The sequence below is a fragment of the Micromonospora sp. CPM1 genome, from assembly GCF_023896895.1.
GTDB classification, from domain to species: Bacteria; Actinomycetota; Actinomycetes; order Mycobacteriales; family Micromonosporaceae; genus Micromonospora; species Micromonospora tulbaghiae.
The window spans coordinates 112,387-169,497 of record NZ_JAMHIU010000007.1; the positions used below are offsets into that span (position 1 = coordinate 112,387).

At 73.5% G+C, this 57,111-nt stretch carries 49 protein-coding genes and 3 tRNA genes (2 of these 52 cut by a window edge); 19 read left to right on the top strand and 33 right to left on the bottom strand.

Annotation, left to right across the window (positions count from 1 at the left end):
• On the top strand, positions 1–135 hold the end of the coding sequence (locus tag M8C11_RS10820; protein WP_013284529.1) for an IclR family transcriptional regulator. Its footprint begins 552 nt before the window's first position; only the last 135 of its 687 coding nucleotides appear in the window; its start codon lies beyond the left edge, outside the window; the stop codon is at positions 133–135.
• Positions 136–329: 194 nt separating this feature from the next.
• Here the strand turns inward: M8C11_RS10820 and M8C11_RS10825 are convergent.
• The 4 genes from M8C11_RS10825 to M8C11_RS10840 form a co-directional block, all read right to left on the bottom strand.
• Positions 330–402 (bottom strand) — tRNA-Glu (locus tag M8C11_RS10825).
• 152 nt (positions 403–554) lie between these two features.
• A tRNA-Glu gene (locus tag M8C11_RS10830) sits at positions 555–627 on the bottom strand.
• 76 nt (positions 628–703) lie between these two features.
• Positions 704–775: transfer RNA gene (locus tag M8C11_RS10835), tRNA-Gln, on the bottom strand.
• A 106-nt stretch (positions 776–881) separates the two neighbouring features.
• On the bottom strand, positions 882–1,685 hold the full coding sequence (locus M8C11_RS10840; protein ID WP_120571218.1) for a fumarylacetoacetate hydrolase family protein: 804 nt from the start codon (positions 1,683–1,685) through the stop codon (positions 882–884).
• A 216-nt stretch (positions 1,686–1,901) separates the two neighbouring features.
• Here M8C11_RS10840 and M8C11_RS10845 point away from each other — a divergent pair, with 216 nt between their 5' ends.
• Positions 1,902–3,386 (top strand): hypothetical protein, encoded by a 1,485-nt coding sequence (locus M8C11_RS10845; protein ID WP_252449441.1) that lies wholly within the window; start codon positions 1,902–1,904, stop codon positions 3,384–3,386.
• A gap of 34 nt (positions 3,387–3,420) precedes the next feature.
• Complete coding sequence (locus M8C11_RS10850) at positions 3,421–4,305, top strand: 3-methyladenine DNA glycosylase (protein ID WP_252449442.1); 885 nt, start codon at positions 3,421–3,423, stop codon at positions 4,303–4,305.
• A gap of 24 nt (positions 4,306–4,329) precedes the next feature.
• On the opposite strand, the gene M8C11_RS10855 is transcribed toward M8C11_RS10850, so the two are convergent.
• The 9 genes from M8C11_RS10855 to M8C11_RS10895 form a co-directional block, all read right to left on the bottom strand.
• The gene (locus M8C11_RS10855) at positions 4,330–5,487 is read right to left on the bottom strand and encodes a cellulose binding domain-containing protein (RefSeq protein ID WP_252449443.1); all 1,158 of its coding nucleotides are present in this window, start codon (positions 5,485–5,487) and stop codon (positions 4,330–4,332) included.
• Positions 5,488–5,575: 88 nt separating this feature from the next.
• Positions 5,576–6,148 (bottom strand): GNAT family N-acetyltransferase, encoded by a 573-nt coding sequence (locus M8C11_RS10860; RefSeq protein ID WP_252449444.1) that lies wholly within the window; start codon positions 6,146–6,148, stop codon positions 5,576–5,578.
• A 49-nt stretch (positions 6,149–6,197) separates the two neighbouring features.
• Positions 6,198–6,623: an alternative ribosome rescue aminoacyl-tRNA hydrolase ArfB gene (arfB, locus tag M8C11_RS10865; RefSeq protein ID WP_120571223.1), complete on the bottom strand. Its 426-nt coding sequence runs from the start codon at positions 6,621–6,623 to the stop codon at positions 6,198–6,200.
• A 9-nt stretch (positions 6,624–6,632) separates the two neighbouring features.
• Entirely contained in the window at positions 6,633–6,929 is a 297-nt protein-coding gene (locus M8C11_RS10870) for a hypothetical protein (RefSeq protein WP_013284522.1), read from the bottom strand.
• 152 nt (positions 6,930–7,081) lie between these two features.
• Entirely contained in the window at positions 7,082–7,942 is an 861-nt protein-coding gene (locus M8C11_RS10875) for a S1C family serine protease (protein WP_120571224.1), read from the bottom strand.
• A gap of 39 nt (positions 7,943–7,981) precedes the next feature.
• A complete protein-coding gene (locus tag M8C11_RS10880) occupies positions 7,982–8,941 on the bottom strand; it encodes a VWA domain-containing protein (protein ID WP_013284520.1) in 960 nt (319 codons plus the stop codon).
• Complete coding sequence (locus M8C11_RS10885) at positions 8,938–9,954, bottom strand: DUF58 domain-containing protein (RefSeq protein WP_252449445.1); 1,017 nt, start codon at positions 9,952–9,954, stop codon at positions 8,938–8,940. The genes M8C11_RS10880 and M8C11_RS10885 overlap by 4 nt, the downstream gene beginning before the upstream one ends.
• On the bottom strand, positions 9,951–11,000 hold the full coding sequence (locus M8C11_RS10890; protein ID WP_252449446.1) for a MoxR family ATPase: 1,050 nt from the start codon (positions 10,998–11,000) through the stop codon (positions 9,951–9,953). Before M8C11_RS10890 ends, M8C11_RS10885 begins: the two co-directional genes overlap by 4 nt.
• A gap of 192 nt (positions 11,001–11,192) precedes the next feature.
• Positions 11,193–11,714, bottom strand: coding sequence for a hypothetical protein (locus tag M8C11_RS10895; protein ID WP_120571227.1), 522 nt, complete (start codon positions 11,712–11,714; stop codon positions 11,193–11,195).
• 279 nt (positions 11,715–11,993) lie between these two features.
• Between M8C11_RS10895 and M8C11_RS10900 the strand changes: the two genes are divergently transcribed.
• Entirely contained in the window at positions 11,994–12,986 is a 993-nt protein-coding gene (locus M8C11_RS10900) for an endonuclease/exonuclease/phosphatase family protein (RefSeq protein WP_252449447.1), read from the top strand.
• Between the two features lies 1 nt (position 12,987).
• Here M8C11_RS10900 and cimA read toward each other — a convergent pair whose 3' ends face one another.
• Positions 12,988–14,586 carry a citramalate synthase gene (gene cimA / locus M8C11_RS10905; protein ID WP_252449448.1) on the bottom strand — a complete coding sequence of 533 codons (1,599 nt, stop codon included), beginning with the start codon at positions 14,584–14,586 and terminating at the stop codon, positions 12,988–12,990.
• A gap of 315 nt (positions 14,587–14,901) precedes the next feature.
• Here cimA and M8C11_RS10910 point away from each other — a divergent pair, with 315 nt between their 5' ends.
• The 4 genes from M8C11_RS10910 to M8C11_RS10925 all read left to right on the top strand — a co-directional run bounded on the left by M8C11_RS10910 (position 14,902) and on the right by M8C11_RS10925 (position 17,445).
• The gene (locus tag M8C11_RS10910) at positions 14,902–15,462 is read left to right on the top strand and encodes a peroxiredoxin (RefSeq protein ID WP_121686053.1); all 561 of its coding nucleotides are present in this window, start codon (positions 14,902–14,904) and stop codon (positions 15,460–15,462) included.
• Between the two features lie 2 nt (positions 15,463–15,464).
• On the top strand, positions 15,465–15,995 hold the full coding sequence (locus M8C11_RS10915) for a carboxymuconolactone decarboxylase family protein (RefSeq protein WP_252449449.1): 531 nt from the start codon (positions 15,465–15,467) through the stop codon (positions 15,993–15,995).
• Between the two features lie 193 nt (positions 15,996–16,188).
• Positions 16,189–16,653, top strand: a complete 465-nt coding sequence (locus M8C11_RS10920; RefSeq protein ID WP_120571231.1) for a PRC-barrel domain containing protein — start codon at positions 16,189–16,191, stop codon at positions 16,651–16,653.
• A gap of 51 nt (positions 16,654–16,704) precedes the next feature.
• Positions 16,705–17,445: a tyrosine-protein phosphatase gene (locus M8C11_RS10925; RefSeq protein ID WP_120571232.1), complete on the top strand. Its 741-nt coding sequence runs from the start codon at positions 16,705–16,707 to the stop codon at positions 17,443–17,445.
• 101 nt (positions 17,446–17,546) lie between these two features.
• Here M8C11_RS10925 and M8C11_RS10930 read toward each other — a convergent pair whose 3' ends face one another.
• Together M8C11_RS10930 and M8C11_RS10935 are read right to left on the bottom strand one after the other, a co-directional pair.
• Positions 17,547–18,641, bottom strand: a complete 1,095-nt coding sequence (locus M8C11_RS10930; RefSeq protein WP_252449450.1) for a branched-chain amino acid aminotransferase — start codon at positions 18,639–18,641, stop codon at positions 17,547–17,549.
• 189 nt (positions 18,642–18,830) lie between these two features.
• Complete coding sequence (locus M8C11_RS10935; protein ID WP_252449451.1) at positions 18,831–19,862, bottom strand: 3-isopropylmalate dehydrogenase; 1,032 nt, start codon at positions 19,860–19,862, stop codon at positions 18,831–18,833.
• 218 nt (positions 19,863–20,080) lie between these two features.
• Here M8C11_RS10935 and M8C11_RS10940 point away from each other — a divergent pair, with 218 nt between their 5' ends.
• Positions 20,081–20,953: an FAD:protein FMN transferase gene (locus tag M8C11_RS10940; RefSeq protein WP_120571295.1), complete on the top strand. Its 873-nt coding sequence runs from the start codon at positions 20,081–20,083 to the stop codon at positions 20,951–20,953.
• A 310-nt stretch (positions 20,954–21,263) separates the two neighbouring features.
• A complete protein-coding gene (locus M8C11_RS10945; protein WP_252449452.1) occupies positions 21,264–21,620 on the top strand; it encodes a hypothetical protein in 357 nt (118 codons plus the stop codon).
• A gap of 60 nt (positions 21,621–21,680) precedes the next feature.
• On the opposite strand, the gene serA is transcribed toward M8C11_RS10945, so the two are convergent.
• On the bottom strand, positions 21,681–23,279 hold the full coding sequence (gene serA / locus M8C11_RS10950; protein ID WP_120571297.1) for a phosphoglycerate dehydrogenase: 1,599 nt from the start codon (positions 23,277–23,279) through the stop codon (positions 21,681–21,683).
• Between the two features lie 265 nt (positions 23,280–23,544).
• Between serA and M8C11_RS10955 the strand changes: the two genes are divergently transcribed.
• A complete protein-coding gene (locus M8C11_RS10955) occupies positions 23,545–25,227 on the top strand; it encodes a tetratricopeptide repeat protein (RefSeq protein ID WP_252449453.1) in 1,683 nt (560 codons plus the stop codon).
• An 81-nt stretch (positions 25,228–25,308) separates the two neighbouring features.
• On the opposite strand, the gene ilvC is transcribed toward M8C11_RS10955, so the two are convergent.
• From ilvC to M8C11_RS10975, 4 genes are all read right to left on the bottom strand, one after another.
• Positions 25,309–26,322 (bottom strand): ketol-acid reductoisomerase, encoded by a 1,014-nt coding sequence (gene ilvC, locus M8C11_RS10960; protein WP_120571299.1) that lies wholly within the window; start codon positions 26,320–26,322, stop codon positions 25,309–25,311.
• A gap of 58 nt (positions 26,323–26,380) precedes the next feature.
• Positions 26,381–26,896 carry an acetolactate synthase small subunit gene (gene ilvN, locus M8C11_RS10965; RefSeq protein ID WP_073830439.1) on the bottom strand — a complete coding sequence of 172 codons (516 nt, stop codon included), beginning with the start codon at positions 26,894–26,896 and terminating at the stop codon, positions 26,381–26,383.
• Positions 26,897–28,792, bottom strand: a complete 1,896-nt coding sequence (locus tag M8C11_RS10970; protein ID WP_252449454.1) for an acetolactate synthase large subunit — start codon at positions 28,790–28,792, stop codon at positions 26,897–26,899.
• A 180-nt stretch (positions 28,793–28,972) separates the two neighbouring features.
• Positions 28,973–31,420 (bottom strand): EAL domain-containing protein, encoded by a 2,448-nt coding sequence (locus M8C11_RS10975; protein ID WP_252449455.1) that lies wholly within the window; start codon positions 31,418–31,420, stop codon positions 28,973–28,975.
• A gap of 110 nt (positions 31,421–31,530) precedes the next feature.
• On the opposite strand from M8C11_RS10975, the gene ilvD reads away from it, so the two are divergent.
• Together ilvD and M8C11_RS10985 are read left to right on the top strand one after the other, a co-directional pair.
• Positions 31,531–33,378, top strand: coding sequence for a dihydroxy-acid dehydratase (gene ilvD, locus M8C11_RS10980; RefSeq protein WP_252449456.1), 1,848 nt, complete (start codon positions 31,531–31,533; stop codon positions 33,376–33,378).
• Between the two features lie 61 nt (positions 33,379–33,439).
• Complete coding sequence (locus M8C11_RS10985) at positions 33,440–34,162, top strand: hypothetical protein (RefSeq protein ID WP_252449457.1); 723 nt, start codon at positions 33,440–33,442, stop codon at positions 34,160–34,162.
• Between the two features lie 107 nt (positions 34,163–34,269).
• Here the strand turns inward: M8C11_RS10985 and M8C11_RS10990 are convergent, their stop codons facing one another.
• The 3 genes from M8C11_RS10990 to M8C11_RS11000 form a co-directional block, all read right to left on the bottom strand.
• On the bottom strand, positions 34,270–34,443 hold the full coding sequence (locus tag M8C11_RS10990; protein WP_252449458.1) for a hypothetical protein: 174 nt from the start codon (positions 34,441–34,443) through the stop codon (positions 34,270–34,272).
• A 157-nt stretch (positions 34,444–34,600) separates the two neighbouring features.
• On the bottom strand, positions 34,601–35,995 hold the full coding sequence (locus M8C11_RS10995) for a stress response protein (RefSeq protein WP_252449459.1): 1,395 nt from the start codon (positions 35,993–35,995) through the stop codon (positions 34,601–34,603).
• A gap of 225 nt (positions 35,996–36,220) precedes the next feature.
• A complete protein-coding gene (locus tag M8C11_RS11000) occupies positions 36,221–36,925 on the bottom strand; it encodes a TetR/AcrR family transcriptional regulator C-terminal domain-containing protein (protein WP_252449460.1) in 705 nt (234 codons plus the stop codon).
• 87 nt (positions 36,926–37,012) lie between these two features.
• Between M8C11_RS11000 and M8C11_RS11005 the strand changes: the two genes are divergently transcribed.
• Positions 37,013–37,687 (top strand): DUF4386 domain-containing protein, encoded by a 675-nt coding sequence (locus tag M8C11_RS11005; protein WP_252449461.1) that lies wholly within the window; start codon positions 37,013–37,015, stop codon positions 37,685–37,687.
• Here M8C11_RS11005 and M8C11_RS11010 read toward each other — a convergent pair.
• From M8C11_RS11010 to M8C11_RS11035, 6 genes are all read right to left on the bottom strand, one after another.
• The gene (locus M8C11_RS11010) at positions 37,684–39,375 is read right to left on the bottom strand and encodes a SulP family inorganic anion transporter (RefSeq protein WP_252449462.1); all 1,692 of its coding nucleotides are present in this window, start codon (positions 39,373–39,375) and stop codon (positions 37,684–37,686) included. The genes M8C11_RS11005 and M8C11_RS11010 overlap by 4 nt on opposite strands.
• Positions 39,372–39,710 (bottom strand): helix-turn-helix transcriptional regulator, encoded by a 339-nt coding sequence (locus tag M8C11_RS11015; RefSeq protein ID WP_091419334.1) that lies wholly within the window; start codon positions 39,708–39,710, stop codon positions 39,372–39,374. Before M8C11_RS11015 ends, M8C11_RS11010 begins: the two co-directional genes overlap by 4 nt.
• A gap of 77 nt (positions 39,711–39,787) precedes the next feature.
• Positions 39,788–42,235 (bottom strand): glycoside hydrolase family 2 protein, encoded by a 2,448-nt coding sequence (locus tag M8C11_RS11020; RefSeq protein ID WP_252449463.1) that lies wholly within the window; start codon positions 42,233–42,235, stop codon positions 39,788–39,790.
• Complete coding sequence (locus M8C11_RS11025; protein WP_120571307.1) at positions 42,232–43,092, bottom strand: carbohydrate ABC transporter permease; 861 nt, start codon at positions 43,090–43,092, stop codon at positions 42,232–42,234. The genes M8C11_RS11020 and M8C11_RS11025 overlap by 4 nt, the downstream gene beginning before the upstream one ends.
• Positions 43,089–44,102 carry a carbohydrate ABC transporter permease gene (locus tag M8C11_RS11030; RefSeq protein WP_252449464.1) on the bottom strand — a complete coding sequence of 338 codons (1,014 nt, stop codon included), beginning with the start codon at positions 44,100–44,102 and terminating at the stop codon, positions 43,089–43,091. Before M8C11_RS11030 ends, M8C11_RS11025 begins: the two co-directional genes overlap by 4 nt.
• Before the next feature lie 70 nt (positions 44,103–44,172).
• Positions 44,173–45,456 (bottom strand): ABC transporter substrate-binding protein, encoded by a 1,284-nt coding sequence (locus tag M8C11_RS11035; protein WP_252449465.1) that lies wholly within the window; start codon positions 45,454–45,456, stop codon positions 44,173–44,175.
• Positions 45,457–45,805: 349 nt separating this feature from the next.
• On the opposite strand from M8C11_RS11035, the gene M8C11_RS11040 reads away from it, so the two are divergent.
• Positions 45,806–46,831, top strand: a complete 1,026-nt coding sequence (locus M8C11_RS11040; protein ID WP_120571310.1) for a LacI family DNA-binding transcriptional regulator — start codon at positions 45,806–45,808, stop codon at positions 46,829–46,831.
• Between the two features lie 10 nt (positions 46,832–46,841).
• Here M8C11_RS11040 and M8C11_RS11045 read toward each other — a convergent pair whose 3' ends face one another.
• Positions 46,842–49,190 carry an EAL domain-containing protein gene (locus tag M8C11_RS11045; protein ID WP_252449466.1) on the bottom strand — a complete coding sequence of 783 codons (2,349 nt, stop codon included), beginning with the start codon at positions 49,188–49,190 and terminating at the stop codon, positions 46,842–46,844.
• A 347-nt stretch (positions 49,191–49,537) separates the two neighbouring features.
• On the opposite strand from M8C11_RS11045, the gene M8C11_RS11050 reads away from it, so the two are divergent.
• The gene (locus tag M8C11_RS11050; RefSeq protein ID WP_252449467.1) at positions 49,538–49,921 is read left to right on the top strand and encodes a PH domain-containing protein; all 384 of its coding nucleotides are present in this window, start codon (positions 49,538–49,540) and stop codon (positions 49,919–49,921) included.
• Here the strand turns inward: M8C11_RS11050 and M8C11_RS11055 are convergent.
• Positions 49,915–50,841, bottom strand: a complete 927-nt coding sequence (locus tag M8C11_RS11055; RefSeq protein WP_120573935.1) for a 2-hydroxyacid dehydrogenase — start codon at positions 50,839–50,841, stop codon at positions 49,915–49,917. The genes M8C11_RS11050 and M8C11_RS11055 overlap by 7 nt on opposite strands.
• 143 nt (positions 50,842–50,984) lie before the next feature.
• Between M8C11_RS11055 and M8C11_RS11060 the strand changes: the two genes are divergently transcribed.
• The 3 genes from M8C11_RS11060 (at position 50,985) to M8C11_RS11070 (ending at position 55,719) form a co-directional block, all read left to right on the top strand.
• Complete coding sequence (locus M8C11_RS11060; RefSeq protein ID WP_252449468.1) at positions 50,985–52,790, top strand: SpoIIE family protein phosphatase; 1,806 nt, start codon at positions 50,985–50,987, stop codon at positions 52,788–52,790.
• Positions 52,791–52,876: 86 nt separating this feature from the next.
• Positions 52,877–54,052, top strand: a complete 1,176-nt coding sequence (locus M8C11_RS11065; RefSeq protein ID WP_120571313.1) for a sorbosone dehydrogenase family protein — start codon at positions 52,877–52,879, stop codon at positions 54,050–54,052.
• A gap of 53 nt (positions 54,053–54,105) precedes the next feature.
• The gene (locus tag M8C11_RS11070) at positions 54,106–55,719 is read left to right on the top strand and encodes a metallophosphoesterase (protein WP_252449469.1); all 1,614 of its coding nucleotides are present in this window, start codon (positions 54,106–54,108) and stop codon (positions 55,717–55,719) included.
• A gap of 628 nt (positions 55,720–56,347) precedes the next feature.
• Here the strand turns inward: M8C11_RS11070 and M8C11_RS11075 are convergent.
• Positions 56,348–57,111: the 3' portion of a pyruvate dehydrogenase gene (locus M8C11_RS11075; RefSeq protein ID WP_252449470.1), read on the bottom strand. The gene runs 1,594 nt beyond the window's last position; the window shows 764 of its 2,358 coding nt (coding positions 1,595–2,358); its start codon lies off the right edge, out of view; its stop codon occupies positions 56,348–56,350.

Genomic DNA, 57,111 nt, shown 5'->3' on the forward strand with positions numbered 1-57,111 from the left:
CCGATCCGCGACCGCACCGGGCGGGTGATCGCCGCGATCAGCATCTCCGGCCCGATCGAGCGCCTCGGCCGCCGCCCTGGCGAACGCCACGCCATGGCCGTGGTCCGAGCCGGCCAGCGCCTCTCCGGCCTCTAACCCACCGACGCCCACTCACCCCACCCACCGGCCCCACCCGCCCCCGTTGATCATGAAGTTGGCGGCATTTTTGATCTCTCCGACTGCCGCTAACTTCATGATCAACGGGGCGAGGGCGGGGGCGCGGGGCCGGGCAGGGGGGCGGGGATGCGGAACGGCCCGCCTCGCGGAGCGAGACGGGCCGTTCGTGGATGTAGCCCCGACCGGATTCGAACCGGCGCTACCGCCTTGAGAGGGCGGCGTCCTGGGCCGCTAGACGACGGGGCCAGGCACTTTTTCGTGCTTCACCACCCTGCCGGGCGGTGTGGCAGTAGTCTAGCGGCATCCCGTGCGGCACCACCGAGGGGGGTCAGCCCCTGCGCGCGTGGGCCGGACAGCAGAAAGCCCGCCCCGGAGAACGGGACGGGCTGTCGGTGCTGTAGCCCCGACCGGATTCGAACCGGCGCTACCGCCTTGAGAGGGCGGCGTCCTGGGCCGCTAGACGACGGGGCCAGAACCTTCATTGCACTCCGCCAGCGTGAGCTGCCGGATTCCAGCGTCCGAGGGTTCTCGCGAACCCTCGGCTGCGCTGGGGTACCAGGACTCGAACCTAGACTAACTGAACCAGAATCAGTCGGGCTGCCAATTACCCCATACCCCATTGGCCCCTTGCGGCGCCGGGAATGAACTTTACCCTCCCGGTGCCGACAGGCCAAATCCAACCCCTCGAAACCCACCTGACCAGCGGAAACGAGGCATCGGAGCGATCAGGCGACAGGGACCACCGGGTTGCTCAGCTCCCCGATCCCCTGGATCCGCACGGTGACCGTATCCCCCTCGGTGAGCGGGCTAACCCCCGCCGGCGTGCCGGTCAGCACCACGTCGCCGGGCAGCAGCGTCATCACGTGCGAGATGTACGACACCAGGCCGGCAACGTCGAACACCATGTCCTTCGTCCGGCCGAGCTGGCGTACCTCCATCTCCTCCGGGTTGCGACCCACCTCACACCGGATCTCCAGGTCGCTGACGTCGAGCCCGGTGGTGATCCACGGCCCGATCGGGCAGAACGAGTCGAAGCCCTTGGCGCGGGTCCACTGCCCGTCGGAGCGCTGGAGGTCCCGCGCGGTGACGTCGTTGGCGCAGGTGTAGCCGAAGATGGCCCGCTCGGCGGCGGCCCGGTCGGCCCGGCGGGCGCCCGGGGCGCCGATCACCACGGCGAGTTCCGCCTCGTGCTCGACCTGCTTGGAGAAGATCGGCAGCCGGATGGCGTCGCGCGGGCCGATCACCGAGGTGGACGGCTTGAGGAAGAGCAGCGGCTCCTTCGGCACCTCGCTGCCGTGCTCGGCGGCGTGCTCGGCGTAGTTACGGCCGACACACACCACCTTGCTGGGCAGGATCGGCGACAGCAGCCGGACGTCGGAGAGCGCCCAGCGGGCGCCGGAGAACTGGATCTGCCCGAACGGGTGGCCTTCGATCTCGGCGATGGTCAGGCCCTGCGGCCCGGCCTCCGGCTCGCCCTCGACGACCCCGAACGACATTCCCTTGGCATGAGCGAAACGAGCGATACGCACCCGGCCAATCTATCCCCGCCCGGGGGCCGCCCGGCGGACACCGGCAGGCGGCACGCCCCGGCGGTCGCGCACCACACCCTCGCGGGCCGCCGGCGGCACCGGACCGGCGGGAGCCGCACAGGGTACGCGTGATCGCGCCGGACGGGGCGGGAATGGCGGCTTCGTACCCGCCCGGCGGGCCCCGGACCATAGCTTCGGGTCCGGAGGTTCGTTGGTATGCCTGCATCGAGACGACACCACAGGGCCCTGGCAGTGTTCGTGAACTGCCTCGGCGTCATCGCCGCCGTACCGGCGCTGTCCCCGGCGACGCCGGGCGCGGCCGCCGCCCCCGCCCATCCGGCTCCGGCACCGGCGGTCTTCCCCGGTGCCGCGGCCACCCCGATCCCGACCGGCGTGCCGGCGGTGCCCCCGGCGGTGCCGACCACCGGCCCGGCCCCGGTCCGGCCGTCTATGCCCCCGGTGAGCGTGGCGGTGGGTGCGTCGGGCACTCCGGCGCCGGGCTACCGGATCGAGGTCCGCAACGCCGGCTCGGCACCCGTCGACACGATGGTCCGGCAGGAGTTGCCGAACGGGTCGCGGGCCACCACGGTGACCGGCGGTGGCCGGGCCAGCCGGCCCGCGGGGATGAGCGCCGGTGAGGTGACCTGGCGGCTGCGGCTGCCGGCGAAGAGCACCACCACGCTGCACACCGCGCTGTCGGTCCCCGGTCCGGGCCGCTCGGTGACCGCTCCCACCTGCGTGTACGGCACGGACGGCACCCGCCCGTTCGACTGCGCCACGGCTACCTGGGTGGGTGCCGCGACGGCCCCGGCGGCGCAGGTCACCGCCGCCCCGGCCTGGCGGCGACCGCCGGTGCTGCTCGCCGCGTTCACCGCGCTGCTGGTGGTCACCGCCGGTGTGGTGTGGTGGGCGGTGTGGCGCCGCCGCCGGCGCACGGCCGCGCGGAGCGCCACGACGCCCACCGGTACGCCCGGAGGCGGCGCCATGCACACCGGCGCCCCCGAAGGCGGCGTGCCCGGCCTGGGCATGCCGGGCGGAGCCGGACCCGGCCAGGGCGGCCCCGGCCAGGGCGGACCGGGCAACGGCATGCCGGGCCACAGCGGGCCGGCCGAGCGGGGCACCGTCTATCCGCGTACGGCAGCGCCGTCGCCCGCGAGCCGTCGTCGCCGGCCGCCGGTCTGGCTCGTGGTCGGCGTGGCGGCGGCGGTGCTCGCCGGTGTGGTCGGCGCGGCGGCCTGGTCGGCCACGCAGCGGGTGGCCGCGATGGACACCACCAAGCAGCCGACGAGCGGCGCGTGGGTGGGCAGCAGCGTCACCGGCGCGCTGGGCCAGCCGCTGCGCGAGACCGCGTTCGAGTTCACCGTCTACCGGGTGAGCTGCGGCGCCGACGTCCTGCCACCGGCGTCCGGCGGGGGCCGGCCGTGCCTGGCCACGGTCGGGGTGCGCAACCTCACCAACGAGGACCAGACCTGGCACGGGCAGTTGCAGCGGGCGTACCTGCCGAGCGGCAACTGGGTGGCGGCCGACGAGGACGCGACCCGGGTGGCGAACCTGGGCCGGGACGTCTTCTCCCAGCCGGTGGCCGCCGGGCGGCGGGTGCTGCTGCCGCTGGTGTTCACCATGCGCGGCGACGAGCCGCCGAAGCGGCTGGAGTTGCGCAGCGGCGTCTTCTCCGCGGGCGTGCGGGTGGACGTGGCGTGATCCGGGCACGGGCGGCGGTCGTACCCTGGGGTGCGTGACCGCCGCCCTCGCCCCCGCGCTCGACCTGGCCGACTGGCAGGCGCGCCGGCACGCCCACGAGGCGCGGGTGGACGCCTGGCTGACGCCGCACCTGACCCGCCGCCGCACCGGGGTGAAGCACCCGGTCGAGGACTTCCTGTTCACGTACTACTCGCACCGCCCGGCGCAGTTGCGCCGCTGGCACCCGGGTGCCGGCGTGGTGCTGCGCGACGCCGACCCGGCCGGTTTCGGTCCGGACTACACAGCGGCCGCCGCCGGGCTCACTCTCGACACCGATCGGGTACGCGCGCGGCGCGCCGAGTCGATCGCCTGGATCCGTACGCTGCTCGCGGCGACCGCCGGGCGCCCGGCGCAGTTCGGCTGTTTCGGCATGCACGAGTGGGCGATGGTCTACCGGCAGACGCAGGAGCAGGTACGGCACAACGCCTGGCCGTTGCGGTTGAGCCCGGCGGCGACGGCGGCGGTGGTCGAGGAGCGCGGCGTGCGGTGCAGCCACTTCGACGCGTTCCGCTTCTTCACCGCGCCGGCCCGGCCGCTCAACGTGCTCCAGCCGACCCGGGAGGGTCAGCACGCGCTGGAGCAGCCGGGCTGCTTGCACGCCAACATGGATCTGTACAAGTGGGCGTACAAGCTGTCGCCACTGGTGCCGTCGGAGCTGGTGGCGGACTGTTTCGCGCTGGCCCGGGAGATCCGGGCGCTGGACATGCGAGCCAGTCCGTACGACCTGGCCGACCTGGGCTACCCGCCGGTGCGGGTGGAGACGCCGGAGGGCCGGGCCGAGTACGCCGCCGCCCAGCGCGGGTTCGCCGAGCGGGCCGCCGGGTTGCGGGCCCGGCTGCTGGCCGCGCTCGACCGGGCCGTGCCGGCCGACCGCCGCTGAGCGCGGGGCCGGCCGGCGCGGGGATCAGTTCGGGGCGCAGGTCACTGCCGGCGACGGGTTCGGGACCGCACCGTCGGCCAGGAACCCGAACGTGGTCTGGGCGGCCGGGGCCAGGGCGCCGTTCCAGCTCGCGTTCCGGGCGGTCACAGTGGTTCCGCTCTGTGTCACGTCCGCGCTCCACGCCTGGCTGATCCGCTGTCCGGCGGCGAGCGGGAAGCGCACGGTCCAGCCGCCGATCGGGGCGGTGCCGTCGTTGCGGACGGTCACCTCGCCCTGGAAGCCGCCCGGCCACTGACCGGCGAGGCGCCAGGTGGCGGTGCAGCCGCCGGGCGCCGCCGTCGGGCCGCCGGTGGGCGACGGACTGGTCGTCGGTGACGGGCTGGTCGTCGGTGAGGGGCTGACGGTGGGCGACGAGGTGGGGCTGGCGGTCGGGGACGTGGTCGGGCCGGGCGTGGTCCGGTCCAGCGCGGCGACCAGCGCCGGGTACCACCGGTCGGACATCTTCTGGTCCCCGGCGGCGTTCGGGTGCACACCGTCGTACGTGTCGGTGGCGGTGCTGAACCCGGTCCACTGGTCGACCACCACGATCGGGGAGGCGGCTGTGGTCTTCCCGGCCGCCCAGCCGTCGACGAGCGCGTTGAGCGCCACCGTCCGCGAGCCGCACTCGGGGCAGCTCGCCGGGTTCATCGGGATGATCTTCGCGACCAGCACGGTCGTGGCCGGGTTGGCGGCCCGCATCTGGTCCACCAGCTTCGAGTACGCGGCCAGGATGGTGGCGGGCGCGATGTTGCTCCACACGTCGTTGGTGCCGAAGTGCATGAGCACGACGTCCGGCCGGGTGGCGGCGAGCCAGCCGGGCAGCAGGTTCTGGTTCGCCACGTTCGTCGCGAGGTAGCCGCCGTGCCCCTCGTTGTCGCCGTCGTACGGCACACCGCAGCCCTGCGGCCCGAGCGTGCCGACGAAGTCGACGTCGGTGTGGCCGGTGGACTGGAGGCGGTTCCAGAGCAGTGCTCGCCAGCAGCCGGGCGAGCCGGTGATGGAGTCGCCGAGCGGCATGACGCGGACCGGGGTGGCCGCCGCGGCGGCCGGGGGCGTGGTGGTGGTGAGGGTGAGGCCGAGGGCGAGGACCGGTAGCAGCGCGGCGAGCGCGGTCAGCGCGGCGCGCAGCGGGTTTCGGGACATGCGGAAGGGACTCCTGTCACTGTGACGTGGTGGTCGGTGACGGCCCTGAAGCTCCTCGTACGCATTGAAGCGCTTCGACGCCTCCGGCTCAAGCCTCCGGGTGCCCCCGATGCCGGTTCCACTCCGGGGCGAGGATCGACATGACTGTGGCGTCCACCCAGTCGTCGCCGTCGCGCAGCACCTGCCGCAGCGTCCCCTCGGCGACGAAGCCCACCTTCTCGTAGGCGCGCCGGGCACGCGGGTTGAACGCGAACACCTCCAGGCCGATGCGGTGCAGGCCGAGCTGCTCGAAGCCGTACCCGACGATGAGCCGGACCGCCTCGGTGCCGAGGCCGCGGTCGCGGCCGCCGGGGCCGATGAGCGTGCGGAAGTTGCAGCTCGCGTTGGTCCGGTCCCATTCGTTGAGGACCACCTCACCGACGCAGGCGCCGCCGGCCCGGTCCACCACCGCGAGGTCGAGCCGGTCGTCCTGGCTGTTGCGGGTGCCGTACCAGGCGCGCAGGCGGGACGGCTCGAACGTCTCACCGGCCGGGCTGCCGGTCAGCCGGGCCACCTCCGGGTCGGCCAGGATCTCGGCGAGCGCCGGCAGGTCGTCGTCGTGGAACGGGCGCAGCACGACGAGCTCGCCGGTGAGCGTGGGCTTGACGGAGAAGTCGATCACGTGGCGGAATTCTCCGCGCGGCGCGTGTGGCGGCTCAACGGATTTTCGGTCAGTCGCCGTCCACCCGGCGGTCGCGTTTGCGCTGGGACTGGCGCTTCTTCTCGGCCAGACGGCGCTCCTTCGCGCCACGGGAGGGGCGGGTCGGGCGGCGCGCCTTCGGCGGCGGGGCGACGGCCTCGCGCAGCAGCGCGGCCATCCGCTCGCGGGCCGCCTCCCGGTTGGCCAGCTGGGCGCGGTGCTCGCTGGCGGTGACGGTGAGCACGCCGCCGACCAGGCGGCCGGCGAGCCGGGCCAGCGCGCGTTCCCGCAGCGCCTCCGGCACGCTCGGCGAACCGCCCAGGTCGAAGCTCAGCTCCACCCGGGAGTCGGTGGTGTTCACTCCTTGCCCACCCGGGCCGGAGGAGCGGGAGAACCGCTCGCGCAGCTCGGCGGCGGGCACCACGAGCCGATCGGTGACCCGCAGTCCGTCGTCCACTCCCCGAGGCTAGCGCCCGGCGCGGTGGCTCGGGGTGGGGGTGGCGCTCGGCGTGGGACCGGCCCGTTCCTCGCCGCCGCCGGACGCCGCGTACGCGGCCGCGCCGACGAGCAGCAGGGCGATCACCGCGAGCTTGACGACCACGCCCCGGATCGCGAGCCAGGCGTTGCGCCGGGCGCCGGGGACGCTGGTCCGGATCGTCTGGTAGTCCGTCCAGCCGCGTTTCGCACGCGCGTAGGAGGCGCCGACACCGGCGCCGATGATCAGGCCCACCACGAGGAGGGCCGCAATGACAGCTTGCTCCACCTCCGCCAGTATCCATACTCAGCGTAATATTTCTATGCCCCAATGATCCCACGCCGGATATCCGACACTTCGCACCGATCTTGCGACGCTTGTGCAGGTCAGCGCCGCGCGGGGCGCCGGAGCAACCCCGCGCGGGTGGCCGCGCCGGCGACTCAGCCGCCCCGGCCGATGATGGTGTCGGCGGTCTGCTGGACCTGGTCGATCGGGATGGCGAAGCCGATGCCGATCGACCCGTTGCCGTCGATGGTGGCGATCGCGGTGTTCACGCCCACCACCTCACCGCGCGCGTTCACCAGTGGCCCACCGGAGTTGCCCGGGTTGATGGAGGCGTCGGTCTGCACCGCCGTGTGCCGGCCGTTGCCGATGCGTACCTGCCGGTTGAGCGCGCTGACGATGCCCGCGGTGACCGTCCCGGCGAGCCCGAGCGGCGACCCGACGGCGAGCACCGGCTCCCCCACCCTGGTCGAGTTCGCCTTGGCCAGCGGCAAGGGCGGCAACCCGGCCGACGCGGGCACCTTCAGCACGGCCAGGTCGCTGGCCGGTTCCCGGCCCACCACCTCGGCCGGGAAACGCCGCCCGTCCGAGGTCTCCACCGTCACCGCGCCGGCACCGCCCCGGGCCAGGATGTGGTCGTTGGTGACGATGTGCTGCTCGTTGTCGATGGCGAACCCGGAGCCGGACGCGGACGCGCCGGAACGGCCCCCGACCATCACCGACACCACCCCGGGCACCGTCTTGCCGGCGGCGGTCACCAGCTCCGCCGGCACCGGCGCGGCGGAGGCCGCCGTCGGTCCCGGCGCGCCCCGGTCGGCCGCCCAGGTGCCGGCCGCCGCGCCGGAGACGGTGGACAGCGCCACCACCGCCGCCACACTCAGCAGCCGGTGCCGCATGCTGCGCCGCCCGGCCTCCGGCCCACCCCCGGGTACGTCCCGGTGGCCGCGCCCGTCCGGGTCCAGCTCCGGCGAGACGAACCACGGTCCGCGTGGCTCGCCGAGTCCGGTCTGCACTGCCATGCCTGGCTCCTCACATGTCGTGCCGTCGTGGTGTGCGGGTCAGGGCAGCCGGGAGAACCACCGCAGCGAGCCGGCCGCGGCGCCCATCGCCAGGACCAGCCCGAGGCCGATGAAGCGGGCCGAGATGTCCTGCCGCTCGGTGCGATAGCCGACCGAGGTGCCGATGTCCTCGTAGACGTCCTTCAGCTCGGCGGTGGTGGACGCCTCGTGGAAGCCGCCGCCGGTCTGCTCGGCGACCGCCCGCAGCGTCTGGCCGTCCACCGGCACCTGGATCGCCCGGCCGCCGCGGTCGACCGAGCCGCCGGGCGTGCCGAAGGAGATGGTGTGCACCGGCACCTTCGCGGCGACCGCCTGGTCGGCGGCCTCCATCGGGTCCATGCCGGAGGTGTTCGCGCCGTCGGAGAGGATGATGATCCGGGCCGGCGGCGGGTCCTTGGCGGCGGTCGCGTCCAGGCTCTTGACCGCGCCGAGCGAGGTGCTGATCGCCTCGCCGATGGCGGTGCCCTGCACGCCGGTGATGCCCTCGGCCAGCCGCCCGATGCCGTCGTGCAGCGCCTCCCGGTCGGTGCTCGGCGGCACCAGCACCGCCGCGCTGCCGGCGAACGCGACGAGGCCGACGTTGAACTCGTCCGGCAGCCCGTCGACGAACCGCCGGCCCGCCTCCTTGGCCGCTGTCAACCGGTCCGGGTCCACGTCACCGGCGAGCATCGAGGTGGAGACGTCCACCGCGACCATCACAGTGGCCCGTTCCCGGGGCACCCGCACCTCCGCCTCGGGCCGGGCGAACCCGACCACCAGCAGCGCGAGCATGGCGAGGAACAGGCCCGCCGGGACGTGCCGCCGCCAGGCCGGACGCCGCGGGGCGACCCGGTCGAGCAGGCGCAGGTTGGTGAAGCGCACCGCGTACCTGCTCTGCCGCCGTTGCAGCACCAGATAGCCGGCGACCAGCGCGACGACGGCGAGCAGCAGCCAGAGGCGGGCGGGTGACTGCCAGGTCATGCGACACCTCCGCGGGCGGCGGCCGGCACCATGGCCAGCCGGCGCTGCTCGTGCACGTACCGGACGACGTCCGCGCACCAGTCCCGGTCGGTGCGCAGCGCCAGGTGGGTCGCGCCGGCCCGGCGCAGCGTGCGGCGTACCTGGTCGCGCTGCTCGGCGGCGGCGCGCGCGTACCGCTCGCGCAGGCCCGGGTCGCCGGTCCACACCTCGCGGTGCCGGCCGCTCTCCGGGTCGACGAGCGTGATCAGCCCGACGTCGGGCAGTTCCAGCTCGCGCGGGTCGGTCACCTCGACCGCGAGCACCTGGTGCCGTACCGCCAGGCGGCGCAGCGCCGCGGCCCACGGCGGCGGCGCGGTGTCCGGGTCGTCGGGCAGTTCGTCGAGGAAGTCGGAGACGATCACCACGAGCCCGCGCCGGGTGGCGACGCGCTGGAGGCCGTCCAGCCCGTCGACCAGGCCCGGCACCGCGTCCCGAGGGCGCGCGCCGGCCGCGCCCGCGCCGCCGGAGTCCGGCAGGCCGCCGGTACGCGGGGCGCCGAGCAGCGCGCGGAGCAGCCCGAGCAGATGGGTACGCCCGCTGCGGGCCGGGAACCGGCGCAGCCCGTCCGGCGTGAGCACCTGGGCGCCGAGCCGGTTGCCGACTCCGGCGGTGAGGAAGCCGACCGCCGCCACGGCCGCCACCGCCAGCTCCCGTTTGTCCAGCGTGGACGTGCCGTACTCCATGCTGGGGCTGGCGTCGACGAGCAGCCAGGTGGTCAGTTCCCGGTCCGCGTCGACCTCGCGGACGTGCGGCACCGTGGTCCGGGCGGTGACCGCCCAGTCCATCCGGCGTACCTCGTCCTCGCCGGGGCGGTACTCCCGGCTGCCGGCCGCCTCGCTGCCGGGTCCGGGCAGCAGGCCGCGGTACCGGCCGTGCAGCAGGCCGTCGAGCCGCCGGGTCACCGTCAGCTCCAGCCGGCGCAGCCGCTGGTCCGGGGCGAGATCGGCGAGCCCGGGTTCGGCTGCGCCGGTCATGCCGCCGCCAGGTCGTTCACCGTCTCCGTGGGCCCGTTGACCAGCCGGGGCGGCGGCACCGCCTCGATCACGCGGCGCACCACGTCCTCGCCGGAGATCCCGTCGGCGATCGCGTCGAAGGAGAGCACGAGCCGGTGCGCCAGCACGTCCACCGCCAGTTCCCGGATGTCCTCGGGGAGCACGTAGTCCCGGCCGTGGATGAGCGCCTGCGCGCGGGCGGCGGCCACCAGGCCGAGCGTGGCCCGGGGGCTGGCCCCGTACGCCAGCAGGGGCGCGACGTCGGGCAGGCCGAAGCGCCCCGGGTCGCGGGTGGCGAGGATGAGGCGGACCACGTACTCGGCGAGCGCGTGGTGGACGAAGACGTCGGTGGCGCGGCGCTGGAGATCGCGCAGCCGGTTCGGGTCGAGCACGGTACGCGCGGTAGGCCGCTCGGTGCTCATCCGGTAGAGGATGGCCAGCTCGTCGGCGTCGCTCGGGTAGTCGACCACGACCTTCATCAGGAAGCGGTCGCGTTGCGCCTCGGGGAGCTGGTAGACGCCCTCGGACTCGATCGGGTTCTGGGTGGCCAGGACCAGGAACGGGTCCGGCACCGGCCAGCTCCGGCCGGCGATGGAGACCTGCCGCTCGGCCATCGCCTCGAGCAGCGCCGACTGCACCTTGGCCGGGGCCCGGTTGATCTCGTCGGCGAGCACCAGGTTCGCCATGATCGGCCCCAGCTCCACGTCGAACTGTTCGGTGGAGGCGCGGTAGATGCGGGTGCCGACGATGTCGGAGGGAACCAGGTCGGGGGTGAACTGGATCCGGGAGAACGTGCCACCGACCACTGTGGCGAGCGTCTGCGCCGCCAGCGTCTTGGCCACCCCCGGTACGCCCTCCAGCAGGCAGTGCCCGTCCGCGATCAGGGCGGTGAGCAGGCGGTCGACGAGCCGATCCTGCCCGACGATCACGCGTTTGACCTCGACGAGGGTCTGTTCCAGCTCGACGCCGCTCGCGTCGGCGTCGACCGGGCTGAGCACGCTGGCCGGGGTGTCCGAGATGTCCGTCACGGTGCTTGCTTCCCGTGCCGGACCGGCGACAAACGTCGGATTATCGGCCCCTGGGCGGTGGTCTGTGGGCCGGACCGGCAGCATCTCCCCAGCCGGGCGGGAACGGCGCGAAGCGGCGCGGCACCGGCCGGACCGGCACGGAACACGACACCGGCCCCCGCCGGAGCGGGGGCCGGTGCGGGGCCGGACGGGTCAGTTGGCGATGACCAGGTGGAACGGCCGGTCGGCGGCGCCGCCGGTGGAGTTGCGGGTCTGCACGAAGACCGCGTTCGGGGTCAGCGTGCGGGGCGCGACCGACACCTCACCGGCGGGCGGCACGTTCGCCGGGTCGTTCGTGCCGATGGTCGCCACGTACGCCTTGGCCGAGACGTTGTAGTCCAGCAGCACCTGGTACTGCCCGGCGGTGACGCCGGTGCCCGGGGTGAACCGGAACGAGGACACCACGTTGCCGGAGTGCTGCAACAGCGTCCCGTTGGCCGCCACGACGGCCCAGGCGACCTGGCCCGCGGCCGGTGGGGCCAGGGTGGCCCGCATCGCGGTCCGGGCGGCCTGCCGCTCGACGGCGGTCACCGGCGGCTGCGCCGTGGAGTGCCGGGCGCCGGGCTGCGGCTTCGCCTCCGGCTGGGCGGCCGCGGCGATCCCGCCACCGGCCAGGCTGAGCGACAGCGCGGCGAGCGCCACCACCGTCGCCTTTCGCTTGAAGAATGTGGCCATGAGTTCTCCCTTGGTAGACCGTGGTGATACGGCGACTGCGCGCGTCAAATTGCGGATCATCGGGTATCCGCCCGGGAGCGCACCGCTCGTGAGCTGGCCTTACTACAGAGAGTCGCGACGTCTCAACCAGGTGGAACCTAGCACCGGAAAATGCAGGCGGTCAATAGCGTTATTGCGTGTCCGACCGATCCGCAAAGATGCCCCAAAATTGCGAGGAACAATTCACGAAATTGTTTCGGAGGGCGTCGCGCCGGCCCGGATCCGGGTAGCCTCACCGTCATGATCACCCTGCCGCGCCTGCCCCGGGCCGATACCCGGGGCGGCCGCCCGGCCACCGTCGCGTGCTGGCTCGCGGTCGCGCCGGTCGCCGCGTGGGCGCTGGTGCGCCTGACCGGACTGGAACGCGGTCCGCTGGTGCTGGCGATCGCGTTCACGCCGTACGCCGCCGCCGTGGCCCCGGTCGTGGCGGTGGCGGCGCTCGCCCTGCGGCGCCGCGCCCCGGCGGTGGTCGCGGCCCTCGCGGCGCTGGCGCTGGTCGGCGCGGTGGCGCCCCGCGCGGTCCCCGGCGACCGGCCCGCCGCCGACGGGCCGGCGCTGCGGCTGCTCACCGCCAACCTGCGTCTCGGCTCGGCCGATCCGGCGGCGCTGGTGGACCTGGTCCGGACGCGCCGGGTGGACGTGCTCACGGTGCAGGAACTCACCCCGCCGCTGGCCGCCGAGCTGGACCGGCTCGGCCTGGCCGCGCTGCTGCCGTACCGGTCGCTGACCCCCGAGGTCGGCTCGACCGGCTCCGGCGTGTACGCCCGGCACCCGCTGCGGGACACCGGCCACCGGCGCAACCAGGGCTTCTTCTTCACCCAGGCGTACGCGACGGTGACGGTGCCCGGGGCGCCGCCGCTGCGGGTGGAGTCGGCGCACCCGGCCGCGCCGTACGCCCCCGACGTGGTGCCGGACTGGTGGACCGACCAGCGCGCCCAGCCGCCGGCCACCCCGGACGGCGGGCTGAGCGTGCTGGCCGGCGACTTCAACGCCACGCTCGACCACGCGGCGCTGCGGGACCTGATCGCCACCGGCTACACCGACGCGGCGGACGCGGCCGGAGCCGGGTTCGGCGGCACCTGGGGCCCGTACGACGGCGACCCGATCCCGCCGGTCGCCATCGACCACGTGCTGGTGGACCGGCGCATCGCGGTCCGCGCCGCCGGCACCCGTCCGGTGCCTGGGAGCGACCACCGCGCGCTGCTGGTCGAGCTGCGCCTGCCGGCCGGGTGAGTCAGGCCGCCGTCCCGCCCGGCACCCGGGCCCGGTCCAGGCCGTAGGTGAGCGCGTCGACCAGGGCGTGCCAGCTCGCCTCGACCACGTTCGGGTGTACGCCCACAGTGGTCCAGTCGCGGCCGGCGCCGGCGGTCTCCACGAGCACGCGCGTCACCGCGCCGGTGCCGTGGCTGCCCTCCAGGATGCGGACCTTGTAGTCGGCCAGCTCGAACTCGCGCAGCTCCGGGTAGTGCCGGGCCAGACCCACCCGCAGCGCCTCGTCCAGCGCGTTGACCGGGCCGTTGCCCTCGGCGGTGGCGATCACCCGCTCACCGCGTACCCGGATCTTCACCGTCGCCTCGGAGACCACGGCGCCGTCCTCGCGGTGCTCGACGATCACCCGGTACGACTCCAGCGCGAACGGCCGGGCCGGCGCGGCGTCCGGCAGCTCGGAGCGGACCAGCAGCTCGAACGAGGCGTCGGCGGCCTCGAACGACCAGCCGTCGGCCTCCAGCTCCTTGACCCGCCCGGTGACCCGGGACAGGGTGTCCGGATGGCCGGCCAGGTCCAGACCGAGCTCGCGGCTCTTGAGCTCGATGCTGGCCCGGCCGGCCATCTCGGTCACCAGGATCCGCATGTCGTTGCCCACCACAGTGGGTTCCACGTGGTTGTAGAGCAACGGGTCGACCTTGATCGCGCTCGCGTGCAGCCCCGCCTTGTGAGCGAAGGCGGCGGCCCCGACGTAGGCCTGGTGGGTGTCGGGGGCGATGTTGGCGATCTCGGCGATGGCGTGCGAGACCCGCACCATCTGTTCCAGGCAGCCCTCCGGTAGGACGGGCATGCCCAGCTTGAGCTGGAGGTTGGCGACGATCGCGAAGATGTCGGCGTTGCCGGGGCGCTCGCCGTACCCGTTGGCGGTGCCCTGCACGTGCCGGACGCCCGCCTCGACCGCGGCGATCGTGTTCGCCACGGCGCAGGCGGTGTCGTTCTGGGCGTGCATGCCGAGCCGTTCCGGCGCGATCCCGGTCCGCGCCACCAGCCCCTCGATCACGGCGGTGACCTGGGAGGGCAGCATGCCGCCGTTGGTGTCGCAGAGCACGAAGCGCTCGGCGCCCGCGGCCAGCGCGGTCTCCGCGACGGCGGCGGTGTAGCCCGGGTCGAACCGGAACCCGTCGTAGCAGTGCTCCCCGTCGACGAAGACGCGCCGCCCCTGCGCCACCAGGTACGAGACGGTGTCCCGGACCATGGCGAGGTTCTCCTCGGCGGTGGTGCGCAGCGCCCGCTCCACGTGCCGCAGGTCCGCCTTGGCGACCAGGGCCACGGCCGGGGTCTGCGCGTCGAGCAGGCCGCGCACCTGCGGGTCGTCCTCGACGGCGAGGCCGGCCTTGCGGGTGGCGCCGAAGGCGACCAGGATCGCGTGCCGCAGCTCCAGCTCGGTGCGGGCGCGGCGGAAGAACTCGGTGTCCTTGGGCACCGCGCCCGGCCAGCCGCCCTCGATGAAGCCGACTCCGAGGTCGTCCAGCAGGCGGGCCACCGCCAGCTTGTCGACCACCGAGTACGTGAGCCCTTCGCGCTGCGCGCCGTCGCGCAGCGTCGTGTCGTACACCTGGAACGTCATCGGAGTCCTCTTCTCGTGCCCTGGGGGAGCAAACAAAAAGACCCCCCGCGGATGCGGGAGGTCTGCGCGCTCGGCGAGGGAAGGGCCGGCGCGCTAGCTGCTAATGATCAGGACGAAGCTGGTCACGACCCGTACTCTGCCACCCCGCCCCCGGTTTTGGGAGGCGAAACCCATATTCCGGGACGGTGAACGTCCCGGTGATCGTCTTCACACGCGGGCACGCCCGCCACGAGCGCAAACGGGGCTACGGAAGAATCTTGAACAGATCCAGTTACTGACCCGGCGGTGCTGCCGGGTCACGCTCAAGGAGGACCCGTGCTCACTGTCGGTGACCACTTCCCCGAGTACGAACTCACCGCCTGCGTGTCGCTCGACGCCGACAAGGCGTTCGAGACGATCAACCACAAGTCCCACGAGGGCCAGTGGCGCGTCGTGTTCTTCTGGCCGAAGGACTTCACCTTCATCTGCCCGACCGAGATCGCCGAGTTCGGCCGCCTCAACGGCGAGTTCGCCGACCGGGACGCCCAGGTGCTCGGCGTCTCCGTCGACAACGAGTTCGTCCACTACGCCTGGCGCAAGGACCACCCGGACCTGCGCGAGCTGCCCTTCCCGATGCTCAGCGACATCAAGCGTGAGCTGACCTCCGCCTGCGGCGTGCTCGGCGAGGACGGTGTCGCGCAGCGGGCCACCTTCATCGTGGACCCGAACAACGAGATCCAGTTCGCCATGGTGACCGCCGGTTCGGTCGGCCGCAACGTCTCCGAGGTGCTGCGGGTGCTCGACGCGCTCCAGACCGACGAGCTGTGCCCGTGCAACTGGAACAAGGGCGGGGCGACGCTCGACGCCAACGCGCTCCTCGCCGGCGCCGGGGCCTGACCATGGGCCTGGACGTTATCAAGGCGGGTCTGCCGGAGTACGCCAAGGACATCCGGCTCAACCTCGGCTCCACCATCACCACCTCGACGCTGAAGCCGGAGCAGGCGTGGGGCACCGCCCTGGCCTGCGCGGTGGCGGCCCGCAACCCGGTGGTGCTGCGGGAGATCGCCGCCGATGCGGCCGGTCACCTCACCCCCGAGGCGGTCGAGGCGGCCAAGGGCGCGGCGGCGGTCATGGCGATGAACAACGTCTACTACCGGGCCAAGCACCTGATCGGCGACGAGCAGTACGCGTCGCTGCCGGCCCGGCTGCGGATGCAGATCATCGCCCGCCCCGGCGTGGAGAAGACCGACTTCGAGCTGTGGTGCCTCGCCGTCTCGGCGATCACCGGCTGCGGCGTCTGCCTGGAGTCGCACGAGAAGACGCTGCGCGCCGCCGGGTTCAGCCGTGAGCAGGTGCACGAGGGACTGCGGATCGCCGCCGTCGTACACGCCGCCGCGGTCACCCTGGACGCGGAGGCCGCACTGGCCTGACCCACCGGCCCGTGCGCGCCCGACCGGCACCGCGCGGGCCGACGACCCGAGGGGCCGGCGTCACCACCGTGGCGCCGGCCCCTCGGCGTCGGCGGGCCGGCCGCCGGCGGGTTGGTGCTCGGACAGGGTGGGTAACCCTTCCGACTGACGACGGCGCCGCGACGGCCGCGGCCCTGGGGACGGGAGGCGGCACATGGACGGACTGGACCCGCGCGCCACGCACGGCGGCACCGAGCCGATCCTCGACGACGGCCGGGGCACGGTCGCCGGGGGCGCTCCGGCGGGCGCCTTCGACCCGTGGCGCTACCGCGACGAGGCGGGCGTGGCGAGCGCCGACCTGACCGGCTACAAGGTCGAGGCCACCGACGGCGCCATCGGCAAGATCGACCGGGCGAGCCACGAGGTGGACGACAGCTACCTGGTCGTGGACACCGGGCCGTGGATCTTCGGCAAGAAGGTGATGCTCCCGGCCGGCACCGTGAACCACGTCGACCACGACGCCCGCACCGTGCACGTCGACCGGGAGAAGGACCAGATCAAGGCCGCCCCGGAGTACGACGAGTCCAGCCACGCCGACCCGGGCTACCGGGACCGGCTGGGCGGCTACTACGGCGAGAACCACTCGGCGCTGCCGCCGGACGTGCCGCCGCGCATCTGACACCTCGGCGACGGCCGGCGGGGACGCGCGAGCGCCCCGCCGGCCGTTACCGTGTCGGATGTGGACGCCCCGGAGAGCCCCTTCCCCGCCCTGTTCAACTTCCGCGACGTCGGCGGATACGCCGCCCGCGACGGGCGCACCGTCCGCCGCGGCCGGCTCTACCGCTCCGACTCGCTGCACCGCATCGACGACACCGACCGGAGCGCGTTCACCGCGCTCGGCATCCGTACCGTGATCGACCTGCGCCGCCCCACCGAGGTGGAACGCGACGGGCGGGTGCCCGACTACGACGGCCTGACCTACCGGCACATCCACCCCGAGCACGCCGACTGGGGCGCGAACCGGTTCGACTCCTCCGGCGTCAGCCTGGCCCGCTACCTGGCCGACCGCTACGCCGACCTGGCGCGCACCGGCACGGCCGGGCTCGCCGAGGCGGTCGGGCTGATCGCGGACAGCGCCAACGCCCCGGTGGTGGTGCACTGCGTCGCCGGCAAGGACCGCACCGGCATCGTCTGCGCGCTCACGCTCGCGGTGCTCGGGGTGCCCGACGAGGACGTGGTCGCCGACTACGCGCTCAGCAGCGCCGCGTCGCAGCGCTTCGCCGAGTGGGTCCGCGCCACGCTGCCGGACGCGGAGGAACCGCCGCCGCCGTTCCTGGCCTCCCCGGCCGAGGCGATGGAGCTGTTCCTCGCCGAGTTGCGTGGCGGCTACGGCTCGATCGAGGGCTACCTGACCCACGCCGGCGTCACCGAGGCGCAGCTGGAGTCCCTCCGCACCCACCTCCTGGACTGACCGCCGCGCCGCCCCGACCCTGCCCAGCGGTGATCAAGGAGTTGGTGTCCTCGTCCGCGCCGGAACCGGACGCGAACTCCTTGATCACCGCGGGATGACCGTCAGAGGACCCGGGTGACCCAGCCGTGGGGGTCTTCGGCGCGGCCGCGCTGGATGTCGACGAGCTTCTGGCGCAACGCCATCGTGGCCCGGCCCGACTCACCGCCGCCGATCAGGAACTCGCCGTCCGGGAAGCGCACGCCGCCGATCGGGGTGATCACGGCGGCCGTGCCGCAGGCGAACACCTCGCGCAGCCGCCCGCTCGCCGCGTCCGCCTGCCAGTCGGCGAAGGCGACCGGCGCCTCCCGCACCTCGTGCCCGGCCTCGGCGGCCAGCGCGAGGATCGCGTCGCGGGTGATGCCCGGCAGGATCGTGCCGCCCAGCGGCGGGGTGACGATGCTGCCGTCGTCGTAGACGAAGAAGACGTTCATGCCGCCCAGCTCGTCGACGTACCGCCGCTGCACCGCGTCCAGGAACACCACCTGGTCGCATCCGGCCTCGATCGCCTCCGCCTGGGCCGCCAGCGAGGCGGCGTAGTTGCCGCCGCACTTGGCCGCGCCTGTGCCGCCGGGCGCGGCCCGGGTGTAGTCCGGCGAGACCCACACCGTCACCGGCTTCACGCCACCGGCGAAGTACGCGCCGGCCGGCGAGGCGATCACGCAGTAGAGGTATTCGTTGGCCGGGCGGACACCGAGGAAGACCTCGCTGGCGAACATGAACGGCCGCAGGTAGAGGCTGGCGTCCTCGTGCTCGGGAATCCACGCCTGGTCGATCTCGACCAGCCGGCGCAGCGACTCCACGAACGTCTCCTCCGGCAGCTCCGGCATGGCCAGCCGGCGGGCGGACGCGTTGAACCGGGCCGCGTTGGCCTCCGGGCGGAACATCGTCACCGCGTCACCGGTGCGGTACGCCTTCAGCCCTTCGAAGATCTCCTGCGCGTAGTGCAGCACCGCAGCGGCCGGGTCCATCGGGATCGGCGCCCGCGCCTCCAGGCGGGCGTCGTACCAGCCCTTGCCCTCGGCGTACCGGATGGTGACCATGTGATCGGTGAAGACCCGGCCGAAGCCCGGGTTCGCCAGCAGGGCGGCCCGGTCGGCGGCGGATACCGGCGCGGGATTCGGACGGATCTCGAAATCGAGCATGTCACCACCGCTCATCGCGCTGACCTCCCTGCGGGTTGACGGCATGCGGGATCGCACGCCGACGTCACTGGTGCCAGAAAACTTACCCCGAACGGTCGTTCAGCGGATAGCTCCGCCCCGGCGGAGACGACGCGCCGGACGGTCGGGGTGGCCCGGTGACGGGTCTGGCGGCCCGGTACCGGGCCGCCAGCAGGGTCGGCCCGGTCAGGCTACGGAGAGCGCGGCGAGCCGGTCGCCGACCTCCTCGGTGCGCAGCGTAGTTCCCGGCGTACGCCCGGCCAGCTCGGCGCCGACCGCGGCGGTGACCCGGGCGGCGGCGTCGGCGTGGCCGAGCTGGTCCAGCAGCAGCGCGGCGGACAGCACCGCGGCGACGGGGTCGGCGACGCCCTGGCCGGCGATGTCCGGCGCCGAGCCGTGCACCGGCTCGAACATCGACGGGTAGCGCCCCTCGGGGTTGATGCAGCCGCTGGCCGCCAGCCCGATGCCACCGGTCACGGCGGCGGCGATGTCGGTGAGGATGTCGCCGAACAGGTTGTCGGTGACCACCACGTCGTACCGCGACGGGTTCGTCACCAGGAACATCGCGGCGGCGTCGATGTGCTGGTATTCGGTGGTCACGTCCGGGTGCTCGGCGGCCACCGCGGCGAAGGCGCGCGCCCAGAGCGACCCGGCGTGGGTGAGCACGTTGGTCTTGTGCACGAGCGTGACCTTGCGCCGCTCCCGGCGGGCGGCGCGGGCGAACGCGTCGCGGATCACCCGCTCGACGCCGTGCCGGGTGTTCAGGCTCTCCTCGGTGGCCACCTCGGCCGGGGTGTCCCGGTGCAGCGCGCCGCCGGCACCCGCGTACAGCCCCTCGGTGCCCTCGCGGACCACCACGAGGTCGACCTCGCCGGGCTTGACCGCGGCGAGCGGACCGGCGACGCCGGGCCAGAGCCGGGACGGGCGCAGGTTGACGTACTGGTCGAAGGCGAACCGGAGCTTGAGCAGCAGACCGCGCTCCAGCACACCCGGCGGCACGGTCGGGTCGCCCACCGCGCCGAGCAGGATGGCGTCGTGACCGGCCAGCTCGTCGAGGACGGAGTCGGGCAGCACCTCGCCGGTGCGGTGATAGCGCGCCGCGCCCAGGTCGTACTCGGTGGCCTCGATACCGGGCACCACCGCGTCGAGGACCTTGCGGGCCTGCGCGACCACCTCGGGTCCGATGCCGTCGCCGGCCACCACCGCGATGTGTGCCACCTGACGCTCCTCGTCTTGTCGTTAGGCGCAACCGTACGTCGCCGTCCCGCCCCCCGGTACGAATCTTCCATCATCCGGGACGGCGAATCACAGGAGGCTCCCAGCCGGCACTCATGGTGCGGTCATCTCCACTGCTTAGGGTCGGGGCCACGGGCCGACGGGGGCCCGGAATCCGGCACCGCCGCGACGCGGCGGCGACCACCGAGGGGGCAGGTGTCATGCGGATCGAGCACCGGCGGGCCCACTGGGCGGACGAACAGCCACGCACCCGCTGGGTCGACCAGTCCGCGTTCCGCCCGGCCCGCCCGGACCTGCACCTGGGCGCCACGAACCACCGCGCCGAGCGGTCCGGCGCCGCCGCGTCCGGCCGGATCAGCGTCCGCCACACCGTCGCCACCTCGACCGCCGACTACACCATGCTGCTCAACGCGCCGGAGTGGTTCGGCCACCGGGCGGTCAGCGAGGCGCTGCGCGACGCCGTCGCCGAGCTGCGCGCCGTCGACCTCACCTACGGCCCGAACCGGCCGGACAGCCTCGTCTCCCGGCTGCGCCGCGACGAGATCAGCCCCGACTCGTACCCGCCGCTGGCCGACCTGATCGACCTCTGCGCCGCGATGCGGGCGGCCACCGACGGCTGGTTCGACGCCTGGGCCGTGCCCGGCGGCTTCGACCCGGGGGGCCTGCTCGGCGGCTGGGCGGTGGAGCGGGCCGCGGCGCGGTTGCGCGCCGCCGGCATCCACGACTACGCCGTGCTCAGCGGCGCCGACCTGACGGTACGCGGACACGCGGCGCACGGCGGGCCGTGGCGCGTCGCGGTGCACCACCCCACCGACACCCGCCGGACACCTGTCGTGCTGGAGATGACGACGGGCGCGGTCGGCACGTCCGGCGTGACCGGCCGGCGCGGCCACGTCGTCGACCCGCACACCGGCGAGCCGACCGATCGGCTGGTGGCCGCCACCGTGCTCGGCCCGAACCTCGCCGTCGCCGACGCCTACGCCACCGCCCTGTACGCCGCCGGACCGGCCGGGCTGGCCTGGTTCCGTCACGACTCGGACTACCGGCCGCTGTTCGCGCACCACCGGCGCTGATCCGCTGCCCGGCGCGGAGCGCGATCGGCCCCCACGGTCTCGGCAACGACCGTGAGGGCCGGTCAGCGACGAGTGCGCGTGGCTCGCGCAATCGAGGGGTGCGGGCCGAGGGGCCGGGCGCCCGACCACGCCACCCGAAGACGGGCCGGGGATCGACTCAGCGGAAACCGCATCGGTACGCTAGCGAATCGACGCAACTCGACGCAAGAGTCTCCACAGCGGACGCCGGGTGAACGGTGTCGGCAATCAGCGGTGAACGCACGGTGGGGCAGAGGTGACGGGCCGGGCCCGGGATGGCACGCTGTCCGCCGTGAGTTTCGATCTGAGCGTGTGGGCCCTGCCGAACGGGGCGACACCGGAGCAGGTGCGCGCGGCGGTGCAGCAGTGCCGCGACGGCTGGCACGGCGAGCAGCACCCCGACCCGCGACTCGTCGCCTTCTACCGGGCGATCACGGCGAGCTACCCGGACCGCCCGGCCCGGCCCGGTACGCCGTGGGAGGTGGCGCCGCTGCACACGGCCGCCGACCACATCGAGATGAACCTGTATCCGACCTGCCCGGACCAGGTCCTGCTGGACATCGAGCGGCTGGCCGGCGAGCACGACCTGATGCTCTTCGACGCGCAGGACGGCTCGGTCTACCCGCCACCGGCCCGCGTCCGTTCCTGACCCACCGGGACGACGAAGGGCCCGGCCGATCCGGCCGGGCCCCCATGTGTCCTGTTCGGACTACACGTCGCGCAGGTCGGCCGCGCTGGCCGCGACCGCGCCGATCGAGTCGGCGGCGGAGGTCAGCAGGTCGGCGCCGAGCGCCTGGTCGACGGTGAGCGTCATCAGCGTCTCACCACCGGCCTCGCGGCGGGCCACCTGCATGGCGGCGATGTTCACGCCGGCCTCGCCGAGCAGCGTGCCGACGGTGCCGACCACGCCGGGCCGGTCGGCGTAGCGCAGGAAGACCAGGATGCCCTCCGCGCCGATCTCCACGTCGAAGCCGTCCACCTCGGTCAGCTTGAACACGTCCCGGGTGCCGGTGTGCGCCACGGTGCCGGAGACGCGGACGGTACGGCCGTCCGGCAGCGCCCCGCGCACGGTCACCAGGTTCGGGTGGTCGACGGTCTCGCCCGGCGTGGCGAGCGTGACCTCGACGCCCCGCTCGGCGGCCAGGTGCGGCGCGTTGACGTAGGTGACCTGCTCCTCCACCACGGAGCTGAACAGGCCCTTGGTCGCGGCGAGCTTGAGCACCGACACGTCGTGGGCGGCGATCTCGCCGCGCACCTCGACGGTGACGCTGGCGGCCACCCCGCCGGCCAGGGCGGTGAACGCCCGGCCCAGCCGCTCGGCCAGCGGCAGCAGCGGGCGGACGTCCTCGGCGACCACGCCGCCGGCCTGCACGTTCACCGCGTCCGGGACGAACTCGCCCTGGAGCGCGAGCTTGACGCTCTTGGCCACCGCGAGGCCGGCCTTGTCCTGCGCCTCGTTCGTGGAGGCGCCCAGGTGCGGGGTGGCCACCACGTTGTCGAAGGCGAACAGCGGCGAGGAGGTGCACGGCTCCTTGGCGTACACGTCGACGCCGGCGCCGGCGACCCGGCCCTCCGCGATCGCGTCGGCGAGCGCCTGCTCGTCGACCAGACCGCCGCGGGCGGCGTTGACGATCCGGACGCCCGGCTTGACGATCGCCAGCTCCTTCTCGCCGATCAGGCCGACCGTCTCCGGCGTCTTCGGCAGGTGGATCGAGATGAAGTCGCTCTCCCGCAGCAGCTCCTCCAGCCCGACCAGGCGGACGCCGAGCTGCGCGGCACGGGCCGGCTGGATGTACGGGTCGTACGCGATCAGCCGGGTGCCGAACGCGGCGATGCGCTGCGCGAAGAGCACGCCGATGCGGCCGAGGCCGACCACGCCCACGGTCTTGCCCTGGATCTCGACGCCGGTGTACTTGGACCGCTTCCACTCCCCCGCCTTGAGCGCGGCGCTGGCGCTGGCGGTGTTGCGGGCCACCGCGAGCAGCAGCGCGACGGCCTGCTCGGCGGCGGAGACGATGTTCGAGGTGGGCGCGTTGACGACCATGACGCCCCGCGCGGTGGCGGCCGGCACCTCGACGTTGTCCAGGCCGACGCCGGCCCGGGCGACCACCTTCAGCCGCGGCGCGGCGGCGATCGCCTCGGCGTCGATCTGGGTGGCGCTGCGTACGATCACCGCGTCGGCCTCGGAGAGGGCGGAGAGCAGGGCGGGGCGGTCGGTGCCGTCCACGTGGCGCACGTCGAAGTCGTGCGCGAGCACCTCGATGGCGGCGGGGGCGAGTTCTTCGGCGATCAGTACGACAGGATTCATCGGTCCTCGTAGACGCTCGGTAATGGTTCGGCCTGGGGCGCCGGGACGCCGCGCTGCGCCCTGCGCCGATCCGTGCCACGGCCGTCGGGTGCGCTCGGGCACCACACCAAGGATGGTAGGGGGCCGCCCGCCCGGCGTGTCCCGGACTGCGGGGTGAGGGCCCTCACACAGGCCCGTCGCACGCCTGTCATCCCCCGTTCACCGTACGTCGCGCTGGCAGCGGCCCGCTACAACGGGAGCTGTCGTCACGAGGGAGGAAGCGCCGATGTCGGTGGTCGTCCGGATCGCGCTGCTGCGGCCGATGGCCCGGCTCGACCCGGCAGGCTGGGGGCCGAGGCTGGCCGAGGCGTTGATCACCCGGTCCCAGGTGGTGAGCGGCCTGCGGGGTGGAACGGCCCGGCGGACGGCCGCCGCCGAGGAGGCGGTGGCGCTCTGCCGCCGGCTGGTCGCCGAACGCCCGGATCGGCACCGGACGGCTCTGGCCCGGGCGCTGGTGGCCCGCGCCGGCGTGCCGGACGTCCGTCCCACGACCGCGGTCATCGCCGAGCTCACCGAGGCGATCGGGTACGTCGAGGAGTCGTCCGACCGGCTCGGGCTCGTGGCGCTCGCCACCGCCCGGATGCTGCTCGCCCGGCACCGGGCCCATCTCGGCCAGGTACGGGAGGCGCTCACGTCGACGCGGCTGGCGCTGCGCACCTGGGCCGACGTGGAACCGCTCACCGTCGACGATCGGGCCCGGTGGATCCTCACCCTGCTGGTGGCCGGGGAATGCGCGACGACGCTGGAGCGGTCCGACGAAGCGCTCGACGTCCGCCGGCAGGCCTGGGACGCGTACCGCGGCCTTCCCTGGCGGCACCGGTTGCGCTGGATGTCCGTCGGCGCCAACGCGGCGGTGAGCCTCGCGGGCAGCATGGCCGTGCACGGTCGGCACCGGGACGCGCTGGAACTGCTGACGGCCTCCGCCACGAACCTGGAGGTGCTCCGATCCGTCACACCGGTGCCCGGGCACCGCATGTCCGCCGACGCGCTGCTGACCGAGGCGCTCTGCCGGCAGGAACTGGGTGACGACGAGGCGGCCGACCGGCTCGCCGCCACGGCGGTCGACCACCTACGGCGCTTCGTCGACCGGACTCCCGGAGTACGCGGAAGCAGCCTGGCCCACGCGCTGCGCACCCACGGTCTCCTGCTGCTGCGTAGCGGCCGGCCGGACGAGGGCGTCGCCCGCCTCGCCGAAGCCGTCGAGGTGGCACGCGAAGGCGGGGGCATGCACCTGGCCGGGGCACTGGCGTCGCTCGTCTCGGCACGGATGACGGCCGGCGCGTGGGAAGACCTGGAGCCGCTCCTGGAGGAGTTCCTGCCGCTATGCCGACGGCAGGCCGACGACCTGCCCGAGGTGTTCCGCCCACTGCTCGTCCAGAGCCTGTGCGCGGTGACGGTCATGTCCGCCTTCAAGCGGGGCGACGAGGACCCGCCGCCGCCCGGCACGCGGATCGCCGGTACGACCGGGACAGCGGCCGGACGGGAGGCGGTCGAGCTGGCCCGGTCACTGGTGGCCGAACAACCGGCCTACCGCGCGCTGCTGAGCGCGGCCCTGTTCGGCCTGGACCGGGCCCTGAACCGGTCCGGTGACGTGGCCGGGGCGGCCGAGGCGCTGCGGGAGTGCGTGGCCCTGCGCCGGGAGCTGGCCGACGAGGATCCGGCCCACCGGGCCGACCTCTCCCACGCGCTGGGCAATCTCGGCAACCGGCTGGACGCGCTGGGCCGGCTCGACGAGGCGTACGACGCCCACCGCGAGTCGGTGGAGCAGGCGCGTGCGGTGGACGGCGGGCTGCCGCCCGCGGAGATGGCCGTCGCACTGCGCAACCTGGCCACGTCGCTGGCTGCGCTCGGCCGCCGGGACGAGGCCGGGCGGGCACTCGCCGAGGCGGACCGGCTGGTCGCCACCTGACCGGTGGTGGGCGGAACGGACTGCGGCCCGCGGCCCGACGCCGGGGAGAGCGTCGGGTCGCGGGCCGCACGTGGGGAGGGTTCAGGCGGTCTCGGTGATCGGCCGGTCGACCCAGCTCATCATGGCCCGCAGCTTCTGCCCGGTCTCCTCGATCGGGTGCGCCGCGCCCTCGGCCCGCCACTTGGCGAAGTTCGGCCGGCCGGCCTCGTCCTCGGCCACCCACTCGCGGGCGAACTCGCCGGACTGGATCTCGCCGAGGATCTTGCGCATCTCGTCCTTGACCCGCGAGTCGATGACGCGCGGGCCGCGGGACAGGTCGCCGTACTCGGCGGTGTCGGAGATGCTGTAGCGCATCCGGGCGATGCCGCCCTCGTACATCAGGTCGACGATGAGCTTCAGCTCGTGCAGGCACTCGAAGTAGGCCACCTCGGGCGCGTAGCCGGCCTCGGTGAGCACCTCGAAACCGGTCTGCACCAGCGCCGCCGCGCCACCGCACAGCACCGCCTGCTCGCCGAACAGGTCGGTCTCGGTCTCCTCGGTGAAGGTGGTCCGGATCGCGCCGGCCCGGGTGCCGCCGATCGCCTTGGCGTACGCCAGGGCCAGGCCGAACGCGTTGCCGCTGGCGTCCTGCTCGACGGCGACCAGGCAGGGCACGCCCTTGCCGTCGACGTACTGGCGGCGGACCAGGTGACCGGGGCCCTTCGGGGCGACCATCGCCACGTCCACGTCCGCCGGCGGCTTGATCAGGCCGTACCGGATGTTGAAGCCGTGCCCGAAGAACAGCGCCTTGCCCGCGGCCAGGTTCGGCGCGATGGACTCGGCGTAGATGTGCCGCTGGGCGGTGTCCGGCGCCAGGATCATGATCACGTCGGCCTCGGCCGCCGCCTCGGCGGGCGTGAGCACCCGCAGGCCCTGCTCCTCGGCCTTCGGCCGGCTCTTCGACCCGGCGGGCAAGCCGATCACCACGTCGACGCCGGAGTCGCGCAGCGACAGCGCGTGCGCGTGGCCCTGGCTGCCGTACCCGATCACGGCGACCTTGCGGCCCTGGATCAGGCCCAGGTCGGCGTCGTCGTCGTAGAACACCTCAACGCTCATTGACTTCCCTTTCGTACGGCGGTGCCCGTCGGCCCGTCGAAAAACTTGTGGGTACGGATCAGGCGGCGCGCAGGGCCGGGCCGGCGGTGATGGCCCGCGAACCCCGCCCGATGGCCACGGTGCCGGACTGGACCATCTCCTTGATGCCGAACGGCTCCAGGTCGCGCAGCAGCGCGTCGAGCTTGTCCGGCGTGCCGGTGGCCTCGACGGTCAGCGTGTCCGGCGCGACGTCGACCACCCGGGCGCGGAACAGGCCGACCGTCTCCAGCACCTGGGCGCGGGCCGCGCGGTCCGCGCGGACCTTGACCAGCAGCAGCTCCCGCGCCACCGACACCTGCGGGTCCAGTTCCACGATCTTGAGTACGTTGACCAGCTTGTTGAGCTGCTTGGTCACCTGCTCCAGCGGCGAGGACTCGGCGTTGACCACGATGGTGATGCGGGAGACGTCCGGGTTCTCGGTCTCGCCCACGGCGAGGCTGTCGATGTTGAACCCGCGCCGGGAGAACAGCCCGGAGACCCGGGCGAGGACACCCGGCTTGTTCTCCACCAGCACGGACAGCGTGTGCATAGTCATCTAGAGTTCGTCCTCGTCGAAGGCAGGGCGCACGCCCCGCGCGAACATGATCTCGTCGTTGCTGGTGCCGGCGGCGACCATCGGCCAGACCATCGCGTCCTTGCCGACCACGAAGTCGATGACCACAGGCGCGTCGTTGATCGCCATGGCCGCCTCGATGGTCTTGTCCACGTCGGCGGCGTTCTCGCAGCGCAGCCCGACGCAGCCGAGCGCCTCGGCGAGCTTGACGAAGTCCGGGATGCGGTGCTTGTGCGTGCCCAGCTCGGTGTTGGAGTAGCGCTCCCCGTAGAACAGGGTCTGCCACTGCCGCACCATGCCGAGGTTGCCGTTGTTGATCACGGCGACCTTGATCGGGATGCCCTCCAGCGCGCAGGTGGCCAGTTCCTGGTTGGTCATCTGGAAGCAGCCGTCGCCGTCGACCGCCCACACCGTGGTGTCCGGCTTGCCGACCTTGGCGCCCATCGCGGCCGGGACGGCGTAGCCCATGGTGCCCAGGCCACCGGAGTTGAGCCAGGTGTGCGGCTTCTCGTACGAGATGAACTGGCTGGCCCACATCTGGTGCTGGCCGACGCCCGCCACGTAGACCGCGTCCGGGCCGGCGATCTCGCCCAGCCGCTTGATCACGTACTGCGGGGAGAGCGTGCCGTCGGCCGGTTCCTCGAAGCCGAGCGGGTAGCGCTCGCGCAGGTCGTCGAGCTGGGCCCACCAGTCGGTGTGGTCCACCGACGGGTGCGCGGCCTGCTCGGCGGTGACCGCCGCGATCAGCTCGTCGATCACGTGCCGCGCGTCGCCCACGATCGGGACGTCGGCGTGCCGGTTCTTGCCGATCTCGGCCGGGTCGATGTCGGCGTGCACCACTGCCGCGTCCGGCGCGAACGAGTCGAGCTTGCCGGTCACCCGGTCGTCGAAGCGGGCGCCCAGCGCCACGATCAGGTCGGCCTTCTGGAGGCCGTAGACCGCGGCGACGGTGCCGTGCATGCCGGGCATGCCCAGGTGCTGGCGGTGCGAGTCGGGGAACGCGCCCAGCGCCATCAGCGTGGTGACCACCGGGATGCCGGTCTGCTCGGCCAGCTTGCGCAGCCCTTCGGTGGCACCGGCCTTGAGCACGCCGCCGCCGACGTAGAGGACCGGACGGCGGGCCGAGGTCATCAGCCGGGCCGCCTCCCGGATCTGCTTGCCGTGCGGGTGCAGCGTGGGCCGGTAGCCGGGCAGGTCCAGCGTGGGCGGCCAGGAGAAGGTCGCCGGCGCCTGGAGAACGTCCTTGGGGATGTCGACGAGCACCGGGCCGGGGCGGCCGGTCGCGGCCAGGTGGAACGCCTCGGCCAGCACGCGGGGGATCTCGTCGGCGGTCTGCACCAGGAAGTTGTGCTTCGTGATGGGCAGCGTGATGCCCTGGATGTCCGCCTCCTGGAAGGCGTCGGTGCCGATCGACGGCCGGGCCACCTGCCCGGTGATCGCCACCATCGGGACCGAGTCCATGTACGCGTCCGCGATCGGGGTCACCAGGTTCGTCGCGCCCGGGCCGGAGGTGGCGATGCACACGCCGACCCGGCCGGTGGCCTGCGCGTAACCGGTGGCCGCGTGCCCGGCGCCCTGCTCGTGGCGGACCAGGATGTGCCGGACCGTGGAGTCGTAGAGCGGGTCGTAGGCGGGCAGGATCGCGCCGCCCGGAATGCCGAAGACCACGTCGACGCCGAGCGCCTCGAGCGACCGCACGAGCGAACCGGCGCCCGAGACCTGCGCGGTGGCGGGCTCCCGTACGGGCGTCTCGGTGGTGGGGGCCGCCGGGACGGTACGGCCGGAGCGGGCGGCGGGGTCGGAGTCACCGGCCGCGCCGGTGCCGGAACGGGCACGGCGGGCGGAGTGGGCGAGGGTCTCTGGCGTGGGTCTCGTCATGGCGGTTCAAGCCTTCGGAAGTGAGTGGGTGACGCGCTTCTCAGGATGGGACGGGGAGGTCCCGGCGATGGTCCGACGGCAACAAAAAAGCCCACGTGCAGGATGCACGGGGCCAGCGCACTCTCGGTGGGAGAGTGCGCTCAGGTAAGTACTCGCGGCGACCGGTTCGACGACATGCGGCTAAGCCTGACGCATCTCACGCGATGAGTCAACTGATCCCACATTTTGGTTCACGGACGTGGGAGTGTCGGCCGCCGGCACCCCCTCCGCGCCCGGCGCCACCTGCGAAGATCCCTCCGTCGGGGGACGCTGGGCGGGCACCGCGGCGGGCGGGTTGTTGCGCAGCCGCGGCAGCAGCGGCGACGGGGCGCGCGCCGGCGCGGGCGGCGGCACCGGCGGCATCGCGCTGTGCCGGTTGCCGGGGGCGGTGGCCGCCTCCAGCATCGCCTCCAGGTGCTCGGCCGGCACGCCCCAGCCGAACAGCGCGCCCTGGCCGAACCGGCAGCCGGCGGCCACCACGGCGGCCAGCTCGGTCGGGTTGGTGACGCCCTCGGCGATCACCTCCAGCCCCAACTGGTGGCCCAGACGCATGACGATGTCGACCATCGGGGCGAACGCCGGGCCGTCCCGCCCGACCGGCCGTACCGGCTCGTGCTCGGCGACCAGACTGTGGTCGATCTTGAGGATGTCGATCGGCAGCCGCCGGAGCTGGCCGAGCGACGAGTAGCCGGCGCCGAAGTCGTCCAGCGCGATCCGGACGCCGGTCAGCCGCAGCGCGGTGAGCCGCCGGATCAGCTCGTCCAGGTCGGTGGCGACCGCGTGCTCGGTCACCTCCAGCACCAGCCGCTGCGGCGGCACGTGGTGCGCGCGCAGCGCGTCGGCCACCTGGACCACGTACTCCGGGGCGTGCAGCTCACGCGGCGACACGTTCACCGACACCCAGACGTCGTGCCCGTCGGCCAGCCAGCGGGAGAGCTGGTAGCAGGCCTGGTGCAGCACCCACGCGCCGAGCTTGGCGATCATCCCGCACTCCTCGGCGAGCGGGATGAACTCGTCCGGCCGGACGTTGCCCAGCTCCGGGTGCCGCCAGCGCAGCAGCGCCTCCGCGCCGACCGGCCGCACCGACGGCAGCGAGGCCACCGGCTGGAAGACCAGCCGCAGCTCGTCGCGCTCGATCGCGCCGCGCAGCTCGTGCTCCATCCGGGTCCGCCGGCTCAGCAACTGGTCGTACGTGGCGTCGTAGCGCTCGATCCGGTTCTTGCCCCGCTGCTTGGCGTAGCGCAGCGCCAGGTCGGCGTTGCGCAGCAGCAGCTCGACGTCCTGCTCACCGTGCCCGGCGGCCACTCCGATGCTCACCGACAGGAAGACCGGCCCGTCCCCCTGCTCGTACGGGCGGCCGAGCACCCCGAGCAGGCGGTCGGCGACCGGGCCGGGGTCGGCCGGCCCGTGCATCAGCACCGCGAACTCGTCGCCGCCGAGCCGGGCGGCCAGGTCACCCGGGCGCAGGTTGCCCCGCAGCCGCCGCCCCACCTCGATCAGCACCGCGTCGCCGACGTCGTGCCCGCGCATGTCGTTGACGTTCTTGAAGCCGTCGAGGTCGAGCCCGAGCAGCACGCACGGCACGCCGGCCTCGGCACTGCGGTGCAGGGCGCGCAGCAGCCCGCGCCGGTTCGCCAGCCCGGTCAGCGGGTCGGTGTGCGCCAGCTCGCGGAAGTGCGCCTCCCGCTCGGCCAGCCGGATCGCGTAGCCGCGCACGTCGTTGAGGGCCAGGTACTGCCGGGTCACCAGCGCGAACCCCTCGACGGTGCCGGCCACGATGGCATACCCGTCGAATCCGCCGCCCTGCACCAGGTGGTACATCGCGGAGGCCGCCATGGCGAACATCGGCACGAAGGCGTACTCGCCGTCGCGGCGGATGAAGTCGACGTCGAGCTGCGTGAGGTCGGCCCGGCGCCCGGCCACGGCGGTGGCCAGCAGACCGGCGGCGGTCAGCACCGCGCCGGTGAGCACCATGCCCGGGCCGGCCTGGCAGAGCCCGGCGGACACGGCCAGCCCGCCGGCCGTCACCGCTATCGCGCCGGCGGCGAGCAGCGTCAGCCACCCGCGTGGCGGCGCGACCCTCAGCACGACGATCATCGTGAGCCCGGTGGTGAGCGCCGCACTGACGGTGGCCAGCACGATCGGCAGGCAGGCGACCGGGGTGGCGTCGCCGAGCAGCCGGGTCGGCTCGCTGAACGCCACCCAGCCGACGAACCAGAGCGCGCTGCCCATGATCAGGCCGTCGAGCAGCAGCCGGGCGGTGGCGGCCCGAGTCGCGGCGGCGCCGGGCAGCCGCAGGACGGCGGCCCCGAGGCCGAGCGCCGCGAGCGTCGTACCGACGGAGACGAGGACCGCCCACCCGGTCCGCTGGCCCTGCCGGTGCGCCCAGTGGTCACCGGCGGCCAGCAGGCCGCCGAGACCGACCACGAGGCTGAACAGGGCGGCCCCGGCGGCGACCGCGAGCAGCAGGTGGGCCGGCCGGCGGGGGCCGGTGCGGCGCCGCACCGACGCGGCGAGCAGCCCGGCGGCACCGGCCGCGACGATGCCGCTCAACACCGCGACGGTGACCATCCCCGGGGACGACTTCACGCGTCAACTCTGCCGGATGAGCGCCTCCCGTGGGGCACCGGGTGTGCAACTGTTGGGACACAGGGTGCGCGCCGCGGGATCGCCGCGCGGATGGTGTCAGACTGGTTGTCATGCCTGAGCTGCGGTCGAGGACCTCCACCCACGGTCGGACGATGGCCGGCGCCCGGGCCCTCTGGCGGGCCACCGGGATGACCGACGACGACTTCGGCAAGCCGATCGTCGCCATCGCGAACAGTTTCACCCAGTTCGTACCCGGTCATGTCCACCTCAAGGACCTCGGCGGCCTGGTCGCCGACGCGGTGGCCGAGGCCGGCGGCGTCGGCCGGGAGTTCAACACGATCGCCGTGGACGACGGCATCGCCATGGGCCACGGCGGCATGCTCTACTCCCTGCCCAGCCGGGAGCTGATCGCCGACGCGGTGGAGTACATGGTCAACGCGCACTGCGCCGACGCCCTGGTCTGCATCTCCAACTGCGACAAGATCACCCCGGGCATGCTGCTGGCCGCGCTGCGGCTCAACATCCCGACGGTCTTCGTCTCCGGCGGCCCGATGGAGGCCGGCAAGACGGTGGCGATCGAGGGCATCGTGCACTCCAAGATCGACCTGATCGACGCCATGATCGCCTCCTCGAACGAGGCGGTCACCGACGACCAGCTCGGCGAGATCGAGCGCTCCGCGTGCCCCACCTGCGGCTCCTGCTCCGGCATGTTCACCGCCAACTCGATGAACTGCCTCACCGAGGCCATCGGCCTGGCGCTGCCCGGCAACGGTTCGACGCTCGCCACCCACGCCGCGCGGCGGTCGCTGTTCGTCGAGGCCGGGCGCACCGTGGTCGAGATCGCCAAGCAGTGGTACGAGAACGACGACGCCTCGGTGCTGCCGCGCTCGATCGCCGGCCGGGAGGCGTTCGAGAACGCGATCGCCCTCGACGTGGCGATGGGCGGCTCCACGAACACCGTGCTGCACCTGCTCGCCGCCGCCCGCGAGGCGGAACTGGACTTCGGCGTCGCCGACATCGACGCGATCTCCCGCCGGGTGCCGTGCCTGGCCAAGGTCGCCCCGAACTCGCCGAACTACCACATGGAGGACGTGCACCGGGCCGGCGGCATCCCCGCCATCCTCGGCGAACTGGACCGCGCCGGGCTGCTGCACCGCGACGTGCGCGCGGTGCACTCCCCCACCCTGGACCGGTGGCTTGCCGACTGGGACGTCCGGGGCGGCTCGGCCACCCTAGAGGCGGTCGAGCTGTTCCACGCCGCGCCGGGCGGGGTGCGCACCACCGAGCCGTTCTCCACCGCCAACCGCTGGTCGTCGCTGGACACCGACGCGGCCGGCGGCTGCATCCGCGACCGGGAGCACGCGTACAGCGCGGACGGCGGCCTGGCGATCCTGCACGGCAACCTCGCGCCGGCCGGCTGCGTGGTGAAGACCGCCGGTGTGCCCGAGGAGTGCCTGACGTTCCGCGGCCCGGCCAAGGTCTACGAGTCGCAGGACGACGCGGTGACCGCGATCCTCGCCAAGGAGATCGTCGCCGGGGACGTGGTGGTGATCCGGTACGAGGGCCCGAAGGGCGGCCCCGGGATGCAGGAGATGCTCTACCCCACCTCGTTCCTCAAGGGCCGTGGGCTGGGCCGTTCCTGCGCGCTGCTGACCGACGGCCGGTTCTCCGGCGGCACCTCCGGCCTGTCCATCGGGCACGTCTCCCCGGAGGCGGCCTCCGGCGGGCTGATCGCGCTGGTGCGCGACGGCGACGAGATCGTCATCGACATCCCGGGCCGGTCGATCGAACTGAACGTGCCCGCCGACGAGCTGGAGGCGCGCCGGGTGGCCGAGGAGAAGCGGGACCGCCCGTACACCCCGGTCGACCGGCAGCGTCCGGTGTCGGCGGCGCTTCGCGCGTACGCGTCGATGGCGACCTCGGCCAGCGACGGCGCCTACCGCCGCGTCCCCGAGTGAGCAGCGCGGGGCTCTGCGACAGGGCCCCGCGCGACGCCCGCCGCCGGTAGGGTCCGGCGGCGTGGAGACGACGGTGAGCTACGCGCGACTGGTCCGGCCGGCGATCGACCGGGTCTACGTGGGCGCCCGCTGGGGAGCCCGCGCCCGGATGGAGGCGTTCTACGCCGAGCGGGGCTGCACCCTCGGCGCGGAGAACAGCTTCTTCTCCGGTGTGCTGGCCCGGCCGATGCCCGCCGAGGCGCTGGCCGACGGCCTGGTCTACACCTCCGGGAGCATGGACGAGGAACTGGAGCAGGGCATCGTCGTCCGGGACGCCGAAGGCGCGTGGCACCTCACCGACCTCGGCCGCGAGCTGACGCTGTTCGCCCAGCGGGCCACCGGCGAGGCCGCCGAGGAACTGTGGACCATGCTGCCCGGGGTGCTGCCCGGTCTGAGCATCGTGCCCCGCCTCGCCGACCTGGTCGGTCGGGTGCTGACGCACGCGCAGGCCACCGGCGGGCCGGTGTTCCGGGCGATGTCCCCGCCGTACGAGCCGGAGGGCGCCTCCCCGGCGCTGCTGCTCGTCACCCGGCTGGGCTCGCTGCGCCACCACCGCGCGGACGCGCACCGGGTCGCGTGGCGGGCCGCCGGGCTGACCGCCGACGAGATCCGCGCGCTGCCGGACGGCCCGGAACGCGCGGCGATCGAGGCGGACACCGACCGCCGCGACGAACCGGCGTACGCGGTGCTCACCGAGGCCGAGCGGTGGGAACTGCTGGCCGGCCTCGCCGCCCTGCCGAACTAGCGCTCTCAGCCCTCACAACCGTCGGGTGGAACGTCATGGGTGTCAAACGGGGCCGTAGACACCCATGACGTTCCACCCAAGGCGCGGCGACGACGGTGGCGGGCGCGTCAGGACTGGGTGGGGTTCTCCTCGGCGGGGGCGGTGCCGTCTGTCGGCAGGCCGAACTCCGCCGGTGAGTTCTCGTCGGTTCCGTCCAGGTCCGCGTGCGGCTCGTCCGGGGTGACGTCGTCGGGGTCGGCGCCTCCGGCGTGCAGTTCGGACAGCTCAACCGGATCAGTCATGCCGTCCTGGTACCCGCCGGGCGCCGCCCGAACCCGCCCGGCCGCAGCCCGTCGACCGCGCCTGTCCGTCAGAGGCGGACCGTCTTCCAGGTCGTCGACCAGGCCCGGCCGGGTAGGGGTCCAGCCGACCGACCTCACTACGGGCGGAACGGTGGGGTCACTCGCCGGAGCGGTCCGGCGATCCAGAGGTGCCGGGCGTTTCCCGGGTGTCGAACTCAGGGCTGTCCTGCGAGGAGATGGCGGTGGAGACGAGGCTGGAGGCGACCGGCTGTACGGGAATTACGTCCTCCGACGTACGCAACCGGGGCGGCGCGGGCATCCACGGCTTGAGGTTCTGGATGATCTGCTCGTAGAAGTCGTCGATGGCGTGCAGCACGGAGTCGATGAAGGCGCCCCGACCGCTGCCACGCTTGGTTCCCGCGGCCGTGCTCTGGGCGATGCGGAATGCCCGCAGTTCGCGCGAGGGGTCGCTGATGAGCGTCGTCGGCTCGGCGCGGATCTGGCGGAGGAGATCGGTGGCGCCGCCGCCTCGGGCGTGCATCGCGAATGCCTCGATCCGGACCGTGTCCGGCGCGTCCTTCAGTTGACGGACCAGCCAGTTCACCCGGGTTGTCGGCCGGCCAGAGCGTGGGGCGTCGACATCGACGTGGCAGACGATCTGCCCTGCCCGCAGATCGGCGGTGACGTGAAGGTGGCCGACCGCACCCGGAATCCGGATGCTGCCGGTCAGGGTGCCGGCACTGGCGAGCTGGTTGGCGAGCGACTGGGTGCGCGCGGCCGGATCGGCGAGGTCGCGGCGGCTCAGAGCGGGAGTCACGTCGGTACCGAGCCGTCGACCGAGTCGGAGGCACGCGTAACGGATCAGGGCGTCGAAGCGTCCGGCGACCTGCGCTGCCGCACCGTCGCCCGCCCGCAGTGTCCCGGCAGACACCCCATCCCGAACCTGCACCCACGCCGGCCCCATGTCGCTGAACTCAAGAGCGCCCGAGCGCGGGTGTTCGAGGTATCGGATCAACTCGCCCAGAACCCATGCCTGATCCGGGTCTGCGACGCCGCGGTATTCCTTCTGAATCACCGCCTGGGTGAGGATCTCCGTCCATGGCAGGTGGTACAGGGCGACCTTGCGGAGTTTCCGCCGGTCGACGGTCGTCGGGTGCTGGCCCGGGACGGGGGCGATCTCGTTGGAGATCGTGATGAGGGCGTCGAATCCCTGCTCCCGTGCGATGTCCAGATAGGCCTCCAACTGCTCGGACCGCAGCGGGTTACTGCCGGTCTTCACCTCCACGAGTGCGGTCCACTGGCGTTGTCCCCTGGTGACGCGAATGAGACCGTCCGGGAATAGCTGCTGGTTTCCGAGCTTGAAGGGAACCTCGATGAAGGTCTGCACCACTCCCGCCGGCGCGCCGACGGACTGGGTCAGGACACGTCCGAACTCCCGGACCGCGCTCATCACCGCCAGCAGGGCGGAGGTCGCCCGGCGTTCCTGCTCCTCCGCGCCGTTGATCCCGGAAGTGGGGATCAGGCGGGCCGCGAGCCAGGTTTCCTCAGACATAAAGTGACTCCTCGTGAATGCGGTGGTACGAGAAGTTACTCGCGAGCCCGGCCGGAAAGCGGCGCGACAACTGGCGCGTACGAACGGAAAGAGTTGACCAGTCGGATGTCGAGCGATCCGTCCCGGTCGAAACCGACTGCCGGACGGATAGCCGGTGTCATCAATTCGGCTCTGGTCGGCTTATCAGTCCGATACCTGACTGCGAATGGCGTTCCACCGACGGACTCAGGCGCGCGGCCGATGTCGTTCCAGGCCGTCGAAGAGCAGGTCGAGGGTGAACTCGAACTCGGTCTGACTGTCGCACCACCCGAGCGTCGGATCCGCCGCGTCGTGCGTCTCGGCGGCGACCATCGCGGCCAGGTGCGGCAGCCGTTCGGCCAGCGCCACCATCTCGGCCTCCGCCGCGTCCGCGTCCGACTCCCCGCCCGCGTCCGGGCGGAACACCTCCTGCGCGAAGCCGAGCGCCAGGCTGCCGAAGGCGTGCAGCGCCCGGTGGGCGATCCGGTACGAGAAGCCGCCGTCGACGAGCGTGGCGAGGATGCCGTCGTAGTAGGCGTACACCCCGGCGGGGACGGTCGGGCGGGAGCTGAGCAGCGCCGGGGCCCACGGGTGCCGCAGCATGACGGCACGCGCGGCGAGGAAGCGCAGCCGCAGCCGGGTTCGCCAGTCGGCGCCGGGCGCGTCCGCCTCGGCCTGCTCGGCGGCTGAGGTGATCTCCGCGGCGACGGCGTCCACGAGGCCGTCGAGCAGTCCGGCCTTGCCGGGCAGGTGGTGGTAGAGCGACATGGCCTCGACGCCGAGTTCGGCGGCGAGCCGGCGCATCGTGAGCGCGGCCATCCCCTCGGCGTCGACCAGGGCGATCGCGCTGGCCAGGGCTCGCTCGCGGCTCAGCGGCTCCCGAGGTTTCCTCGCTCCCATCCGGCTTCCCATCTTCCCTTGACCTTACAACGTATGGTTGGCCTTACGACGTAAGGCGACCCCCGCCACGGCACGTCGACCCACCCCCGAGGAGCCGCCATGCACCAGCTGATCCGTACCGCCCGCGTGACCGGGCTGTTCTACCTCGGGCTCGCCGTCACCGGCGCGCTGGGGTTCCTCACCGTCCGGCCGATGATCTTCGACGCCGACGACGCGGGCACGACGCTCGCCAACCTGGTGGCCCACGAGTCGCTGGCACGCGCCGGCATCGCGCTCGAACTGCTGGTCGTCCTCACCCAGACCCTCACCGCCGTCTGGTTCTACCGGCTGTTCCGTACCGTCGACGGCACCGCCGCGGGCAGCATCGCCGCCTTCGGGCTGGTCAACGCCGTCGCGATCCTCGGCAGCGCCGCCGTCCTCGCGACGGCTCTGCAGGCCGCGACCGGCGGGCCGGGCGACGCCGGCACCGTCCAGTTGCTCTACCTGGTCAGCGGGAACCTGTGGGAGGTGGGCGGCCTCTTCTTCGGCCTCTGGCTGGTGCCGATGGGCTGGTGCGTGCTCCGGTCGGGCTGGCTGCCCCGGCCGCTGGGCTGGGTCCTCGTCGCCGGCGGTGCCGGCTACGTGCTCATGACGTTCGTCGCGTACCTCGCCCCCGGCGCCGGCGTCGCCGGTGACCTGCTGGTGGTGCCCGCCACGGTGGGCGAGGTGTGGATCCTCGGCTACCTGATCGTCTTCGGCGTGCGCAGGCGGGTGCTCGAAGAGGCCGGAGCCTAGGCCGGGCTCGCGGCGAGGGCGACGCCTCTGGCGTACCGGATGGCGGCCGGGGTGTCCGCGAACACCAGGCCCTCGCGGCGCAGCTCGTCGGCGACGCCGAGCGTGCTGAGCACCTGGTCGTGCCCCGGGGTGATGCCGGAGATCAGCACCGTGATCCCCCGGCCGCGCAGCCGGGCGACGGCGTCGCCGAGCACCTGGGCGCCCGTCGCGTCGATGGTGGAGACGCGGGACATCCGCAGGATCACCACCCGCACGTCGGCCACCTCGGCCAGCTCCAGCAGGAACGTGTGCGCGGCGGCGAAGAACAGCGGCCCGTCCAGCCGGTACGCGACGATGTGCTCGGCGAGCAGCGCGTGCTCCTCGTCGCTGTGCTCGCCGGTGTCCAGCGGCACCTGTTCCAGCTTGGCGCTGCGGGCCACCGCGCGCAGCGCCAGGACCACGGCGACGGCGAGCCCGACGACCACTGCGGTGACCAGGTCCCAGATCACAGTGACGGCGAACGTCAGCACGAGCACCACCGCGTCGGCCCGGGTGGCCCGCATCAGCGCGAGCAGGGAGGCCGCCTCCACCATCCGGACCGTGGTGGCGAGCAGCACGCCGGCCAGGGCGGCGAGCGGGATGCGGCCGACGAGCGGGGCGGCGGCGAGCACGATCGCGGCGAGGGCCACCGCGTGGGTGAGCGCGGCCAGCTTGGAGGACGCACCGGCGCGGACGTTGACAGCGGTACGGGCGATGGCGGCGGTCGCCGGGATGCCGCCGAACACCGGGGAGGCGAGGTTGGCCAGGCCCTGGCCGAACAGTTCCCGGTCCGGGTCGTGCCGCTCGCCGACTGTCATGCCGTCGGCCACCGTCGCGGAGAGCAGGCTCTCCAGGGCGGCGAGCGCGGCCACGGCCAGGGCGCTCGGCAGCAGGACGCCCAGCGCGCCGAGGTCCACGAAGTCGAGCGACGGCGCGGGCAGCCCCTGCGGCAGCTCGCCGATCCGGGCCAGGTCGATCGGGGCCAGCTCGGCGAGGATCGTCGCGGCGGCCACTCCGACCAGGGAGAACGGCACGGCGGGCCGCCACCGGCCGCCGAGCAGCATCAGCGCCGCCACGCCGAGCGCCACGGCGATCGCCGCGGGCCGGGGCTGGGCGGCGAACCGGGCGACCGCGTCGGCGGCCACCGCCCACACCTTCTCCCCGTGCGCCCCGGCGACGCCGAGCGCGGCGGGCACCTGTTGCAGCGCGATGACCACGGCGATGCCGGCGGTGAAGCCCTCGATCACCGGGGCCGGCAGGTAGCGGACGTACCGGCCGAGGCGGGCCAGGGCGAGCCCGATCAGGATCAGCCCGGCCAGCGCGCCGACCATCAGCACGCCACCGGCGCCGAACTGCTGCACCACCGGCACCAGCACGACTGTCATGGCCCCGGTGGGACCGGAGACCTGGAGGTTGGAGCCGCCGAAGACCGCCGCGACCGCTCCGGCGACGACGGCGGTGACCAGACCGGCCTGCGCGCCGAGCCCGGAGGTGACGCCGAAGGCCAGCGCCAGCGGCAGCGCCACCACGGCGACGGTGAGCCCGGCGAGCAGGTCGCGCCGGGGCGAGCGGCGCACTGCCGCCCAGTCGGCCCGGCCGGGCAGCAGCCCGCCGAACAGCCGGCCCGCCTGCCGTACGAGGTCACCGGCGCGAAGGGCCGCCCCGCTCACCGGTCCGTCCCGGAGGCCCGCAGTTCGTCCAGCAGCGCGTCCCGGTCGGTGAGGACCGCGCCGAGGATGCGCCGCCCGGCGGCGAGCAGGTCGGCCACGTCGGGGGTGCTGAGCGCGTACATCACCAGCGGGCCGTCCCGGTACGAGGTGACCATGCCGGCGCGACGCAGCACGGCGAGCTGCTGGGAGAGGTTCGACGCCTCCACGTCGATGGCGGCGAGCAGGTCGCGGACCGGCAACGGCCCGTCCTGGAGCAGTTCGAGCACCCGGATGCGGACCGGGTGCCCGAGGGTGCGGAACAGCTCCGCCTTGGCCTGGTACAGCGGCACCGACACGACTCACCCCTCCGACGACTCTGAAGACTTTAGCACTTGCAGAAATCTTCAAATCGACGGAGATGGGGGTGAGCGCCTCAGAGCAGGTCGTTGACGCAGCGCAGCACCGGGCGGCGGGTGAGCGCGTCGGCGTCGAGCGGGCCGGGCGCGCGCACGGTGAACGTCGCGCTCTCCCCCGGCAGCAGCGTCACCAGCGCCCGGTCCACCTGCGCGGCCGGATCGAGGCGGTCCGGGAACAGCGTCAGGTCGCGCAGCACCGTCCGGGCGGTCACCCGGACGCGCCGGCCGCCGTCGGCCGGTTCGACGGCCGCGTCCCACTGCGCCGCCGGCCACCGCACGTCGCGGTCCTCGGCGAAGAACCACAGCGCGCGCTCCGCGGCGTCCCCGGCGTCCGCGACCAGCAGTTCCGCGCGGCCGTCGTCCGGCCGCGCCAGCTCCGCCGGCAGCACCACCACGACCGAGGAGTACGCCGGGACGTCGAGGTCGACCGAGGTCTTCGCCCTCGGCTCCCCGGTGACTGTCAGCCGGGTGACGGTGGCCGGCCCGCTCCACGCGTCGGCGGTGTCGTTCACCGCCACCAGCGCCAGCCCGCCGTCACGCGGCTGCACGGTGAGCAGCCGGTCGGCGTAGGCGCGGCGCAGCGCGTACCACAGGGGTTTGCGGCGCCCGTCGCCGTCGATCGCCGACCAGGACGTGACCGGCCAGCAGTCGTTGAGTTGCCACACGACGGTGCCCGCGCAGACCGGCCGGTACGAGCGGAAGTGCTCCACGCCGAGCTGGATGGCGCGGGCCTGGTTGAGCTGGGTGAGGTAGTGCCAGTCGTCGAAGTCGGCGGGCGGCGGCAGGTGCGCGTCGAGCCCGCGCCGGAGCTTGCGGTCCCCGTCGGCCGCCTTCTGGTGGTGCGCCATGCCCGGCGAGTCGTGCGCCAGCGGTTCGTCGGAGAGGGCCCGGCGCAGCGTCGCGTACGCGGGCGGCGCCTGGTAGCCGAACTCGGCCACGAAGCGGGGCACGTAGTCCCGGTAGCGGGTGTAGTCGTCGGTGTTCCACACGTCCCAGATGTGCGTGGTGCCGTGCGCCGGGTCGTTGGGGTGGACGTCCTCGCTGCCGGACCAGGGGCTACCCGGCCAGTACGGGACCGTCGGGTCCAGTTCGCCGACGATCTCCGGCAGCAGCTCCAGGTAGTAGCCGCGTCCCCAGGTGCGCCCGGCCAGGGGTTCCTGCCAGTCCCAGTCGTGCCAGCCCCAGATGTTCTCATTGTTGCCGGTCCAGAGCACCAGCGAGGGGTGCCCGGCGAGGCGCGTCACCTGCTCGCGCGCCTCCGCCTCGACCTCGGTGCGGAACGGCTCCTCCTCGGGGTACGCCGCGCAGGCGAACAGGAAGTCCTGCTGCACCAGCAGTCCCATCTCGTCGGCCAGGTCGTGGAAGTCGTCCGACTCGTACCGGCCGCCGCCCCAGACGCGCAGCAGGTTGACGTTCGCGCCGGCCGCCTGGGCGAACCGCTGCGCCAGGCGCTCCCGCGTGACCCGGTGGAGGAACGCGTCGTCGGGGATCCAGTTGACGCCTTTGACGAACACCGGCACGTCGTTGACGTGCAGCGCGAACGGGGTGCCGTGGGCGTCGGGCGTGGTGTCCAGCCGGACCGAACGGAACCCGATCCGGCGGGACGCGGCGTCCAGCTCCCGGCCGCCGGCGCCGTGCAGGCTCACGTCGAGGTCGTACCGCGGCTGATCACCGTACCCGATCGGCCACCACAGCGCGGGGTCGGCGACGGTGAGCGTCACGACGGCGGTCCGCTCCCCCGCCGGTACGGCGACCTCGGCGGTGACCCCGGCGACGGCGGCGCGGACGGTCAGCGGCTCGTCGCCGGCCCGCTCGACCTCGGCGCGCAGCTCGACCCGGCCGGTGCCGTCGACCACCGTGACGAGCGGCCGGACCGACGCGAGCCGGGCGGTCGACCAGGCGTGCAGGCCGATGTCCTGCCAGATGCCGGCGGTGACGAGCGTCGGTCCCCAGTCCCAGCCGAAGTTGCAGGCGGTCTTGCGGATGAAGTGGAACGGCTCCGGGTACGCGTTCGGCCGGTCACCGAGCCGGTCCCGGTGCGCCTCCGCGTACCGGTACGGGGAGTCGAAGCGTACGGCGAGGGTGTTGCCGTCCGGGCGCAGCAGCGCGCGGACGTCGAAGCGGTACGAGCGGTGCTGGTTCTCGGTGCGGCCGACCTCGACGCCGTTGAGCGTGACGGTGGCGACCGTGTCCAGTCCGGCGCAGACCAGGTCGATCCGGTCCTCGTCACCGGGTTGCCAGGCGAACGTGGTCTCGTAGACCCAGCCGGTGCGGCCGATCCAGGTGAGGCGGTTCTCGTTGTCGTCCAGGTACGGGTCGGGGATGAGGCCGGCCGCGAGCAGGTCGGTGTGGACGCAACCCGGGACCGTGGCCGGCACCGCCGCCCCGGCGATCTCCGGCGGCACCGCCGGGCCGGGCTCGGCCCGCAGCGTCCATCCCTCGTGCAGCAGCGTTCGACGGCTCACGACTTCACCGCGCCTTCCATGATTCCGCGGACGATCTGACGTCCACCGATGAACAGCATGACCAGTAGGGGGACGGTGGCGATGAACGCGCCCGCGAGCACCCGCCGGTAGATCACGTAGTTGCCGCTGGCCAGGTCCGAGATCGCCACCATCGACGTCGGGTAGTCGGTGCCGCTGAGCGTGATCAGCGGCCACTGGAAGTCGTTCCAGGTGGCCACGAACGTGAGCAGGCCGAGCACCGCCAGGGCCGGACGGATCGCGGGGAGCACGATCGTCGCGTACACCCGCATGGTCGTGGCGCCGTCGACCCGGGCCGACTCGATCAGCTCGTCCGGGACGGTGTTCACGATGAACTGCCGCATGTAGAACACGCCGAACGCGGTGACCAGGCCGGGCGCGATGACCGCGAGCAGCGTGCCGTTCCAGCCGAGCTTGCCCATCACGATGTAGAGCGCCACGATGCCGAGCTGGTTGGGGACGGTGAGCGTGAGCACCACGAACAGCATCAGCACGCGGCTGCCGGTGAAACGCAGCTTGGCGAAGGCGAACCCGGCCAGCGAGCAGAAGAACAGCACCGAGGCGGTCACCACGGCGGAGACGATGACGCTGTTGACCAGCGACGCGGCGAAGTAGACGTCCTGGAGGGAGAAGACCTCGTCGACGTTGGTGAGGAAGCGGTCGCCGGGGATCACCGCCGGCGGCAGCTTCGCCAGCGCCTCGTCGTCGCTGGTGGCGATGACGAACATCCAGTAGAGCGGGAACGCGGCGAACAGCATGCTCACCGCGAGGAGCAGGTAGGTCCAGAGCCCGGCCGGGGTGTCCTGTGGCGCCCGGGCCACCACGCGTCGCGTCGTCACCGGCGGCCTCCGGAGAGTCGGTTGGTCAGCAGGTAGTTGACGCCGGCCACGATCAGGATGATCAGGAACAGCGCCCAGGACATGGCGGCGGCGTACCCGAGGTTGAGGTCCTTCCAGCCCACCTTGTAGATGAGCTGGGCGATGGTCTGCCACTCGCCGTCCGGCCCGCCGGTCGCGGCCTGCGCATTCGGGTCGAACAGCATCGGCTCGGTGAACAGCTGCAACCCGCCGATGGTGGACAGGATGACTGTGAACAGGACCACCGGCTGGATCATCGGCACGGTGATCCGCCAGAGCTGCTTCCACTGCCCGGCGCCGTCGATCGCCGCGGCCTCGTAGACGTCGCGCGGGATGGACTGCATGGCGGCCAGGTAGAGCAGCGCGTTGTAGCCGATCCACTTCCAGTTGACCATCGTGGCGATGGCGATCCAGGCGTGCAGCTTGTCCGCCCGCCAGTCGATCGGGTCGTCCGCGCCGCCGATGCCGAGCAGGCCCAGCGCCCAGTTCGCCATGCCGAAGTCGCGGGAGAAGAAGACGCTGAACACCATCGTCGAGGCCACGATCGGTGTCACGTACGGCAGCAGCACACCCACCCGCCACCACGTCTGCGCCCGCAGCTTGCGGTTGAGCAGCGACGCGACGAGCAGCGCGAGCAGCAGTTGCGGAACCGTGGAGAGCAGGAAGATGCCGAACGTGTTGTAAAGGGCGTTCCAGAAGTCCTCGTCGGCGACCAGGCGGCTGAAGTTCTCCACGCCCGCCCAGTACGGCAGCGTCGGGTCGTCGAGGCGGTAGTTGCGCAGCGACACGACCGCGTTGAACAGCAGCGGGAACAGCCCGAACACCACGAAGAGCAGGAAGAACGGCGCGATCATCAGGTACGGCATGTACCGCATGTCGAAGCGGTACAGCCGGTCGCGCCAGGTCATCCGCCGGTCGGCTGCCCCGGTACGGCCGCGCCTGCGCGCGGGTGGGCGGTCGGGCGGCGCGGGCGCGGCACGGGTGCTGGACATCGGTTCACTCCAGGGCCGGGAGATCGGACGGCGACGGGGCGGACCGGGCCGCCCCGCCACCGCTGACACGTCAGGACTTGGCGGCCTTCTCGGCCTCCTTGACCGCCTCGGACCAGGCGGCGTCGGACTTGAGCGACTTGTTCTCCACCCGCCGGATCACGTTCTCCACCGCCACCCGGGTCGGGCCGTTCTTGCGGCCCAGGTACTGCGGGGTGAGGCCCTGCGCCATCTTCGGGAAGATCTGGCCGACCGGGGCGTCGTTGAAGAACGGGTTCTTGAAGTCGGCGATGGCCGGGTCGGCGTAGAGCGCCGGCTGTGACGGCAGGTTGCCGACCTTCTTGAAGATCTCGATCTGCTGCTCCGGCGCGACCAGCCAGGTCAGCAGCTTGTACGCCTCGTCGACGTTCCTGCCCTGCTTGGGCAGCGTCAGGAACGAGCCGCCCCAGTTGCCGCCGCCACCCGGTACCGCGGCGATGTCCCACTTGCCCTCGGTGCCGGGCGCGGTGTCCTTGATGTGGCCGAGCATCCAGGCCGGGCAGGCGAGCACCGCGAACGCGCCGCTGGTGAAGCCCTTGTCCCAGTCGGCCTGGAAGCTGACCAGGTTGGCCGACAGCCCGGCGCCGACGGCCTTGACCGTGTAGTCGAACGCGACCTTCGGGCCCTGCTCCATCCGGAGCTGGTCCTGTTCGTCGTAGAAGCCGACCGGCTGCTGGCCGAGGATCGGGTTGAACAGGTTGGTGCCGGCGTCGATGAACTTCTTCTTCGTCGTGGCGGTGTACTGCTGGCCGACCTCGATGAACCTGTCCCAGGTGGGCCAGAGCGCTGATACCTGGTCGCGTTCGGTGGGCAGGCCGGCGGCCTTGAACAGGTCGGTGCGGTAGCACATGGCCAGGCCGCCGACGTCGGTGCCGAGGCCGATCTGTGTCTTGCCGTCGGCCGACAGCGACTGCTTCCACTTCCAGGGCAGGTACTTGCTCTCGTACGAGCCGGCGCCCTTGTCGAGCAGGTTGACGAACTTGTCGGACTGGCTGCGGAACTGGACCATGAAGCCCTCGTCGATCGCCGCGATGTCCGGTGCCCCGTTGCCCGCGACCAGCTTCTTCTGCAGGTCCTCGTGCTGGGCGTTGTACTCACCGGAGTTGAGCTGGATCTTGACGTTCGGGTGCTCGGCCTCGTACTTGGCCTTCAGGTCCTGGAGGCCGAAGTCGCCCCAGAAGTTGATTTTCAGCGTGACCTGACCACCGGCCGAGTCCGAGCCGCCGGTGGTGCTCCTGCCGCTGCAGGCGGCGACCATGACCAGGCTGACGGCACCGACGGCGGCCACGCGCGCCAGGTGCGTCCAGGACCGTCTCATCTCATCCTCCGCGCCGAATGGGAACGCTCCCGAATATCGAGAGACGTTGACTGAACCGGATAAGTGACGCCACCGTACGGTCCCCATTCATGACTGTCAACGGTCGGCTACCGATGCACCCGCCCGGTAACCTCGCCGCCGCTCACGACCGAGATCCGGGGCGCTGGTGACGCTCGTCGGCGAGTCGAGGATCTAAGCTGAACCGAACAAGCGCCTGCGGCCGACTCCGGTCCATCGGCACCGCCGGCTGCACCCGGGCCCGGCGACGCGTGCAGTAGCGTCACCAGACGCCGGTGATCCGGCGACCGGAAGCGCCCGCGAGGGCCGGACACAGTGGAGGAACGCTCCGGTGAAGCGGCCGACCATCGCCGACGTCGCCCGGCGCGCCGGGGTCTCCAAGGGCGCGGTGTCGTACGCGCTGAACGGGCAGCCCGGCGTCTCCGAGGCGACCCGCCGGCGCATCCTCGCCATCGCGGCCGAGATCGGGTTCCGTCCGAGCAGCGCCGCCCGCGCGCTGTCCGGCGCCACCGCCAAGGCGGTCGGGCTGGCGCTGTGCCGCCCCGCCCGGATACTCGGCATCGAGCCGTTCTTCATGGAGCTGATCAGCGGCGTCGAGGCCGAGCTGTCGGCCCGCTCGTACGCGCTGACGCTCCAGGTGGTCAGCGACCAGGAGGCCGAGATCGCGGTCTACCGGCGGTGGTGGGCGGAACGCCGGGTGGACGGCGTGCTCGTGTGCGACCTGCGCACCGACGACCGGCGCGTGCCGGCGCTGGAGGAGCTGCAACTGCCGGCGGTGGTGATCGGCGGCCCCGGGCACACCGGCGGCCTGGCGAGCGTCTGGTCCGACGACGCGGCGGCCCTGGTCGAGACAGTGGAGTACCTGGTCGCGCTCGGCCATCGGCGCATCGCCCGGGTCGGCGGACTGCCCTCGCTGCTGCACACCGAGATCCGCACCGAGGCGTTCACCGGCGTGTGCGCGCGGCTCGGGCTGGACGAGGCGGCGACCGTCTGGTCCGACTACACCGGCGAGGAGGGCGCGCGGGCCACCCGCCGGCTGCTCAGCTCCGCCGGGCGACCGACCGCGGTGATCTACGACAACGACGTGATGGCGATCGCCGGGCTCTCGGTGGCCCAGGAGATGGGCCTGACCGTGCCCGGCGACCTGTCCATCGTGGCCTGGGACGACTCACCGCTCTGCCGGCTGGTGCACCCGCCGCTGACCGCGCTGGGCCGGGACATCCCGGCGTACGGCGCGCACGCCGCCCGGCAGCTCCTGGCCGTGATCGCCGGCGAACCGGCCGCCGTCGTGCAGGACGAGACGGCGCACCTGACGCCGCGCGGCAGCACCGCCCCACCTCGTACGACGGCCCGCTGAACCGGTTCAGCTACCGGGCGGTGGACGGGTACTCCTCGAACCACGCCTCGACCCGCTCGGCGGTCGCCGGGCGGGCCAGCGCGAAGCCCTGGCCGTACCGGCAGCCGGCCCGCCGCGCGCCCGCCACCTGCCCCTCCGACTCCAGCTCCTCGACCACCAGCTCCACGCCGAGGCGGTCGGCCAGGTTCGCCACCACGTCGATCAGCGGACGCTGACCGTCCCCGCCCGGGCCGACCAGGTGCGGCCCCACCTTGAGCAGGTCGATCGGCAGCCGGCGGAGCTGCGCGAGCGAGGCGTGCTCGGCCCGGAAGTCGTCGAGCGCGATCCGCACGCCGATCGACCGCAGACCGGCGAGCCGGGCCACCACAGTGGACAGCTCCCCGCCCACGACCGGCTCGGCCACCTCCACCACCAGCCGTTCCGGCACCACGTCGTACGCGGCCAGCGCGGTCGCGGTACGCGCCACGAAGTCCGGCGCGGCCAGCTCGCGCGGCGTCACGTTGACCGCCATCCACAGCTCACGGCCGCCCTCCGACCACGCGGCGAGCTGCCGGCAGGCCCGGTCCAGCACCCACCGCCCGATCTCACCGGTCAGGTCGAGGTCGGCCGCCACCGGCAGCAGCTCGGCCGGGAGCACGGTGCCCAGCGCCGGGCTGCGCCAGCGCAGCAGCGCCTCCGTACCCACCGGCATCCGGTCGGCGAGCGCCACCACCGGCTGGTAGACCAGGTCCAGCTCACCGCGCGCCACCGCGCCGGGCAGCTCCCGCTCCAGATCCAATCGGCGGACCAGCTGCTCCTCCAGGTAGGCGTCGTACCACTCGACCCGGTCCCGGCCGAGCTGCACCGCCCGGCGGCGGGCCAGGTCCGCCTGCCGCAGCACGTCCTCCGGATCGCCGCCGCCGGTCTCGGCCAGCCCGACGCTCACCGCCAGCCGAAGGACACCGCCGGGCCGGGGGTACGGCTCGGCCAGCGCCGCCAGCAGCCGCAGGCCGAGCGCGTACGCCAGCACCGGCCCCGCGTCGGTGAGGACGGCGTACTCCGTGTCGCCGAGCCGGGCCACCAGATCGTGCGTCCCGGCGCCCGCCCGCAGCCGGCGCGCGGCCTCGGTGAGCACCGGTCCCTCCGGCACCGCGCCACCCACCCCGTGCAGGTCGACGACGAGCAGCGCGCCGCCACTGCGTTCCGCCATCGCCCGGACCAGCTCCGCGCGCGTCAGCGGCACGGGCTCGGCGGCCCGGGCGTCCGGTCCGAGCCGGCGCCGCAGCCACGCCTCGCGGGCCGCGAGCCGCTGCACCCGGCGGCGCTGGTCGGCGGCGGCGAGCAGCTCACCCGCCATGATCGGCGGAATGACGGCCAGGCCCAGCGCCATCGCGGCGGTGCTGAACTCCCCCGCCGTACCCAGGTGGATCCCGGCGGCCAGCGCGGCGATCCCGGCCGGCGCGGTGAGGCGGGGCCAGGCGGCCGGCGCCACGTCCCGGCCCGTTCGTTCACCGCCCGAGGTGCGCCGGGCCCCGGCGGCGGTGAGCAGCGCCCCGGCCACCAGCGGCGCCGCGACGAGCGGCAGCGCCCGGTCCGGCGCGCCGTAGGCCAGCAGCACCACGAGGAGCGTCAGCCCGCCGAGCGTCAGCGCCGCCCCGGCGTGGCAGCGAGCGGCGCCCGGCCGGCGGCGACGTTCGGCGACGGCCGCCACCGCGAGCACGGCGAGCACCACCGCACCACCAGCCGCGACGACCCCGGCGACGGCCGGGACCGGGCCGCCCGGCAGCAGCATCCAGCCCGCGAAGACCAGGCTGACGCCGAGCGCGAGCACGTCGACGGTACGGCGCACCAGCTCCGGGCCGGACAGCCGCGATCGGCCGGGCAGGCGCAGCAGGGCCGTCACGTGCAGCGCCCCGGTGAGGCACAACCCGGCCAGCGCGACCGGCAGCCGGTGGGCGGCGTCGCTCAGCGGCAGCACCGCGACGGTGAGCCCGGCGACCAGGACGGCGCTGTCGAGGATGGCGGCGACCCGACGGGACAGGGCAGCGCGTCGCGCCCGCCGCCCGGTCGTCGTTGCGCCGTGCGCCAGGGCGGTGTCAGTGGTCTCGCCCGCGTGGCACCGGAACGTGACCACCTGCTGCGGTCCGGGCTGCTGCGGTCCGGGCTGCTGCGGTCCGGGCTGCTGCGGTCCGGGTCCGGCCAGCCAGGCGAGCCGGACACAGGCGAGGGCGAAGCCGCCGGCGACGGCGAGTGCCGCCGCGGCGGGGCCGGGCAGGACACCGGCGACACCGGCGAGGAGGAAGGCCGCGCCGGTGAGCGACACGGCGACATCGGGCAGGACTGATCGCCGGCGGGGAGCGGCGGGAGGGGGGACGGGCACGGCGGTCGCCTTCGTGAGGGGGCACGGGGGCGGTGCGGTTGCGGTACGCGGTACGACGTGCGGGGTCGGGGGCGGGGCGGGACGCATCGGCGGGGACCGCTGCGGCCACGCCTAGAAACGATCCCGGAAGCGTCCGGTGACGTCACCGCACCAGTGATGTCCGTCACATCAATAGACGTCGCCGCGGCGGATCCCGTTCAAGATCGACGCCGCCGCGTCTCCCGGCACGAGATCTTGGTACCGAACCGCCCCGGGAAGGGCGGAGCCGTACCAGGATCTCGGGGCGGTCGGGTGGGGTGGGGACGCCCGCGGGGTGGGGTGAGCTGGCCGGATGGGATCATCGGGGGGTGAGCCGCGCCGATACCGTCCGTTTCCGTCACAACCAGGCCATCCTGGTCGCCGCGATCGTCGCCTTCATCGGCGCGCTGCCGCTGGCCTCCGCTCGCTGGTGGCTGCTCTGGGTGCTGCTCGTGCCGCTCGCCGTCGCTGTCTGGGCGTGGCGGGCCGGCACCGACGCCGACGCCCGGGAGCTGCGGCTGCGGGCGCTCGTCGGGCAGCGCCGGGTGCCGTGGAACCGGGTCGCCGAACTCGCCGGTGACGCCCGGGGCCGGGCGGTGGCCCGGCTCGACGACGGCGAGGTCGTGGTGCTGCCGGCGGTACGCGCCACCGACCTGCCCCGGCTGGTCGCCGTCACCGGCCAGGAGCTCTCCGGCACCGCCGGCGATCAGTAGCCGTCGACCACCCGGTTCGTCAGCTCCTCCCCGGCCACGTACCGGCGCAACTGCTCGCCCACCAGCCGGTACGCGCGGGGCAGCAGCCCGCGTACCGAGCCGCCGACGTGCGGGGTGAGCAGCACGTTCGGCAGCTCCCACAGGGGATGCTCGGCGGGCAGCGGCTCCGGGTCGGTGACGTCCATCGCCGCGCGCAGGCGGCCCGAGGTCAGCTCGGCGACCAGCGCCGAGGTGCGGGCCACCGGCCCCCGGGCGGCGTTGACGAGCAGCGCGCCGTCAGGCATCGCGGCGAGGAAACGTTCGTCGACCATGCCCCGGGTCTGCTCGGTCAGCGGCACCAGCAGCACCACCACGTCCGCCTCGGGCAGCAGCGCGGGCAGCTCGTCGACCCCGTGCACGCCCTGGTCGGGCCGCGGCGTACGGGCCACGAGCGTGAAGCTCACCTCGAACGGGGCGAGCCGGTCGCGTACCGCGGTGCCGATCGAGCCGGCGCCGACGATCAGCACCCGCTTGCCGGCCAGCTCGTCGGTGGGCGCCACCTCGTCGTACGCCCACTCGCGCCGCGCCTGGGCGCGGGCCAGCGGCGCGAACCCGCGCAGCGAGGAGAGGATCGCGGCGACCACCCATTCGGCGGTGGGCGAGTCGTGCACGCCCCGGGCGTCACAGAGCGTCACGCCGTCGGGGATCCGCCCCACCCAGGCGTCCGCCCCGGCGGAGAGCAGTTGCACCACCTCGACGTCGGGCAGCTCGGCCAGGAGCGCCCCCGCGTCCGGGCCGGACAGGAACGGCGGCACCCAGAACCGCACACCGGCCGGGGACGACGGGAGCCGCCGCGGGTCGTCCAACAGCTCCACGGTGACGCCGGGCGGTAGCTCGCCGAGCAGCCGACGGCCCTCGGGGTGCGGGATCCATGCCTTCACGACCGCCGACGATATCGGCCCCGGACCGGCCGGCGCGGCGTGACCCGTGACGAACACCGCGCCGGGAATGGAGTGGCGGTCCGGCGGGGTATAACCGAGTGCGGGATGCCGGTCGGGTGTTCCGCTTCCTGAGGACGGTGGCGATGAGCGAGCACGGCCGGGGACGGGTGTCCGTGCCGATTCCGGCGCTCGCCGACCCCGACCGGTTACGTTCACTCGGCGAGACGCGGCTCGACGCCGTACCGGACGAGGCGTTCGACAGGTTCGCGCGTCTGGTCGGCGACCTGCTGGACGTGCCTGTCGCACTCGTCTCCCTGGTGGACGCCGAGCGTCAGTTCTTCCCCGGGGCGACCGGCCTGCCAGAGCCGTGGGCGGCACGCCGGGAGACGCCGCTGAGCCACTCGTTCTGCCAGCACGTCGTCGACATCGAGATGCCGCTGGTGCTGCCCGACGCCCGCCTCTACCCCCGGGTGCGCCTCAACCTGGCCATCGAGGACCTGGGCGTGGTCGCGTACGCGGGCATGCCGCTGACCGACCTGGACGGGCGGGTGCTCGGCTCGCTCTGCGCGATCGACAGCAAGCCCCGGGCCTGGAGCAAGGAGCAGCTGCGGACGCTCGCGGACCTGGCCGCCGCGTGCTCCTCGGAGCTGCGGCTGCGCATCGCGCTCCGGGGCGCCGAGCAGGCCCGCCGCCGCGCGGAGGAGGCGCACGACCGGCTCGCCATGCTGGCCGGGATGAGCGAGATGCTCGGCGGCACGCTCGACGTGGCCACTGCCGTCGCCCGGCTCGGGCACGCGATGGTGCCGCTGCTCGCCGACTGGTGCCTGATCACGCTCGTCGACCCGGCCGGCCGGCCGCGCACCGTCACCGGCGTACACCGGGACGCCGAGCGCGAGGCCGACCTGGCCCGCTTCGCCGAGCTGCTGACCACCGGGCTCAGCGCGGAGTCGCAGATCCGGTCGGTGCTGCGTAGCGGACGGCCGGCGGTGCGCGCCGTGGCCGGTCTGGACGACGTGGCGCGCGGCACCACGCACCCGGAGCTGGTGCCGCTCGCCGACCGGCTCGGCGTCGGTTCCCACCTGACCGTGCCGATCACCGCCGCCGGGGACCGGGTGATCGGGGCCGTCACGCTGGTCAACCGTGAAGGGCGGCGCGGTTTCGACGCGAGCGACCTGCGCACCGCGCAGGACATCGGGGTACGCGCCGGACAGGCGGTCGGCAACAGCCGCCTCTACGGCGAGCAGCGCCACGTCGCCGAGGTGCTCCAGCACAGCATGCTGCCCGCCCTGCCGGCCGTGCCGGGGATCGAGCTGGCCGCCCGCTACCTGCCGGCCGCCGACCGGGTGGAGGTGGGCGGCGACTGGTACGACGCCTTCGTCCAGCCCGACGGCGAGCTGATCGCCGCGATCGGCGACGTCGCCGGGCACGACATCGAGGCGGCGGCCACCATGGGCCAGTTGCGCAACCTGGTGCGGGGCAACGCGTACGGGCGGGACGATCCGGTGGAGGATCTGATGGCCCACCTCGACCGGGCAATGGGCGGGCTGCGGGTGCCCACCGTCGCCACCGCCGTGCTGGCCCGGGTGCGCCCGGCCGGCGACGGGCTGGCGGTCTCCTGGTGCAACGCGGGGCATCCGCCGCCGTTGCTGGTGCGGGCCGACGGCACGGTCTCGGTGGCCGACGGTCGCGGACCGCTGCTCGGCCTGGCCCGGCCGCCCCGGCGCGCCGGCCGGACGCTGACCCTCGCCCCCGGCGACACGCTGCTGCTGCACACCGACGGGCTGATCGAGCGACGGGACCAGCCGATCGACGAGGGCCAGGCCGATCTGCTCGCCCACCTCCGCGCCGGCGGGCCGGGCGTACCGCTGGACCTGCTCTGCGACCGGCTGCTCGCCGCCGCGCACCATTGGGAGGACGACGTGGCCCTGCTCGCGCTGCGGGCCGGTTGAACCGGCACTCCCCCGAACGGCCGGACGCGGGCAGGCGTACGCGCGACGTGCCCGGTTCGCGGGTCCGCCCGGCTAGGCTGGGGCGGATGAGCCCGCGTCTTGCGTACCCCCGTGTCCGCCGCCTCCGGACGGCGCTGGCGGCGTCCTGCGCGGCGCTGTTGCTGGGCACCGCCGGCTGCGCCCTCGGCGAGCCCGAGCCGGACCCGGCGGGCGCGCCGCCCAACCTGCCGACGCCGTCCGGCACCGCGAGTCCCGGCGGGGCCGGCCAGCAGGTGGTCGCCACCGTGCTGGCCAAGGGTCTGGAGGTGCCGTGGGGCATCGCGTTCCTGCCCGACGGCGGGGCGCTGGTGACCGAGCGGGACAAGGGACGGATCCTCCAGGTCGGCCCGGAGTCCGGCCCGGACGGGCTGGCCGTCCGGCCGGTGCAGACAGTGCCCGACGTGGCCGCCGGTGGCGAGGGCGGCCTGCTGGGCATCGCGGTCTCTCCCGCGTACGCCCGGGACCGCACGGTCTTCGTCTACTACACGGCCGAGGACGACAACCGGATCGCGAAGATGCAGCTCGGGCAGGCGCCGAAGCCGATCCTGACCGGCATCCCGAAGTCCGGCACGCACAACGGCGGCGGGCTGGGCTTCGGCCCGGACGGCCACCTCTACGCGAGCACCGGCGACGCCGGGCGCACCGAGAACGCCCAGGACGCCAAGAGTCTCGGCGGCAAGATCCTGCGGATCACGCCGGACGGCAAGCCGGCGCCGGGCAACCCCACCGCCGGGTCGCCGGTCTGGTCGACCGGTCACCGCAACGTCCAGGGCTTCGCCTGGACGCCGGACAAGAAGATGTACGCGGTGGAGTTCGGCCAGAACACCTGGGACGAGATCAACCAGATCAACAAGGGCGGCAACTACGGGTGGCCCCGGGTGGAGGGGCGCGGCGACGACAAGCGCTACGTGAACCCGATCACGCAGTGGCCCACCGGTGACGCCTCCTGTTCCGGCCTGGCGGCGGCGGACCGTCTGCTCGTCGCCGCCTGCCTGCGCGGCCAGCGACTGTGGCTGGTCGAGCTGGCCGGCAACGGCACCGTCCTCGGTCAGCCCCGCGACCTGCTCACCGGCCGGTACGGTCGGCTACGGGCCGTCGCGGCGGCGCCGGACGGCTCGCTCTGGGTGAGCACCTCGAACCGCGACGGGCGGGGTACTCCCACCGCCGAGGACGACCGCATCCTGCGACTCGTCTTCGCCGACGGGGGCGCCGGCCGGAGCTGATCCGGCCCACCGGGTTTGTCAAGATCGCTCAAGGGGCAGGTCAGGATCTCAGCATGGACGGCCACGAGAACGAACAGCACCGCACCGGGGACGAGACGTCTCCGGAGCGCGGGCGCGCCCGCCGCTTTCCGGCATGGCGGCCCGGCGACCGGCTGCGCCGGCTGGGTGTCGTGCTGGCTGTCCTCGCGGTCACGCTCGGCGGCATCGTGGTCGGCACGTACGCGGGCGGCCACGTCGGCACCGACATCGGCCCGTTCCGAGCCGAGCTGAAGCTCAGCCCATCGCTGTCCGGCGGCACCACCGTCGACATCCCGCCGCTGGGCGCACTGCTGCTGGACAGCCACGACGGCCCGGCGTACCTCACCGTCGAGGTGGGCTCGCTGGACCAGGGGCGCACCGAGGCGCTCATCGACGACCCGGCCAGCATCAGCCGGGCCAGCCAGTCGGCCGTCCAGGACGTCCGCGACGGCGTGATGCGGCTCGGGCTGCGTACGCTCGCCTCGGCCGTGCTGGCCACGCTGCTGCTGGCCGCGCTCGTCTTCCGGGACGTCCGGCGTACCGCCTGGGCCGGCGGCCTGGCGCTCGTCGTGACCGCCGGCAGCCTCGGCATGGCCGCGAGCACCCTCCGCCCGCAGGCGATCGAGGAGCCGCGGTATGAGGGCCTGCTGGTCAACGCGCCCGCGATCGTCGGTGACGCGCGGCGGATCGCGAACGACTACACCAAGTACGCCGAGCAGCTCCAACGGCTGGTCGGCAACGTCAGCAAGCTCTACACCACCGTCTCCGCCCTGCCCGTGGTACAGCCGTCACCCGGCACCACCCGGGTGCTGCACGTGTCGGACATCCACCTCAACCCGACCGGGTGGCAGCTGATCCGTACCGTGGTCGAGCAGTTCGGCATCGACGTGGTGGTCGACACCGGCGACATGACCGACTGGGGCAGCGAGCCGGAGGCGTCGTTCGTCGGCTCGATCGGCCTGCTCAAGAAGCCGTACGTGTTCATCCGCGGCAACCACGACTCGCCGCGCACCGCCGCCGCCGTGGCGCAGCAGCCGAACGCGATCGTGCTGAACAACTCGGTCACGACGGTGGGCGGGCTGACCATCGCCGGCATCGGCGACCCCCGCTTCACCCCGGACAAGGAGACCTCGCCGGCCGGCAGCGGCCTCACCTCGGCCGTCGCCGACCAGGTGATCGGCGCCGGCGAACAACTAGCCGGCACGATCCAGAAGTCGCCGCGCAAGGTCGACATCGCGCTCATCCACGACCCCGCCTCGGCCGGCCCGCTCTCCGGCACCTGCCCGCTGGTGCTCTCCGGGCACACGCACTCCCGGCAGGTGTCGAAGCTGCCGCAGGTCGAGGGCAAACAGCCGACCACGCTGATGGTGCAGGGCTCGACCGGCGGGGCCGGGCTGCGCGGCCTGGAGGGCGAGAAGCCGACCCCGCTGACCATGACAGTGCTCTACTTCGACCAGCAGAAGCTGCTCCAGGCGTACGACGAGATCACCGTGGGCGGCACCGGGCAGTCGCAGGTCAACCTGGAACGGCACGTCATCCGCGACCCGGCCAAGGGCGACCAGGTGCCGGTCACCCCGACGCCCACCCGCGGCCCCTCGGAGTCGCCGTCACCGGGTACGACGACCCTGAGCCCCACCCCGACGAGCTGACCGTCCCGCGCCTGCTCCCATTCTTCCTGCTTCTGGCGGTCCCTCACGTGACGCCTGGCCGCTCGCCACGCGTGACACCCGGTCACTCTGCGTAACAAAGCCGTGCGGCGCCGGGATACCCCGCCGCCGCCTTTGCTCTGCACCCATCGGCGCAGCAGGCACCGAGAGTAACCGCGCGGGTGGCTGCAGAGCAGCGGCGCGGGCCACCCCGCCCCAGCTCAAGAGCGGTGCTGCGGATGTGGCTGCAGAGCAAAGGGGCCGAGAGGCAACACCTTCGGCCGCCAGAGACGGTTACTCCCCGCAACCACCTCGGCGGTGACGTTCCGTTAGGCAAACTGTCCAGCATCGACCAAGACGCGGACCGCCATGCCGGAGTCGAGCCGGGACCAGCCGGTCGCAGCACGCACCGGGGCCGAGTGCCCGAGGGCAGGACGGACCGGTCCGAGAGCGCCGTGAGGCCGGCGAGCCGAGCGGCCGAGGCGCGCGCACCGAGGCCGGACCTCACCGCGGCGCGAGGGGCCGCCCGGAAAGTCCGGCCGGCCCCGTGACGCGGTGCGGTCAGGGCGGCTGAAGCGCGGTGCGGTCAGGGCGACTGAAGCCGCGGTGCGGTCAGCGCGACGCAGGCGCGTCAGCGCAGCGCGATCGCGGCCAGCGCGGCGTTGACGATGCTGCCGGGCAGGAGGTCGTGCAGCTCGTACAGCTCCCGGACGCTGCCGGACTGGCCGAACTCGTCCACGCCGAGCGGCACCGCCGGCGCGCCGACCGCCGAGCCCAGCCAGGCCATCGCGTGTGAGGCCGCGTCGTGCACGGTGACCACCGGCACCCGGTCGGCGAACGCCGACCGCAGCGCGCCGGGCACGCTCGGCACGGTCGCGGTCCGCACGCCCTGGCGCAGCGTCCGCTGCCACGCGCGGTACAGCCGGTCCAGGCTGGTCACGTCCACCACGTGCGCGGCCACGCCCTCCTCCGCCAGCTCCGCGGCGGCCGCGAGCACCTCGGGCAGCACCGCGCCGGAGGCGGCGAGCTGCACGACCGGGGCGTCAGCCAGATCGGGGTACGCCTGGTGCGCGTCGACGAGCCGGTACGCCCCGGCCACCACCTGCCGCCGCAGCACGGCGTCCCCGAGTCGCGCCCGGGCGGCCTCGAACGGCGCCTGGTCGATCGGCCGGGTGCTGAGCCGGAAGTAGTACGCCCCGTCCTCGGCCGGCGCGGCGGTCGCGGCCGGAGCGGAGCCACCGGCGATCTGCCCCAGCGCGTCGCAGAGCAGCCAGTCGAGGCTGCCGGCGTACGCGGGCTCCAGGAACGTCACCCCGGGCAGCTCCAGGCCGACCGAGGCGGTGATGGTGGACTGGTGCGCCCCGCCCTCGGGCGCCAGCGTGATGCCGGACGGGG

What these genes read in the sequence shown, in the direction of transcription:
- ilvC (WP_120571299.1), bottom strand. Translation starts at nt 26,322, where the DNA reads ATGAGCGTTGAGGTGTTCTACGACGACGACGCCGACCTGGGCCTGATC.
- M8C11_RS10845 (WP_252449441.1), top strand. Translation starts at nt 1,902, where the DNA reads ATGCCTGCATCGAGACGACACCACAGGGCCCTGGCAGTGTTCGTGAAC.
- M8C11_RS11000 (WP_252449460.1), bottom strand. Translation starts at nt 36,925, where the DNA reads ATGGGAAGCCGGATGGGAGCGAGGAAACCTCGGGAGCCGCTGAGCCGC.
- cimA (WP_252449448.1), bottom strand. Translation starts at nt 14,586, where the DNA reads ATGACGTTCCAGGTGTACGACACGACGCTGCGCGACGGCGCGCAGCGC.
- M8C11_RS10895 (WP_120571227.1), bottom strand. Translation starts at nt 11,714, where the DNA reads ATGGCCACATTCTTCAAGCGAAAGGCGACGGTGGTGGCGCTCGCCGCG.
- M8C11_RS10930 (WP_252449450.1), bottom strand. Translation starts at nt 18,641, where the DNA reads ATGAGCGGTGGTGACATGCTCGATTTCGAGATCCGTCCGAATCCCGCG.
- M8C11_RS10990 (WP_252449458.1), bottom strand. Translation starts at nt 34,443, where the DNA reads ATGACTGATCCGGTTGAGCTGTCCGAACTGCACGCCGGAGGCGCCGAC.
- M8C11_RS10880 (WP_013284520.1), bottom strand. Translation starts at nt 8,941, where the DNA reads ATGACCTGGCAGTCACCCGCCCGCCTCTGGCTGCTGCTCGCCGTCGTC.
- M8C11_RS10875 (WP_120571224.1), bottom strand. Translation starts at nt 7,942, where the DNA reads ATGGCAGTGCAGACCGGACTCGGCGAGCCACGCGGACCGTGGTTCGTC.
- M8C11_RS11005 (WP_252449461.1), top strand. Translation starts at nt 37,013, where the DNA reads ATGCACCAGCTGATCCGTACCGCCCGCGTGACCGGGCTGTTCTACCTC.
- M8C11_RS11070 (WP_252449469.1), top strand. Translation starts at nt 54,106, where the DNA reads ATGGACGGCCACGAGAACGAACAGCACCGCACCGGGGACGAGACGTCT.
- M8C11_RS11035 (WP_252449465.1), bottom strand. Translation starts at nt 45,456, where the DNA reads ATGAGACGGTCCTGGACGCACCTGGCGCGCGTGGCCGCCGTCGGTGCC.
- M8C11_RS10915 (WP_252449449.1), top strand. Translation starts at nt 15,465, where the DNA reads ATGGGCCTGGACGTTATCAAGGCGGGTCTGCCGGAGTACGCCAAGGAC.
- M8C11_RS11030 (WP_252449464.1), bottom strand. Translation starts at nt 44,102, where the DNA reads ATGTCCAGCACCCGTGCCGCGCCCGCGCCGCCCGACCGCCCACCCGCG.
- M8C11_RS10970 (WP_252449454.1), bottom strand. Translation starts at nt 28,792, where the DNA reads ATGACGAGACCCACGCCAGAGACCCTCGCCCACTCCGCCCGCCGTGCC.
- serA (WP_120571297.1), bottom strand. Translation starts at nt 23,279, where the DNA reads ATGAATCCTGTCGTACTGATCGCCGAAGAACTCGCCCCCGCCGCCATC.
- M8C11_RS10855 (WP_252449443.1), bottom strand. Translation starts at nt 5,487, where the DNA reads ATGTCCCGAAACCCGCTGCGCGCCGCGCTGACCGCGCTCGCCGCGCTG.
- M8C11_RS10940 (WP_120571295.1), top strand. Translation starts at nt 20,081, where the DNA reads ATGCGGATCGAGCACCGGCGGGCCCACTGGGCGGACGAACAGCCACGC.
- ilvD (WP_252449456.1), top strand. Translation starts at nt 31,531, where the DNA reads ATGCCTGAGCTGCGGTCGAGGACCTCCACCCACGGTCGGACGATGGCC.
- M8C11_RS10955 (WP_252449453.1), top strand. Translation starts at nt 23,545, where the DNA reads ATGTCGGTGGTCGTCCGGATCGCGCTGCTGCGGCCGATGGCCCGGCTC.
- M8C11_RS10995 (WP_252449459.1), bottom strand. Translation starts at nt 35,995, where the DNA reads ATGTCTGAGGAAACCTGGCTCGCGGCCCGCCTGATCCCCACTTCCGGG.
- M8C11_RS11060 (WP_252449468.1), top strand. Translation starts at nt 50,985, where the DNA reads ATGAGCGAGCACGGCCGGGGACGGGTGTCCGTGCCGATTCCGGCGCTC.
- M8C11_RS10885 (WP_252449445.1), bottom strand. Translation starts at nt 9,954, where the DNA reads ATGACCGGCGCAGCCGAACCCGGGCTCGCCGATCTCGCCCCGGACCAG.
- M8C11_RS10920 (WP_120571231.1), top strand. Translation starts at nt 16,189, where the DNA reads ATGGACGGACTGGACCCGCGCGCCACGCACGGCGGCACCGAGCCGATC.
- M8C11_RS11065 (WP_120571313.1), top strand. Translation starts at nt 52,877, where the DNA reads ATGAGCCCGCGTCTTGCGTACCCCCGTGTCCGCCGCCTCCGGACGGCG.
- M8C11_RS10900 (WP_252449447.1), top strand. Translation starts at nt 11,994, where the DNA reads ATGATCACCCTGCCGCGCCTGCCCCGGGCCGATACCCGGGGCGGCCGC.
- ilvN (WP_073830439.1), bottom strand. Translation starts at nt 26,896, where the DNA reads ATGACTATGCACACGCTGTCCGTGCTGGTGGAGAACAAGCCGGGTGTC.